47 protein-coding genes and 1 tRNA gene (2 of these 48 cut by a window edge) are annotated in these 57,157 nt (G+C 73.0%); 19 read left to right on the top strand and 29 right to left on the bottom strand.

Annotated features, from left to right (window positions below):
• The 3 genes from ACGFZF_RS29590 to ACGFZF_RS29580 all read right to left on the bottom strand — a co-directional run.
• Window positions 1-1,605, bottom strand: partial view of a hypothetical protein gene (locus ACGFZF_RS29590; protein ID WP_393559091.1) — the 5' portion only. It extends 15 nt beyond the left edge of the window; 1,605 of the gene's 1,620 nt are visible here — the first part of the coding sequence; it begins with the start codon at window positions 1,603-1,605; its stop codon lies off the left edge, out of view.
• Between the two features lie 82 nt (window positions 1,606-1,687).
• Complete coding sequence (locus ACGFZF_RS29585) at window positions 1,688-2,878, bottom strand: hypothetical protein (protein WP_393559089.1); 1,191 nt, start codon at window positions 2,876-2,878, stop codon at window positions 1,688-1,690.
• Window positions 2,772-3,683, bottom strand: coding sequence for a phosphatase PAP2 family protein (locus tag ACGFZF_RS29580; protein WP_393559087.1), 912 nt, complete (start codon window positions 3,681-3,683; stop codon window positions 2,772-2,774). Before ACGFZF_RS29580 ends, ACGFZF_RS29585 begins: the two co-directional genes overlap by 107 nt.
• A gap of 128 nt (window positions 3,684-3,811) precedes the next feature.
• Here ACGFZF_RS29580 and ACGFZF_RS29575 point away from each other — a divergent pair, with 128 nt between their 5' ends.
• Complete coding sequence (locus ACGFZF_RS29575; RefSeq protein ID WP_393559085.1) at window positions 3,812-4,405, top strand: histidine phosphatase family protein; 594 nt, start codon at window positions 3,812-3,814, stop codon at window positions 4,403-4,405.
• A gap of 98 nt (window positions 4,406-4,503) precedes the next feature.
• Here ACGFZF_RS29575 and ACGFZF_RS29570 read toward each other — a convergent pair whose 3' ends face one another.
• Window positions 4,504-5,796 (bottom strand): tetratricopeptide repeat protein, encoded by a 1,293-nt coding sequence (locus ACGFZF_RS29570; RefSeq protein WP_393559083.1) that lies wholly within the window; start codon window positions 5,794-5,796, stop codon window positions 4,504-4,506.
• Between the two features lie 224 nt (window positions 5,797-6,020).
• Here ACGFZF_RS29570 and ACGFZF_RS29565 point away from each other — a divergent pair, with 224 nt between their 5' ends.
• Both ACGFZF_RS29565 and ACGFZF_RS29560 read left to right on the top strand, forming a co-directional pair.
• Window positions 6,021-6,461, top strand: coding sequence for a hypothetical protein (locus tag ACGFZF_RS29565; protein WP_393559081.1), 441 nt, complete (start codon window positions 6,021-6,023; stop codon window positions 6,459-6,461).
• An 81-nt stretch (window positions 6,462-6,542) separates the two neighbouring features.
• Window positions 6,543-7,418 carry a spermidine synthase gene (locus ACGFZF_RS29560; protein WP_393559330.1) on the top strand — a complete coding sequence of 292 codons (876 nt, stop codon included), beginning with the start codon at window positions 6,543-6,545 and terminating at the stop codon, window positions 7,416-7,418.
• A 33-nt stretch (window positions 7,419-7,451) separates the two neighbouring features.
• On the opposite strand, the gene ACGFZF_RS29555 is transcribed toward ACGFZF_RS29560, so the two are convergent.
• Window positions 7,452-8,015, bottom strand: coding sequence for a hypothetical protein (locus ACGFZF_RS29555; RefSeq protein WP_393559079.1), 564 nt, complete (start codon window positions 8,013-8,015; stop codon window positions 7,452-7,454).
• A gap of 68 nt (window positions 8,016-8,083) precedes the next feature.
• Between ACGFZF_RS29555 and ACGFZF_RS29550 the strand changes: the two genes are divergently transcribed.
• The 3 genes from ACGFZF_RS29550 to ACGFZF_RS29540 all read left to right on the top strand — a co-directional run bounded on the left by ACGFZF_RS29550 (window position 8,084) and on the right by ACGFZF_RS29540 (window position 11,856).
• Complete coding sequence (locus ACGFZF_RS29550; RefSeq protein WP_393559077.1) at window positions 8,084-8,785, top strand: response regulator transcription factor; 702 nt, start codon at window positions 8,084-8,086, stop codon at window positions 8,783-8,785.
• Entirely contained in the window at window positions 8,782-10,197 is a 1,416-nt protein-coding gene (locus ACGFZF_RS29545; protein WP_393559075.1) for an ATP-binding protein, read from the top strand. The genes ACGFZF_RS29550 and ACGFZF_RS29545 overlap by 4 nt, the downstream gene beginning before the upstream one ends.
• Window positions 10,198-10,368: 171 nt before the next feature.
• The gene (locus ACGFZF_RS29540; protein WP_393559073.1) at window positions 10,369-11,856 is read left to right on the top strand and encodes a cellulose binding domain-containing protein; all 1,488 of its coding nucleotides are present in this window, start codon (window positions 10,369-10,371) and stop codon (window positions 11,854-11,856) included.
• A gap of 93 nt (window positions 11,857-11,949) precedes the next feature.
• Here the strand turns inward: ACGFZF_RS29540 and ACGFZF_RS29535 are convergent, their stop codons facing one another.
• From ACGFZF_RS29535 to ACGFZF_RS29505, 7 genes are all read right to left on the bottom strand, one after another.
• A complete protein-coding gene (locus ACGFZF_RS29535; RefSeq protein ID WP_393559071.1) occupies window positions 11,950-12,774 on the bottom strand; it encodes a carbohydrate ABC transporter permease in 825 nt (274 codons plus the stop codon).
• On the bottom strand, window positions 12,771-13,739 hold the full coding sequence (locus ACGFZF_RS29530) for a carbohydrate ABC transporter permease (RefSeq protein ID WP_393559069.1): 969 nt from the start codon (window positions 13,737-13,739) through the stop codon (window positions 12,771-12,773). The genes ACGFZF_RS29535 and ACGFZF_RS29530 overlap by 4 nt, the downstream gene beginning before the upstream one ends.
• A 5-nt stretch (window positions 13,740-13,744) precedes the next feature.
• Window positions 13,745-15,028: an extracellular solute-binding protein gene (locus ACGFZF_RS29525; RefSeq protein ID WP_393559329.1), complete on the bottom strand. Its 1,284-nt coding sequence runs from the start codon at window positions 15,026-15,028 to the stop codon at window positions 13,745-13,747.
• A 146-nt stretch (window positions 15,029-15,174) separates the two neighbouring features.
• Window positions 15,175-15,247, bottom strand: a tRNA-His gene (locus ACGFZF_RS29520).
• 104 nt (window positions 15,248-15,351) lie between these two features.
• Window positions 15,352-15,954, bottom strand: a complete 603-nt coding sequence (orn, locus tag ACGFZF_RS29515; RefSeq protein WP_147978110.1) for an oligoribonuclease — start codon at window positions 15,952-15,954, stop codon at window positions 15,352-15,354.
• A 160-nt stretch (window positions 15,955-16,114) separates the two neighbouring features.
• Entirely contained in the window at window positions 16,115-17,272 is a 1,158-nt protein-coding gene (locus ACGFZF_RS29510; protein ID WP_393559067.1) for a helix-turn-helix domain-containing protein, read from the bottom strand.
• A gap of 396 nt (window positions 17,273-17,668) precedes the next feature.
• The gene (locus ACGFZF_RS29505) at window positions 17,669-18,109 is read right to left on the bottom strand and encodes a hypothetical protein (RefSeq protein WP_393559065.1); all 441 of its coding nucleotides are present in this window, start codon (window positions 18,107-18,109) and stop codon (window positions 17,669-17,671) included.
• 353 nt (window positions 18,110-18,462) lie between these two features.
• On the opposite strand from ACGFZF_RS29505, the gene ACGFZF_RS29500 reads away from it, so the two are divergent.
• Together ACGFZF_RS29500 and ACGFZF_RS29495 are read left to right on the top strand one after the other, a co-directional pair.
• A complete protein-coding gene (locus ACGFZF_RS29500; protein ID WP_147978108.1) occupies window positions 18,463-18,984 on the top strand; it encodes a universal stress protein in 522 nt (173 codons plus the stop codon).
• A gap of 221 nt (window positions 18,985-19,205) precedes the next feature.
• Window positions 19,206-19,778: a GPR1/FUN34/YaaH family transporter gene (locus tag ACGFZF_RS29495; RefSeq protein WP_384866768.1), complete on the top strand. Its 573-nt coding sequence runs from the start codon at window positions 19,206-19,208 to the stop codon at window positions 19,776-19,778.
• A gap of 208 nt (window positions 19,779-19,986) precedes the next feature.
• Here the strand turns inward: ACGFZF_RS29495 and glmS are convergent, their stop codons facing one another.
• Together glmS and ACGFZF_RS29485 are read right to left on the bottom strand one after the other, a co-directional pair.
• Window positions 19,987-21,804, bottom strand: a complete 1,818-nt coding sequence (glmS, locus tag ACGFZF_RS29490) for a glutamine--fructose-6-phosphate transaminase (isomerizing) (protein WP_393559062.1) — start codon at window positions 21,802-21,804, stop codon at window positions 19,987-19,989.
• A gap of 58 nt (window positions 21,805-21,862) precedes the next feature.
• On the bottom strand, window positions 21,863-22,138 hold the full coding sequence (locus ACGFZF_RS29485; RefSeq protein WP_361969256.1) for a hypothetical protein: 276 nt from the start codon (window positions 22,136-22,138) through the stop codon (window positions 21,863-21,865).
• A gap of 193 nt (window positions 22,139-22,331) precedes the next feature.
• Between ACGFZF_RS29485 and ACGFZF_RS29480 the strand changes: the two genes are divergently transcribed.
• Window positions 22,332-23,978 carry a beta-N-acetylhexosaminidase gene (locus ACGFZF_RS29480; protein ID WP_393559060.1) on the top strand — a complete coding sequence of 549 codons (1,647 nt, stop codon included), beginning with the start codon at window positions 22,332-22,334 and terminating at the stop codon, window positions 23,976-23,978.
• Window positions 23,979-24,057: 79 nt separating this feature from the next.
• On the opposite strand, the gene ACGFZF_RS29475 is transcribed toward ACGFZF_RS29480, so the two are convergent.
• The 9 genes from ACGFZF_RS29475 to ACGFZF_RS29435 all read right to left on the bottom strand — a co-directional run bounded on the left by ACGFZF_RS29475 (window position 24,058) and on the right by ACGFZF_RS29435 (window position 36,121).
• Complete coding sequence (locus ACGFZF_RS29475) at window positions 24,058-25,830, bottom strand: IucA/IucC family protein (protein ID WP_393559058.1); 1,773 nt, start codon at window positions 25,828-25,830, stop codon at window positions 24,058-24,060.
• The gene (locus ACGFZF_RS29470; RefSeq protein WP_393559056.1) at window positions 25,827-26,357 is read right to left on the bottom strand and encodes a GNAT family N-acetyltransferase; all 531 of its coding nucleotides are present in this window, start codon (window positions 26,355-26,357) and stop codon (window positions 25,827-25,829) included. Before ACGFZF_RS29470 ends, ACGFZF_RS29475 begins: the two co-directional genes overlap by 4 nt.
• Window positions 26,354-27,625, bottom strand: coding sequence for a lysine N(6)-hydroxylase/L-ornithine N(5)-oxygenase family protein (locus ACGFZF_RS29465; RefSeq protein ID WP_356775930.1), 1,272 nt, complete (start codon window positions 27,623-27,625; stop codon window positions 26,354-26,356). Before ACGFZF_RS29465 ends, ACGFZF_RS29470 begins: the two co-directional genes overlap by 4 nt.
• Entirely contained in the window at window positions 27,606-29,051 is a 1,446-nt protein-coding gene (locus ACGFZF_RS29460; RefSeq protein ID WP_393559053.1) for a pyridoxal phosphate-dependent decarboxylase family protein, read from the bottom strand. The genes ACGFZF_RS29465 and ACGFZF_RS29460 overlap by 20 nt, the downstream gene beginning before the upstream one ends.
• A 302-nt stretch (window positions 29,052-29,353) precedes the next feature.
• On the bottom strand, window positions 29,354-30,202 hold the full coding sequence (locus tag ACGFZF_RS29455) for a siderophore-interacting protein (protein WP_393559051.1): 849 nt from the start codon (window positions 30,200-30,202) through the stop codon (window positions 29,354-29,356).
• Between the two features lie 193 nt (window positions 30,203-30,395).
• Window positions 30,396-31,562 carry an acyl-CoA dehydrogenase family protein gene (locus ACGFZF_RS29450; protein ID WP_393559049.1) on the bottom strand — a complete coding sequence of 389 codons (1,167 nt, stop codon included), beginning with the start codon at window positions 31,560-31,562 and terminating at the stop codon, window positions 30,396-30,398.
• A 2-nt stretch (window positions 31,563-31,564) separates the two neighbouring features.
• Window positions 31,565-32,503, bottom strand: a complete 939-nt coding sequence (locus ACGFZF_RS29445; RefSeq protein WP_393559047.1) for a hydroxymethylglutaryl-CoA lyase — start codon at window positions 32,501-32,503, stop codon at window positions 31,565-31,567.
• Window positions 32,500-34,491, bottom strand: coding sequence for a biotin carboxylase N-terminal domain-containing protein (locus ACGFZF_RS29440; protein ID WP_393559328.1), 1,992 nt, complete (start codon window positions 34,489-34,491; stop codon window positions 32,500-32,502). Before ACGFZF_RS29440 ends, ACGFZF_RS29445 begins: the two co-directional genes overlap by 4 nt.
• Before the next feature lie 13 nt (window positions 34,492-34,504).
• Window positions 34,505-36,121, bottom strand: a complete 1,617-nt coding sequence (locus ACGFZF_RS29435; RefSeq protein ID WP_147978097.1) for a carboxyl transferase domain-containing protein — start codon at window positions 36,119-36,121, stop codon at window positions 34,505-34,507.
• Window positions 36,122-36,208: 87 nt separating this feature from the next.
• On the opposite strand from ACGFZF_RS29435, the gene ACGFZF_RS29430 reads away from it, so the two are divergent.
• Both ACGFZF_RS29430 and ACGFZF_RS29425 read left to right on the top strand, forming a co-directional pair.
• A complete protein-coding gene (locus ACGFZF_RS29430) occupies window positions 36,209-36,793 on the top strand; it encodes a TetR/AcrR family transcriptional regulator (RefSeq protein WP_393559044.1) in 585 nt (194 codons plus the stop codon).
• Window positions 36,794-36,857: 64 nt separating this feature from the next.
• Complete coding sequence (locus tag ACGFZF_RS29425) at window positions 36,858-37,634, top strand: phosphatase (RefSeq protein WP_356599035.1); 777 nt, start codon at window positions 36,858-36,860, stop codon at window positions 37,632-37,634.
• Between the two features lie 80 nt (window positions 37,635-37,714).
• Here the strand turns inward: ACGFZF_RS29425 and ACGFZF_RS29420 are convergent, their stop codons facing one another.
• The 4 genes from ACGFZF_RS29420 to ACGFZF_RS29405 all read right to left on the bottom strand — a co-directional run bounded on the left by ACGFZF_RS29420 (window position 37,715) and on the right by ACGFZF_RS29405 (window position 41,941).
• On the bottom strand, window positions 37,715-38,653 hold the full coding sequence (locus ACGFZF_RS29420; protein WP_393559042.1) for a cation diffusion facilitator family transporter: 939 nt from the start codon (window positions 38,651-38,653) through the stop codon (window positions 37,715-37,717).
• Window positions 38,654-38,676: 23 nt separating this feature from the next.
• A complete protein-coding gene (tesB, locus tag ACGFZF_RS29415; RefSeq protein ID WP_393559040.1) occupies window positions 38,677-39,537 on the bottom strand; it encodes an acyl-CoA thioesterase II in 861 nt (286 codons plus the stop codon).
• A complete protein-coding gene (locus ACGFZF_RS29410; RefSeq protein ID WP_393559038.1) occupies window positions 39,538-40,695 on the bottom strand; it encodes an acyl-CoA dehydrogenase family protein in 1,158 nt (385 codons plus the stop codon).
• A gap of 73 nt (window positions 40,696-40,768) precedes the next feature.
• A complete protein-coding gene (locus ACGFZF_RS29405; RefSeq protein WP_393559036.1) occupies window positions 40,769-41,941 on the bottom strand; it encodes a helix-turn-helix domain-containing protein in 1,173 nt (390 codons plus the stop codon).
• 164 nt (window positions 41,942-42,105) lie between these two features.
• On the opposite strand from ACGFZF_RS29405, the gene ACGFZF_RS29400 reads away from it, so the two are divergent.
• The gene (locus tag ACGFZF_RS29400; RefSeq protein ID WP_393559034.1) at window positions 42,106-42,711 is read left to right on the top strand and encodes a hypothetical protein; all 606 of its coding nucleotides are present in this window, start codon (window positions 42,106-42,108) and stop codon (window positions 42,709-42,711) included.
• A 75-nt stretch (window positions 42,712-42,786) separates the two neighbouring features.
• On the opposite strand, the gene ACGFZF_RS29395 is transcribed toward ACGFZF_RS29400, so the two are convergent.
• Window positions 42,787-44,274 (bottom strand): PucR family transcriptional regulator ligand-binding domain-containing protein, encoded by a 1,488-nt coding sequence (locus ACGFZF_RS29395; RefSeq protein ID WP_393559032.1) that lies wholly within the window; start codon window positions 44,272-44,274, stop codon window positions 42,787-42,789.
• A gap of 215 nt (window positions 44,275-44,489) precedes the next feature.
• Between ACGFZF_RS29395 and ACGFZF_RS29390 the strand changes: the two genes are divergently transcribed.
• The 7 genes from ACGFZF_RS29390 to ACGFZF_RS29360 all read left to right on the top strand — a co-directional run bounded on the left by ACGFZF_RS29390 (window position 44,490) and on the right by ACGFZF_RS29360 (window position 55,620).
• A complete protein-coding gene (locus tag ACGFZF_RS29390; protein WP_393559030.1) occupies window positions 44,490-45,968 on the top strand; it encodes a sodium:solute symporter in 1,479 nt (492 codons plus the stop codon).
• Window positions 45,969-46,029: 61 nt separating this feature from the next.
• On the top strand, window positions 46,030-47,025 hold the full coding sequence (gene speB, locus ACGFZF_RS29385) for an agmatinase (RefSeq protein ID WP_393559028.1): 996 nt from the start codon (window positions 46,030-46,032) through the stop codon (window positions 47,023-47,025).
• A 298-nt stretch (window positions 47,026-47,323) separates the two neighbouring features.
• A complete protein-coding gene (locus ACGFZF_RS29380) occupies window positions 47,324-49,006 on the top strand; it encodes a thiamine pyrophosphate-binding protein (protein WP_393559026.1) in 1,683 nt (560 codons plus the stop codon).
• A gap of 193 nt (window positions 49,007-49,199) precedes the next feature.
• Window positions 49,200-52,913, top strand: coding sequence for an ABC transporter ATP-binding protein (locus ACGFZF_RS29375; protein ID WP_393559024.1), 3,714 nt, complete (start codon window positions 49,200-49,202; stop codon window positions 52,911-52,913).
• Between the two features lie 70 nt (window positions 52,914-52,983).
• Window positions 52,984-53,358 carry a hypothetical protein gene (locus tag ACGFZF_RS29370; RefSeq protein ID WP_393559022.1) on the top strand — a complete coding sequence of 125 codons (375 nt, stop codon included), beginning with the start codon at window positions 52,984-52,986 and terminating at the stop codon, window positions 53,356-53,358.
• Between the two features lie 312 nt (window positions 53,359-53,670).
• Window positions 53,671-54,078 carry a hypothetical protein gene (locus ACGFZF_RS29365; protein WP_393559020.1) on the top strand — a complete coding sequence of 136 codons (408 nt, stop codon included), beginning with the start codon at window positions 53,671-53,673 and terminating at the stop codon, window positions 54,076-54,078.
• A gap of 87 nt (window positions 54,079-54,165) precedes the next feature.
• Window positions 54,166-55,620, top strand: coding sequence for an aminopeptidase (locus ACGFZF_RS29360; protein WP_393559018.1), 1,455 nt, complete (start codon window positions 54,166-54,168; stop codon window positions 55,618-55,620).
• A 109-nt stretch (window positions 55,621-55,729) separates the two neighbouring features.
• On the opposite strand, the gene ACGFZF_RS29355 is transcribed toward ACGFZF_RS29360, so the two are convergent.
• A protein-coding gene (locus ACGFZF_RS29355) for a glycoside hydrolase family 3 protein (protein ID WP_393559016.1) crosses the window boundary here: on the bottom strand, window positions 55,730-57,157 show its 3' portion. 423 nt of this gene lie beyond the right edge of the window; 1,428 of the gene's 1,851 nt are visible here — the last part of the coding sequence; its start codon lies beyond the right edge, outside the window; it ends in the stop codon at window positions 55,730-55,732.

The raw sequence follows: 57,157 nt of genomic DNA, 5'->3' as shown, positions 1-57,157 counted from the left end.
CGTGGTGACGGTGTCGGGCGGTTCGGCGGCGTCGGACCGCGGCGGCCCGCCGTGCGTCCAGGGAGTCTCCTCCGGGTCCGGCAGCTTCGCCCCCACCCGCTGCTCGTGCTCGAACAGCGTCCAGGCGATCCGCTCGCCCTTCTGCGGCACCGAGCCCTCCGCGGGCTCCTTGGACCGTCCCATCCGGTCGGTGATCCGCAGGACCAGCGAGCCGTCGGCCTCGTACCGGACGAACTCCGCCGTCTGCGGCTTGCCTTCCAGCGAACGGTAGACCTTCACCTTCGCGCCGCCCTCGGCCGGGGACGCGCCCGGTGCGCCCAGGTGCGGCCGGTCGTCCGTGCGGACCGTCAGCAGGGGTCGGGGCGACGGCCGCTTCGACTCGGACCAGGCCATGGTCACCTCCGCCACCTCGGCGACGAACGCCTCACCCGACAGCCGCCGCCCGGCGAGCACCAGCGGATCGTCGAGGGCCTCCTGCGCCTCCAGCTGGCCCTGGGCCTGCTCGCGCGCCGCCAGCTTCCGGGCCGCCGTCACCGCGTCGTCCCGGCGCGGCTGGGGCGGCTCGCCGGCCGTCACCCGGTCGCGGTGCCCGGTGAAGGACCAGCGGTCCCGGGTCCAGCGGTCGGCCACCCGGGCGCCCTCCGGCAGCTCCCGCAGCAGGTCGAGGGCGCGCCACACCGCGTGCCACGTCGGCGCCAGCTGCGAGGCGATCAGCCGGCGGATCTCCCGCTCCGCGCCGTGCAGTTCGGCGAGCCGGTCGTCCGCCGTCTCACCGTCCTCGGCCGCGCCCAGGGCCTGCCGGGCGCGGTCGAAGCGCTCGACCGCGGGTGCCAGCAGCCGGTTGTCGAAGGTCGGGTCGGTCGCCGGACCCGCCGGCGGGCACACCAGCTGTCCGTCCCGGTCCCGGCCGAGTTCCGCCCGCAGCGCCGCCTCCGCGCCGGACTCGGACCCGTCCGTGTCGATCCACGCGAGCAGGGCGCCCAGGTGCTGGTCCTCCAGGGACGACTGACCGGTCGCCCAGTGCCGGTTGAGCAGGTCCGTCGCGGACAGCAACAGGGACGAGCCGGGCACCCGGGCCCGCTCGCCGAAGTGCGTCAGCCAGCGGCCCAGCAGCGGCACCCGCGGCGGCGCGGGGAAGGGCGTCTCCGGGTCCTGCTCCGCGGTGCGCCGGAAGCGCATGGACCGGCCGAGCAGCCGGACGTACTCGACACCCGCGCGGCTCGGCACGATCAACTGGGGCGCGTCCGCGCAGAGTTCCACCTCGACCTTGACCTTCTTGCCGGTCTCCGGGTCGGTCTCGTTGCGCTCGGCGGCCTCCACGCCGTCGGTGAACCCGTCGATGTACGGCAGGACCTCCTCGGCCAGGTCGGCGAGGAACGCGAACCGCAGGTCGCGGTCGCGCGGCTGGGCCACGACGAGAAGCCGGGGCTCCTCGCGGTCGGTGCCGACCAGCGCCCCGAGCGGTGCGCCCGCCTCGCCGGCGGTGGTCAGCGGGACGAGGACCAGCGGCCGCTCCGCGACGTGCCGGTGCCGGACGGTGGCGAGCGGCTGCGCCCGCCCCGACTCGACGGCCTCCAGCCGGGCGAGGGTGGAGATCAGCGACATGCCGGGCCCCCCGGGTCCTGTCCGGGCACACCGCAGACGGACGCGAGCCGCGCCCCCGCATGGACGCGCAGGACGTGACGCCTCACCATCCGAGCGCCTCCTGTCCGGGGATCCGGGACGCGCCGGCCGCCGCCAGCGCCTCGCCGCGCAGGGCCTGCGCGCGGCGCAGGGCGTCGACGGTCGGGTCGTCCGCGTCGCCCGCCTCGCCGCGGGCCGCCGCCAGGACCTCGCCGATCGTGGTCAGACCGCCCAGTTCGCTACGCGCCGACCGGCCGAGGGCCTCCACCGCGCCCGCGAGCCGGGCCCGCTCGCGACAGTGGAAGGCCAGCTCGCAGGCGGACAGGCACTCCGGCGCGTACGCGTGCGGGACCGACTCCACCGCGGCCCTCAACTGCTCGGTCGAGCAGCCCTCCACGTCGAAGGTGACGCCTTCCGGCACCATCGCCGCGATCTCCTCGATCCGGGTCAGCCGGGCCAGTTGGCGCCGGGTGACCGACAACTGCTTGCGCACGTCCACGACCGAGGCGGTCGGCAGGTTGGAGAAGTCCTTGGGGCAGACGAGCAGCACCGAGTGGGCCACCTCCGCGCCCTCCGTCAGCGACGCCACCCGCTCCAGCGCCAGCACGTACACCGCCGCCTGCCGGGCGGCCGCCCCCACCTTCGAGGCGTCCGCCGCGCCGTCGATCATCGGGAACGACTTGATCTCCACGACCGTCCACCGCCCGTCGGGGTGCACCACGACCGCGTCCGGCTCCAGGTAGGCGGCCGAGCCCGCCACCTCCAGGGCCAGCATCGGATGGTCGAGCAGGGCCCAGCCGCCGGCAGCGGTCGCCTCGCGCAGCGCCAGCGCCGTACGGGCCGCCCGCCCCTCGGGTCCGGCCGCCGCCAGGTCCGGTACCTCGACCGCCCCGGGCTCGTCGATCCCGAGCAGTCGCAGCAGCTCGCGCCCGCCGTCGGCCTTGACCTTCGCCTCGAAGGCGTTCCCCCGCATGAAGGCGAACTGCGACTGACCGAAGGCCGCGGGCGAGCCGAGCTTCGACGCGAGCGCGGCCTTGTCGACCCCGGCGCCGTCGAGCAGCGCCCGCCGCTTGCAGCCGGGGTTGGCGGCCAGCGCCGCCAGCGCCCGCGCGTCCAGCGGGTGCGGCACCGTCGCCGGCCCGCGCAGCTCAGCGAGCTTCCCCCACACTCGCGGCGTCGCCGGAGCTGGGGAGACCCCATGCGGTCGTGTCGTCTGCGGAGTCGGTGGAGCTCCGCTGCCCAGGGATGCGCTCACCCGCGGAAGTCTCGCATCCGCCACCGACAATCGGGGATCGTACGGGTGCCTCGCCGCCCGGGAGGGTGGTGCGGACCCGGTCCGCGAGCCGCAGCGCGGGTGCCGTGAGCAGCAGCCCGAGGCCCATCACGGCCGCCCCGGCGACCGCGTCGAGGAAGTAGTGGTTCGCCGTGCCCATCACCACGACCACGGTCAGCAGCGGGTAGGCGACACCGAGGGCCCTGAACAGCGGCGTACGCCCGTGACGCCACAGCATCACCCCGCACCACAGCGCCCAGCCGACGTGCAGGCTCGGCATCGCCGCGTACTGGTTCGTCATCCCGCCCATCCCGCGCGGGGCGCTGGCCTCGGCGCCCCACCAGCCGTACGCGCTGAACTGCGCCATGGTGTCGACGAATCCGTGGCCCGCGTCGAGCAGCCGCGGCGGGCAGGTCGGCAGGAGCGTGAAGCCGACCAGGCCGAGGAGGGTGGACAGCATCAGCCAGGTCCGGGCGGCCCGGTAGCGGCCGGGGCGGCGGCGGAAGAGCCAGACCAGGACGGCCGGGGTGACGAGGTAGTGCAGGGAGGCGTACGCGAAGTCGGCGGGTATCCCGAGGGCCGGGGTGCTCGTGAAGAGGCGGTTGAGGGGGTGCTCGGCGTTCAGGTGGAGGGCCTGCTCCAGCCGCAGGATCGCCAGACCGTGCTCGACGGCACCGCCCACGTCCCCGCGGGCGAGCAGCCGGCCGCCCGAGTACGCCGCGTACACCACGGCGATCAGCGACAACTCGGCCCACCAGCGCGGCCGGCGCGCGGCTCTCTCGGTCATACGTGTGTTCCCCCTCGGCTCGGCCTAGGGGACGCCGTGAGGAGGCGGGAGGTTGCCCGGACGTCGCCGTCGGTTCACGTGCGGGATGATGGAGGGGCACCTGCCACGTGACCCCCAGGAGAGCCTTCATGGCACCGCGCATCCTGCTCGCCCGGCACGGCCAGACCGAATGGTCGCTGAGTGGCCGCCACACCGGCAGGACCGACATCCCGCTGCTCGACGAGGGCCGACGCGGCGCGAAGCTTCTCGGGGAGCGCCTGCACCGGGCGCCGTGGAACGGCCTGCCGGACCTCGAGATCCGGACCAGCCCGCTGCTGCGCGCGCGGGAGACCTGCGACCTCGCGGGCTTCGGCGAGCGGGCCCGGGACTGGGACACCCTGATGGAGTGGGACTACGGGGCCTACGAGGGCCTCACCCCGGACGAGATCCAGGAGCGCCGGCCGGGCTGGCTGCTCTGGCGCGACGCGGTGCCGGAGGGCGAGAGCCTGGAGCAGGTCACGGCCCGGGCGGACGAGGTGGTGGACTGGGCGCGGTCCGCGGACCGGGACGTGCTGGTCTTCGCCCACGGCCACATCCTGCGCTCCATCGGGGCGCGCTGGCTCGGCGAGTCCGTCTCCTTCGGCTCGCGGATCCGCCTCGACCCGACGAGCCTGTCGGTGCTCGGCTGGGCCTACGGAGAGCCGGCGATCGAACGCTGGAACGACACGGGCCACATGGAGTAGGCGGGGCCGGCCGCGACGGCCCGTCCCTCCCCGGGACCGGTCCGGCCCGCTCCGGTCGTCCGGGGCACGGGCCGGCTCCGGTCGCCGTCCCGCCCGGATCAGGGCGTCCGTGCCCCGTGGCCCGCCAGCACCCGCCGGGTGTCCGCCAGCATCGCGCGGATGCGCGAGGACTGGACGTCGCCCAGCGCGTCCACCACCCGCCGCGCCTCCGCCGCCGCCTCGTCGTGCCGGCCCGCGTGGGCCAGGTCGCCCGCGAGCTGGGCCCGGTAGAGGGCGAGGTTGCGCGCGAAATGCGGGTTCTGCAGGACCGTCGCGCGATGGGCGTGGCGGGCCGCGCGGCCCCGGTCACCCAGCGCCGACCAGCACTGCGCCTCCAGCGCCTCCAGCTCGGGCTCGCCGAAGAAGGACATCCACTCCGGATCGCCGTCGGAGGAGCCCTTCGCGAAGTGGGCGTGCGCCCGGCCCAGCGCCTGCTCGCAGGCGGTCCGGTCGCCGAGACCCGCCCAGGCCCCCGCCTCCCGCAGGGAGAGCAGCGACAGCAGCCGCGCCGAGGACAGGGGCCGGGCGGCCCGCAGGCCCGCCTGGGCCGCCCGGACCGCCTCCCGGTACCGCCCCGCGTCCCTGGCCAGGAACGACGTGTTGCAGAAGGCGTGCGCCTCCAGGGCGGGGTCGCCGGCCACGCGCGCGGTGGCGAGCGCCTCGGCGTAATGCGAGCGGGCGTCGTCGAAGCGACCCGAGTCGTGGGCCAGCCAGCCGACCGACAGGGAGAGCTCCCCGGCGCCCGCGTGCAGCCGGTCCTCGGTCGAGCGGCGGGCCGCCGTGCCCTTGTCGAGCAGGGCGTAGGCCGCCCGCAGCGGCTGGGCGGCCGCCTGGTAGAGCCCGTCGGCGCCGTGCCGGTCGTCGAGCACGCGGATCTGCCGTACGGCGTCCTCGACGGCCTTCACCTCGGCCTCGCCGATCCGGTGCGCTCCGCGGGGGGCCGGGATCGCGACGGCCGGTCCGCCGAGTCCCAGAGAGGCGACCGCCACCGTGGCGGTACCGCTCGTCATGAATGCGCGACGCAGCACGTCGCTCTCCTCATCGTTCCGGGTCGTGATGGCGGGCGCCGTCGGCGCCGTGGCCGGGCGCCGTCCGCGTACCGCCTCCCGTGCCGAGAAGCCCAGGTCCGCCAGGCTCAGGCCGGGGAACATGTGCAGGAACACCCGCTCGTACGCGTAGTTCGGGCAGCGGATCTCGCCCGCCTCCACCCGCCCGATGTAGCGGGCGTCGCAGGCGACCTGCTCGCCGATCTCCCGCGCGGCCCTTCGGACCGCCGCGGCGAACTCCGCCGGCGAGTGCTGTCCGCGGAGCCGGCGGAAGGCGAGATTGGGAACTGCCCGTGACAACGCCATGGCCGAGCCCTCTCCTGTGCAGCCGGTGTTCCGGCGGGGCAAGAACGTACCTGCTGTGACCACCCGCACACGCAGAGTTTGGCTACAAATCGGATATCTCGCTCGCGATCTGCCATGAACTGCCATCCTTTGCGGCGGCGTGCCGCCGTAGCTGTTGACGCCCCCGGGCGTTGAACCGTGCGGAGAGACGGAACGTGTCTCCTCAGGAGCGAGGAGGGGTCCCCTTGTTGGAGATCGGATCGCAGTCGACCGCGCGCCACGCGCCCACCCCGGACGCGAGCGCTTCGCACGTCGAGCCCTGTGACCTGGTGACCGTGCCGGCCCGTCAGGGCCTGGAGGCCGTCGACATCCTGCGCCGCGGCGGTGCCCCGGTGGTCGGCCCGGTCCTGCACGACGGAGCCTGCGACACCCTCGGCTTCCTGGTGCCGCCCGGTACGGCCGAGGGCTGGGACATGCCCGGCAGCGCCTGTACGCAGACCTCCGGGCGAGGTCTGCGCATCCCCGAACTCCCCGAGCTGCCCGATCCGGCGGCGGGTGGCGCGCCGCGGCCCGCGGGCTGGCTGCTGCCCCCCGAGGGCGCCGGTCAGGTCACCGACCCGGAGGTGCTGCGCGAGGCCCTCGGCCAGGCGGCCCGTCTGATCGAAGCGGCGGACGGCTGCCGCTGAGGGAGTCTCGCCGTGGCTCCCGGGGCTGTGCCCGGTCCCGCGGCGGGCTCGTCGGGCGGCGTACCGGCGCGCGGGCCGATAATGGGGCTCGTGGCCAGAAACAAGCAGCGTGAACGGGCGGCGGGCGCCGTCGCCGTCGTCGAGACCGTCGACGGCGGACTCGCGGAGCTCATACCCGACCGGGAGCGCCCCCGCGGCTGGACGCTGCTGATCGACGGCGCCCCGCAGTCGCACGTCGACCTCGACGATCCGGCCCACCTCTCCTTCGAGTACCAGCGCCGGCTCGGCCACATCGCCGATCTCGCCGCCTCGCCGAACCGGCCGGTCCAGGCCGTGCACCTCGGCGGCGGAGCCTTCACCCTCGCCCGGTACGTGGCCGCCACCCGGCCCCGCTCCACGCAGCAGATCGTGGAGCTCGACGGCTCCCTGGTCCAGCTCGTACGCCGGGAACTCCCCCTCGACGCGGGGGCCCGGATCCGCGTCCGCTCCACCGACGCGCGCGCCGGGCTCGCCAAGGTGCAGGACGGCTGGGCGGACCTGATCATCGCCGACGTGTTCAGCGGAGCCCGTACGCCCGCGCACCTGACCAGCACGGAGTTCCTCACCGAGGTCCGCCGGGTGCTCCGGCCGGGCGGCTTCTACGCGGCCAACCTGGCCGACGGGCCGCCGCTGACCCACCTGCGCGGCCAGATCGCCACCGCCGCCACCGTCTTCCCCGAACTGGCGCTGGTCGCCGACCCGACCGTGCTGCGGGGCCGCCGCTTCGGCAACGCCGTCCTGCTCGCCTCCGACCGGGAGCTGCCGGTCGCGGAGCTGACCCGCCGCGTGGCGACCGACCCGCACGCCGGGAGGGTCGAACACGGCCGTGCGCTCGCCGACTTCACCGGGGGAGCGACGCCGGTGACCGACGCCAGCGCCAAGCCCTCGCCCGTGCCGCCGGCGTCCGTATTCCGCTGAGGGGCCCGCTGACGCGCGCGGGGCCCGCGAGGGTCAGCGTTCGTCGATCTCGACGCGCGGCGCGGTGTCGTGCCAGACGCAGAAGACCGACAGTTCGCGGCCGTCCCGGGTGAACGTCACCCGGATCCAGGTCGGCTGCTTCCAGACCTGCATCTGCCAGCCCGAGGCCGGGGTCGCCGACACCAGTTCCGCCGAGGTCGCGCCGATGTCGAAGACGACCCGGCCGCCGTCGACGGCGTAGCTCTTCACGTCGCCCGCGCCGCTGTCGCCGCCGTCCGGACTCGGGCCGTTCGACGACGCGGGTGCGCTCGGCCGGCGCGAGGGGGCCGCGGACGGAGAGGACGACGGGGTGCCGCTCCCGCCCGGCGAGGCCGTCGCCGTGGGGCTCCCGGGCCGACCGGTCGCGGAGGCCAGCGGCTCGCTGCCCCCGGTGTCCGGATCGTCGGAGTGACCGACGGGAATGGGCAGGGCGCGCGGCGGGTCGTAGACCGTGCCCGCCAGCACCGTGTGCACACCCCACCAGGAGAGGGTGACCGCCGCGCCCGTGGCGAGCGACCACGCCATGGCGTGAACAAGTCCTCTTCGCATCCGGGCCATAGTGCACCACCGTGTGCGCCGGCGTCCCGGAGGGTGGACCTTCCCCCGTATGGCGTACGGTGCGGCCCATGGCAAGTGTGCTCGTGGTCGAGGACGACCAGTTCGTGCGCTCCGCCCTCATCCGGCATCTGACCGAGGCCTCCCACACCGTACGGAGCGTCGGCACGGCCCTGGAGGCGTTGCGCGAGGTCGCCCATTTCCGTTTCGACGTGGTCATCCTGGACCTCGGACTCCCCGACCTGGACGGGTCCGAGGCGCTCAAGATGCTGCGCGGCATCACCGACGTCCCCGTGATCATCGCGACCGCGCGGGACGACGAGACGGAGATCGTCCGGCTCCTCAACGACGGGGCCGACGACTACCTCGTCAAGCCCTTCTCCGTGGACCACCTCTCCGCGCGGATGGCCGCCGTGCTGCGCCGTTCGCGGGCGTCCGCGGGTGAGGCGCCGCCGTCGCGGGTGATCCAGGTCGGCGGTCTCTCGATCGATCCGCTGCGGCGGCAGGCGGAACTGGACGGGACCACCCTGGACCTGACCCGGCGGGAGTTCGACCTGCTGGCCTTCCTCGCCGGGCGGCCGGGCGTCGTCGTGCCGCGCAAGGAGCTGCTCGCCGAGGTCTGGCAGCAGTCCTACGGGGACGATCAGACCATCGACGTGCATCTGTCCTGGCTGCGGCGGAAATTGGGCGAGACGGCGGCTCGTCCGCGCTATCTGCACACCCTGCGCGGGGTGGGCGTGAAGCTGGAGCCGCCGCGGGAGAACGCGCCGTGAGATGGGCCCTCGTCAAGGTGTCGCTCGCCGTCACCGCCATGGTCGTCGTCGCCTTCGCCGTCCCGCTCGGCCTCGTCGTCAAGGAGATGGCGCGCGACCGGGCGTTCTCCAACGCCGAGCGGCGCGCCGCCGGCCTCGCGCCCGTCCTCGCGATCACCACCGAACGCGAGGAACTGGACCGGGCCGTCGCCACCACCGAGGACGGTGCCGCCGGGCGGATGGCCGTCCACGTCCCCGCCGCCGACGAACCGGGCGGCAAGGCGCTGGAGATCGGCACCCGACGCGCCGCCGAGGACGATCTGCGCATCACCCGCGAACTGGGTCGCGCCACCATCACCGAGGTGCCGGGCGGCTCCGTGCTGCTCCAGCCGACCGCGCTCGGCTCCGGTCAGGTCGCGGTCGTCGAACTCTTCGTCCCCGAGGGCGAGGTCAGCAACGGCGTCGCCACCGCCTGGCTGGTGCTGGCCGGTGTCGGCATCGCCCTGATCGTCGGCTCCGTCGCGGTCGCCGACCGGCTCGGCGTCCGGATGGTCCAGCCCGCCCAGCGCCTCGCGGGCGCCGCCCACGACCTGGGCGAGGGCCGGCTCGGCGCCCGGGTCCCCGAGGAGGGGCCGCCCGAGCTCAAGTCCGCGGCGATCGCCTTCAACTCCATGGCCGACCAGGTCGTCCAGCTCCTCGCCAACGAGCGGGAACTGGCCGCCGACCTCTCCCACCGGCTGCGGACCCCGCTCACCGTGCTCCGGCTCAACGCCGCCTCCCTCGGCTCCGGTCCGGCCGCCGAGCAGACCCGTCACGCCGTCGAGCAGCTGGAGCGGGAGGTCGACACCATCATCCGTACCGCGCGCGAGGCCAAGCCCCAGACCCAGGCCACCGGTCCGGGCGCCGGCTGCGACGCCTCCGAGGTCGTCCGGGAGCGGATGGACTTCTGGTCCGCGCTCGCCGAGGACGAGGGTCGCAAGGTGCGGGTCGCGGGCGTCGACCGCCCGGTCCGCATCCCCGTCGCCCGCCCCGAACTGGTCGCCGCCCTCGACGCGCTGCTCGGCAACGTCTTCCGCCACACCCCCGAGGGCACCGCCTTCTCCGTCGACGTGCACAACGGCGACGACGCCGTCATCGTGCTCGTCTCCGACGCCGGCTCCGGCATCGCCGACCCGGCCGCCGCGCTGACCCGCGGCAACAACGGCCACCGGGACGGTTCCACCGGCCTCGGCCTGGACATCGTGCGCCGGATGGCCGAGTCCACCGGGGGCGACGTCCGCATCGGGCACTCCGTGCTCGGCGGCACCGAGGTCCGCATCTGGATCGGGCTCGACGGACGCGGAGCCGGTGACAGCGGCGGTCGGCGCGGCCACCGCACGGCCCGCCGCAGACGAGGCGGCGGCACGGGCAGCCGGCGGGCCGACGCCTCCTGAGCCGCGGCCCCGCCGCGGCCCCGCCGCGGGCCCGAACCTTTCGTCCCCCCGATGCCTCCCTTAAGCGGAGCCTAAGAATCCCCAACCACCGTGCCTCCGGGCGGATTTGTCCGTCTGCGGCTCGCTAGCGTGCTGCCGCACCCCACCCCCGCACACAGAGGCAGGCACGCGATGGGCACCAGCTCGCACCGGCGCAGGACGACCGGCAGGACCAAGGCCGTCGGAGCCGTCGTCGCCGCCGCGGTGATCGGCGGCGCGGTCTTCGCGCTCACCGGCACCGCCCAGGCGGCGTCCGTCGGCGCCGCCTACACCAAGACCAGCTCCTGGGAGGGCGGTTACACCGGCCAGTACATCGTCACCAACGAGACGTCCGCGGTGCAGAAGGACTGGACCCTGGAGTTCGACCTGCCCGCCGGGACGAGGATCGGCTCGCTGTGGAACGGCGACCACACCGTCTCCGGGCAGCACGTCACGGTCCGGCCCGCGAGCTGGAACAAGGAGCTGGCCCCCGGCCAGTCCGTCACCGTCGGCTTCGTGACCTCGGCGAGCGGCCAGGCCGGCGACCCGACCCACTGCCTGATCAACAAGTCCGCCTGCTCCGCGGGCGGCGCCACCCCGACCCCGAGCGGCCGCCCCACCGAGCAGCCCACGGCCACCGTCGCCCCCACCGCCTCCGCGACGCCCAGTGCTCCCGCCACCCCGACCCCGACCCGGACGGCCACCGCGAGCCCCACCCCGACGGCGACCGCGACCGGCACCCCGGGCACCGCCGCGAAGTACGCGCCGTACGTCGACACCTCGCTCTACCCGGCGTACGACCTGCTCGCCACCGCCGACGCCACCGGCGTGAAGGAGTTCAACCTCGCCTTCATCACCTCCGGCGGCTCCTGCGCCCCGCTGTGGGGCGGTGTCACCGACCTCGCGAGCGACCGGGTCGCCTCCCAGATCGGCGCCCTGCGCGCCAAGGGCGGTGACGTCCGGGTCTCCTTCGGCGGTGCCGCCGGCCACGAGCTGGCCCTGAACTGCTCCGGCTCCGCCGACCTCGCCGCGGCCTACGGCAAGGTCGTCGACCAGTACAAGCTCACCAAGGTCGACTTCGACATCGAGGGCGCGGCCCTGCCGGACACCGCCGCCAACACCCGCCGCTCCCAGGCGATCGCCCAGCTCCAGAAGACCCACCCCGGTCTGAACGTCTCCTTCACCCTGCCGGTCATGCCCGAGGGCCTGACCCAGCCGGGCGTGGACCTGCTCGCCGACGCGAAGAGGAACGGTGTCCGGATCGACGCCGTCAACATCATGGCGATGGACTACGGACCGGCCTACAGCGGCGACATGGGCCAGTACGCGATCCAGGCCGCGACCGCCACGCAGGCGCAGATCAAGGGTGTCCTCGGGCTGTCCGACGCGGCCGCCTGGAAGGCGGTCGCCGTCACCCCGATGATCGGCGTCAACGACGTCACGACCGAGGTCTTCAAGGTCGACGACGCCACCCAGCTGGTCGACTTCGCCAAGTCCAAGGGCATCGGCTGGCTGTCCATGTGGTCCTCGACCCGCGACAAGCAGTGCGCGGCCGGCGCCGTGAACCACGCCGACGCCACCTGCTCCTCGATCCTGCAGCAGCCGCTGGCGTTCACCAAGGCGTTCGGCGCCTACCGGTAGCCCCCACCCTCCCCCCACACCGCGCGCTCCGGCCGGACCACCCCACCCCCGGCCGGAGCGCGCCTCCGTGTCCCCGAGGCCCCTCCGGACACGTCAGCCCTTCACCGCGCCGCGCATGATCCCGCCGACGATCCGGCGTCCGAAGAGGGCGAACACGACCAGCAGCGGCAGCGTCCCCAGCAGGGCGCCGGCCATGATCACCGCCTGGTCCGGGACGTAGCCCCGCCCGAGACCGGCGAGGGCCACCTGCACCGTCGGACTGCCGCTCTGCGTCAGGGCGATGACCGGCCAGAAGAAGTCGTTCCATGCCGCCACGAAGGTCAGCATCCCGAGCACGGCCATCGCCGGACGGGCCGCCGGGAACACCACGTGCCAGACCGTCCGCAGCGCCCCCGCCCCGTCCATCCGGGCAGCCTCGACCAGTTCCGAGGGAAGGGCCTCGACCAGGTGCTGGCGCATGAAGAAGACTCCGAAGGCGGAGGCCAGCGCGGGCAGGATCACCGCCTGGAGCCGGTCCGTCCACGACAGCTCGGCGATCAGCATGTACAGCGGCACGGCGCCCAGTTGGGGCGGCACCGCCATCGTGCCGATCACGAGCAGCAGCAGCCCGGTGCGGAACCTGAACCGCAGCTTGGCGAAGGCGAAGCCCGCCAGGGTGGAGAACAGCACCGTCCCCGCCGTCACCGTTCCCGCCACGATCGTCGTGTTCAGCAACGCCGTGCCCAGGTTGGCGTCGGTCCAGGCGATCGACAGGTTGTGCCCCAGGTTCCCGCCGAACCGGAAGGGCGGCGGGGTCCGCGCGAGCCGGGTGGAGTCCGTCGAGGCGGCGACCGCCGTCCACACGAGCGGGAAGAGGGACCCGATCGTGACGACGGCGAGCAGGGCGTACGTGAGCGGTCCGGCCCGCCGCGCCGTCACGAGGCGTCCCCGCGCCAGGGGCCGTACCGGCGTACCGCACCCGCCACCGCTCCGACCAGCAGCAGGATCAGGAGCATGGCCCAGGCGATCGCCGACGCCCGTCCGAGATGCAGGTTCACCCAGCCCTGCTCGTACAGGTACAGCCCCAGCGTCTGGAACTGGTGGTCCGCCCCGCCGGTCGCCCCCGCCCCGCCGCTGAACAGCAGCGGCTCGCCGAAGAGCTGGGTCGCCCCGATCGTCGACACCACGACCGTGAACAGGAGCGTCGGCCGCAGCCCGGGCAGCGTGACGTGGACGAACTGCCGCAGGCGCGAGGCCCCGTCCAGCGCCGCCGACTCGTACAGCTCCCGAGGGATCGCCTGCATCGCCGCCAGGTAGATCAGCGCGTTGAAGCCCGTCCAGCGCCACACCACGATCGCCGACACCGCGCACCGGGACGACCAGGTCCCGTTCTGCCAGTCGACGGGCGGCACCCCGGCCAGCCCCAGGGCCCAGTTGACCATTCCGTAGTCCCGTCCGAAGAGGAGCACGAACACCAGGGTCGCGGCGGCCACCGACGTCGCGTACGGGGTGAGGGCCGCGACCCGGAAGAAGGCCCGGCCGCGCAGCCGCCGGTCGAGGAGTTCGGCGATCCCGAGCGCGAGCAGCAGCTGCGGGACGGTCGACATGACACCGAGGAGGACGGTGTTCTTCAGGGCGTTCCAGAAGAACTCGTCCCGCACGAGCCGGGAGTAGTTCCGCAGCCCCACCCACTCCATCTCGGTGGGCGCCGTCAACTCCACCCGGTGCAGCGAGGCCCAGCCGGTGTAGAGCAGCGGGAAGAGCCCGAAGGCCGCGAAGAACAGGAAGAAGGGGGCCACGAAGGCGTACGGGCTCCGGCTGCCGTCCCGGTGGCCCCGCCGGGCCGCGGGGGCGGGCCGCCCGGTGCTCTCCCGTGCGGGGGCGCCGGTCCCGTCCTCTGCCATCCGGGTCACCGGTCCAGGGCGTTGTCGATCGTCCTCACCGCCGTGTCCCACGCGGCCTGCGGGGACTTCCCCCGCTGGTCGATCTGGAGCATGCCGACGTCCGCCAGGTTCTGCGCGATGATCGCGTCCTTCGGGCCGAGGACGGTCACCGGGACGCCCCGGGCGGCCTGGGAGAAGATCGCGCCGATCGGGGCGTCGCCGAAGTACGGGAGTCGTGCCCGTGCGACGGCCGGCAGCGGGTAGGCGGCCGAGGCGCTGGGGAAGTTGCCGCGGCGCCGGAAGAGCGTCGCCTGCTGCGCGGGGGCGGTGAGCCAGGCGGCGAGTCGGGCCGCCTCGGCCGGATGCCGGCCCGCCGACGGCACGACGAGGAAGGAGCCGCCCCAGTTGCCCGGCCGGGGCGCCTGGGCCACGTCCCATCGCCCGCGGCCGGCCGGCCCCGCCTTGTCCCGGATGTAGCCGAGCATCCAGGCCGGGCAGGAGACGGTGGCGAAGGCGCCGTTGGCGAACGCCTGGTCCCACGCCGGGGTGAACTGCTGGAGCCGGGCGGTCAGGCCCTCGGTGGCGGAGGCGGCGGCGATGTCCCATGCCTCGCGTACGGCGGGGCTGGTGTCGTAGACGACCTCGCCCCGTTCGTCGTAGAACCGGATGGTGCTGCCGCCGGTGATGGCGGTCATCACACCGGACGCCGAGTCCACGAAGGCGACGCCGGGGGGAGCGCTCGCCCGGAACCGGCGGCCCGTCGCCAGGAACTTCCGCCAGTCCCCGGCCCACAGCCGGCCGACGGCGGTGCGTTCGGTGGGCAGTCCGGCCCGGGCGAAGTGGTCCTTGCGGTAGCAGACGGCCTGCGGGCCGATGTCCGTGCCGAGGCCGAGCGTCCGGCCGTCCGGAGCGGTGCCCTGGGCCCACTTCCAGGGCAGGAACGCGGCGCGGTCCACGCCGGGCGCGGTGCCGAGGTCTTCGAGCCGGTCCCCCTGCGTGGTGGTGATCTCGGCGATGTTGTCGACCTCGACGGCCTGGATGTCCGCGAGGCCGGATCCGGAGCCGAGGTGAGTGAGGAGCTGCGGGTAGTAGTTGGCGTTGCGCTCGATCGAGGTCTGCCGGATGACGACGTCGGGATGCTCCCGGGTGTACGCGTCGTAGAGGCCGGCCTCCTGGAACCCGAAGGCGCCGAAGACCCCGACGGTCAGGACGGTCCGGCCGGCGGCTTCGTCGGGGTCCTCGGCGCAGCCGGCGAGCAGTGCCGCGCACAGGACGACGGACAGGGCGGCGGCGATGCGGGTCCTGCGCAGGGCGGCCTCCTCGTGCGCGGCCTGGTGACCGACGCCACGTTAGGCGCCGGGCCGCCACCCGCGACGGGGGCGCCGCGTGTCTCACCCGAAGGGACCCGGAAACGACCGAGGCCCCGGTTCTCGCGAACCGGGGCCTCGATCTTCAGGGTGAGTAACGGGACTCGAACCCGCGACATCCTGGACCACAACCAGGTGCTCTACCAGCTGAGCTATACCCACCATGACCGGCGGTTTTCCCGAAGGTTTCCCCGACCGGCCGAGAAGAAGTCTACAGGGTCCCGACGGGTGCTCGCGCCCGCATTACGGCGAGCGCGAGCGGCGGCTCATTCCGCGGGCAGGACGTGGCGTGCCGCGATCTGCTTCGCCGTGTCGGAGTCGGGGCCGGGCTGCGGGACGAAGATCGCCTCGCGGTAGTAGCGCAGCTCGGCGATGGACTCGCGGATGTCGGCGAGCGCGCGGTGGTTGCCGTTCTTCTCCGGACTGTTGAAGTACGCCCTCGGGTACCAGCGGCGGGCCAGCTCCTTGACCGAGGAGACATCGACGATCCGGTAATGGAGGTACTCCTCCAGTGCGGACATGTCGCGCGCGAGGAAGCCGCGGTCGGTGCCGACCGAGTTCCCGCACAGGGGAGCCTTGCGGGGCTCCTTCACGTGCTCGCGTACGTACGCCAGGACCTGGGCCTCGGCGTCGGCGAGGGTGGTGCCCTCGGCGAGCGCGTCGAGCAGGCCCGAGTTCGTGTGCATCTGCCGCACGATCTCCGGCATGGTCTCCAGGGCGGCGTCCGGCGGACGGATCACGATGTCCACGCCTTCGCCGAGCACGTTCAGTTCCGAGTCGGTGACCAGCGCGGCCACCTCGATGAGTGCGTCGTCCGTCAGCGAGAGCCCGGTCATCTCGCAGTCGATCCACACCATGCGATCGTTCATGCGTCCTACCTTAGGGGGTGGCCTGCGGATCGGACCCTGCTCGCGCCGCGGGACGCCCGCCGGCCCGGCCCGGACGCGGGCGCGCGTCACCCCGGACGCCGACGGGCGCCCGGGGTGGTGTCCCCGGGCGCCCGTCGTGGGACGCGCCGTGGTGCGCGCCCTACGAGGTGCGCTGGCCCGGCAGGGCCGGGCGGCCGGGGGCGTACAGGTCCGACTGCGGCTTGCCCGGTTCCGGGCCGCGCCGCATTCCCGGCGCCACCTGGGCGGGCACGACCGGGTCCAGGACCGCGGTCACCGTGTCGCTCTGCGGGCGCCGGGCCCGGTAGGCGGCCCGGTAGGCGGCTGGCGAGGAGCCGAGCTGCCTCCGGAAGTGGCCGCGGAGCGCCACCGGGGAGCGGAAGCCGCACCGGCCCGCGACCTCGTCGACCGAGTAGTCGGAGGTCTCCAGCAGCCGCTGCGCCTGGAGCACCCGCTGGGTGATCAGCCACTGGAGCGGCGCCGAGCCCGTGAGGGACCGGAACCGGCGGTCGAAGGTCCGCCGTGACATGTACGCGCGGGCGGCGAGCGTCTCCACGTCGAACTGCTCGTGCAGGTGCTCCAGCGCCCAGGCGACGACCTCCGCGAGCGGGTCGGCGCCGATCTCCTCGGGTAAAGACCTGTCGAGGTAGCGCTCCTGACCGCCGCTGCGCCGCGGCGGGACGACCAGCCGGCGCGCCAGGGCGCCCGCGGCCTCCGTGCCGTGGTCGGTCCGCACGATGTGCAGACAGAGGTCGATTCCGGCCGCGGTGCCCGCCGACGTCAGCACGTCCCCGTCGTCGACGAAGAGCTCCCGCGGGTCCACGTGGACCGACGGGTAGCGCTTGGCCAGCGTCGGCGCGTACATCCAGTGCGTGGTCGCGGGCCGGCCGTCCAGGAGTCCGGCGGCGGCCAGGACGAACGCCCCGGTGCACAGCCCGACGATCCTGGCGCCCTCCTCGTGTGCCCGGCGCAGCGCGTCCAGCGCCTCCGGCGGCGGCGGCGAGGTGATCGACCGCCAGGCCGGTACGACGACGGTGCCGGCCCGGCTGATCGCGTCCAGGCCGTACGGCGCGGTGAGTTCCAGCCCGCCGGTGGTGCGCAGCGGTCCGTCTTCGCCGGCGCAGACGAGCAGCCGGTAGCGGGGCACGCCGGCGTCCTGCCGGTCGATGCCGAACACGGAGAGCGGGATGGAGCTCTCGAAGATGGGGCCGCCACTGAACAGCAGCACCGCGACGACTTCGCGCCGGCGCCGCCCGGACAGTTTCCGTGCGGCCTCCGGTGCGGTGGAGTCCTGGCTCATGACGCTAAGCCCCCCTCGGTGTTCGCGTCTCCCTGGTCCTGTCGCTCCTGCACGTTTCCCCTCGGTTTTGCACGAGACCCCAGTCTTCGATACCCATGATCGAATCTACTGTGTCCGGCGCCGCCGGAGTGACAAGTTCTCCAACCGGCACATTGTCGACATGGCAACTTGGCGCGAAGCATTCGATCACGAAGCGTTCCACTCGCGCGTCGCGCGGGGAAGCGGGTGGCCTGCGACTGGCCCGTCCCCATGGGGCGTGCGCGCCTGCCGCAAGGCTTTCGTGCCTGGTGGTGCCGGGGTTGGGGGGACATTCCGCCAAGGACTCGCCGGGGCCGGGAAGTTGGCTGAAAACATACGGGTGCGTCTGTGCGAGCTTGTCAGCTCCAGGGGGAGTCGTCAGTCTTGCCGGTCGTTCGGCCGCCGGTTCCGCCGCGGTCCCGTGCCGCCGCCGGAGCGCCGGCCGCCCGGGCCGGCCGCCTCGGCGCGCAGCCCCCGCTCCGAGCGCCGCAGCAGCAGCCGGCAGGCCGCCGTCACCGCGGCGAGGCCCAGGGCGGCGCCCGCGGCCCCGCCCAGTGAGGTGCCGTAGACGACGAGGACCACCGGAACGAGGACGCAGCAGAAGGCCGCCCACCTGACGACCTCCCCGGCCGATTCCGCGGCCGCGCCGCCCCCGCCCCCGGCGCCGCCCGTCCGGCCCGCCGGTCCGGGCGAGCGCGTCGGGTCCACGGGCCCGGCCGGCCCCGCGGGCGCCGGTGCCGTCCGGCGGCGGCTCCCGCGCCGGCCCGAGGGGGCGGGTCGGGCGGCGGACTGGGGGACGGTGGCCGAAGGTGCGTGCACGGGCGGGCTCCCTGCTGCGGTGGCTGGACCGGCGGGCCGGTGGCTGGACCTGTGGCAACGAGGAACGGAACGTTCCGGTCACTGTGGGCGGCGTCCGTTCGGCCCCGTACGGGGACACCTGTAGGACACATCCGGCATTGCCATATCGGGACGGGCTCGTGCATGCTCCCTGCAACGCCGTGTGACGGCCGGGTGTGGCACGGCCACCCCTGGGCAGGAGGAGAGTGTCGCCGTACCCTTGGGGGTATGGGGTTGGGAAGATGATTCCCGGACACAGCTCCGCCGCCAACCGTTGTTCCGCACGTCGTACTTTCCCGTTCCTTCCCACGAGGACCTTCTTCGCCGAGACACCGATGGCCGGTCACGAAATCCCCGAACCCGCGGACCGCAAGCGCGTCGCCGACTCCACGGTCGACCCCCTCGCGGTGGAACAGCCACGCCACCCCTGTGATCCCGCCTTCCGGCACGGGGTGGTGGTCGGCTTCGACGGCTCCACCTCCAGTGAGAGAGCCCTCGCCTACGCCATCGGCATGGCCCGGCGCTCCGGATCCGGCCTGATCATCGTGCACGTGGCCAACCGGCTGCCGACCACCGTCTGGGCCGGCTGCGAGCCCCCGGTCTTCGTCGACGTGCCCGACCACCGCACCGAGGTGCTCGGCCTGGAACTCGCCTGCGCCGACTACCTCGCCGAGGTGCCCTGGATCCTCGTCGAGCGGGGCGGCGACATCTGCCACGAGCTGGAGGAGGTCGGCCGGGAGTACTCGGCCGACGCGATCGTGGTCGGCTCCACGCACGGCATCGTCGGGCGGATCTTCGGCTCGGTGGCCGGCCGGCTGGCGAAGCGCGCCCAGCGGCCCGTGGTCGTCATCCCGTAGCTCCCCGGCCCCGCGGCCCGGCCCGGTGGCTTTCCGACCCCCGAACTCCCCGTCTTCCGGACCGGCTTCGGCATGTCATCGGCGGACGATCTGTCAACTCCCGCTGTTCGGCCATAAATCTGGCCATCCTCAGGTGAATTGTGCGCTTGTGAAGGGTAGATAAGGCTCACCGGAACAAAGCGGCCCAAGCAGCACAACTGCGTACCTGAAGGGAGCCCGCCGTGGACAACGAAGTCGCCGCGGGAAACACCACCTCCACGCTCGGCCATCTCGCCCTCGGACTGACCCTGCTGGCCTTCGGCATCGGCAGCACGGGCGTGATCGACAACGTCGCGGCATCGGATGCCGCCGGCCTCGCCACCTGGGTCGGCGGGGTGGCGCTGTTCCTCGTCGGTCTGCTCGCCCTGCGGGCGGGCAACGGCGGCGAGGGGACTGCCTATTCGGCGCTCGGCGCCTTCTGGTTCACGTGGGGCACCGGAGTGGGCGGCGACGCCGGCTCGTCCGAAGCGGCCGGGCTCTTCCTGCTGCTGTGGGCGCTCCTCGCACTCACCCTGACCGTGGCGGCGTCCGGCAGCGGACTGCTCGGGCAGGGCGTGTACGGGCTGCTGTGCGTCGCGCTGCTGCTGCTCGGGACCGGCGCGCTCATGGACAACGGGGGGCTCGCCAAGGCCGGCGGCTGGGTCGCCGCGGTCGCCGGTCTCGCCGCCTGGTACGGCGCGACGGCCGCGGTCGCCCACTGGCCGACCTCGGTGGGACGGCGTGCCGCGGGCCGGGGAGTGACGGCCACCGGCTGACGCGGCTCCGAAGGGCCCGGCGACCCCGGGCGGTCCACCCGGCCTCGGGGTCGGCTCGGGTGGACCGCGGGCGGACCGGACCCGCGAAAGAAGCGGTCCCCGCGCACGGGTGGCGTGCGCGGGGACCGCTTCGTGTCCGGTCGGGCGTCCGGGGACAGGCCGGGCGCCCGACCGTGGCCGAGACTCCGGGGGACAGGCCCGGAGACCGCTACTCGACCGTGACGGACTTGGCCAGGTTGCGCGGCTTGTCGATGTCGCGGCCCATGGCGAGCGCCGTGTGGTAGGCGAGGAGCTGGAGCGGGATGCCCATGAGGATCGGGTCCAGCTCGTCCTCGTTCTTCGGGACGACGATGGTGTGGTCGGCCTTCTCCTGCGGCTGGTGCGCGACGGCGAGGATGCGGCCGCTGCGGGCCTTGATCTCCTCCAGGGCGGCGCGGTTCTTCTCCAGCAGGTCGTCGTCGGGGACGATCGCGACCGTCGGCAGGGCCGGCTCGATCAGCGCGAGCGGGCCGTGCTTCAGCTCGGAGGCCGGGTACGCCTCGGCGTGGATGTAGGAGATCTCCTTGAGCTTCAGGGAGGCCTCCAGCGCGACCGGGTAGCCGCGCACGCGCCCGATGAACATCATCGACTGGGCGCCCGCGTACTCCTGGGCGAGCTTCTTGATCTCGTCCTCGGACTCCAGGATCTCGCTGATCTGCGCGGGCAGCCGGCGCAGGCCCTCGATGATCCGCTTGCCGTCGGTCACCGACAGGTCGCGGATGCGGCCCAGGTGCAGGGCGAGCAGCGCGAAGGCGACGACGGTGTTGGTGAAGCACTTGGTGGAGACGACGCAGACCTCGGGCCCGGCGTGCACGTACATGCCGCCGTCGGCCTCGCGGGCGATCGCCGAACCGACGACGTTGACCACGCCGAGGACGCGGGCGCCCTTGCGCTTGAGCTCCTGGACGGCGGCCAGCACGTCGTACGTCTCGCCCGACTGGGAGACGGCGATGTACAGGGTGTCGGGGTCCACGACCGGGTTGCGGTAGCGGAACTCCGAGGCCGGCTCGGCGTCTGCGGGGATGCGGGCCATGGACTCGATCAGGCCGGCGCCGATGAGGCCGGCGTGGTACGAGGTGCCGCAGCCGAGGATCTTGATCCGGCGGATGCCGCGGGCCTCGCGCGCGTCCAGGTTGAGGCCGCCCAGGTGGACGGTGGAGAAGCGGTCGTCGATCCGGCCGCGCAGCACGCGGTCGACCGCGTCGGGCTGCTCGGAGATCTCCTTGTGCATGTACGTGTCGTGGCCGCCCATGTCGTAGGAGGCGGCCTCCCACTCCACGGTCTCGGGCGTGGCGGTGGTGGACGCGCCGGAGGTCGTGTACGTGCGGAAGTCGTCGGCCTTGAGGGTGGCCATCTCGCCGTCGTCGAGGGTGACGACCTGGCGGGTGTGGGCGATCAGGGCGGCGACGTCGGAGGCGACGAACATCTCCTTCTCGCCGATGCCGAGGACGACCGGGGAGCCGTTGCGGGCCACCACGATGCGGTCGTTGAAGTCGGCGTGCATGACGGCGATGCCGTACGTGCCCTCGATGACCTTGAGCGCCTCGCGGACCTTCTCCTCCAGCGTGGTGGCCTGGGAGCGCGCGATCAGGTGGGTGATGACCTCGGTGTCGGTCTCGGAGGCGAAGACGACTCCGTCGGCCTCCAGCTTGGCGCGCAGCTCGGCGGCGTTGTCCACGATGCCGTTGTGGACGACGGCGACCTTGTTCTCGGGGTCCAGGTGCGGGTGCGAGTTCACGTCGCTGGGGGCGCCGTGGGTGGCCCAGCGGGTGTGGGCGATGCCGGTGGTGCCGGTGAAGCGCTTGGGGACACGGGCCTCCAGGTCACGGACCCGGCCCTTGGCCTTCACCATCTTCAGGCCGGCGGCCTTCGGGCTGGTGATCACGATGCCCGCGGAGTCGTACCCCCGGTACTCCAGTCGCTGCAGGCCCTCCAGCAGCAGCGGGGCCACGTCACGCTTTCCGATGTAACCGACGATTCCGCACATAAAGTCTGAACCCCTCCAGGATTTGGGTGTGTGCCCGGGTGTGGACGAACCGGCCCGCTCAGCCGTAGACGATGCGGCGCAGCTGCCGGAGCGAGAGCTCCGGTGGCGCCACCGCGCGATGCGGCAGTTCCGCCGCGATGCGCTCGAAGATCTCGGCGTTCACCGCTCCACCGGACTGCAGTTCGCGGTGGCGGCGGCGGACGAAGTCCTCGGTCGACTCGTCGAAGTACGCCAGCACGTCGAGCACCACCCGGGCGGCCTCACCGCGCTGGAGCGCGGTGCTGCGCACCAGGTGGTCGATGAGGTCGTCATGCGACGGGCGGCGATCGAGCACCCGTGCATACTGCGGGGTGTCTCACCCCGTTCGCAAGAATTCTGCCCGATTTCGGGCAAGCGTGAGCGTGATCACGGGTCCGGACGGGCTAATTGGTCTACACCTTGACCGCTGCTGGGGTGCACGGTACGCATGGTGACTGTTCGGATACGTAAAGCCCGCAGTCGCAAGCCCGTCGAAAGGGACCACGCCCGTGCGACAGCTCAGAACGTTTCCGCGTCTTCTCGGTGCCCTGCTCCTCGCGGCGGCGGCCGGCGTCTCGTCCGTCGGAGCCGTACCGGCCTCCTCCGCTCCCCCCGGCCCCTCCTCCGCGGCGCCCTTCGCCGAGCAGGACATCGTCCCCCGGCCGCTCGGCCGGATCGTCCCGGTGCCCGCCTCCGTCACCCCGGGCGGGGCGCCGTACGCGCTCACCGCCGCCACCCGCATCCGGGTCGACAGGAGCTCCCGCGAGGCCCGCGCCGTCGGCGGCTACCTCGCCGGGCTCCTGCGGCCCTCCACCGGCCTCCCGCTGCCCGTCGTCGACGACTCCGCCGGGCGCGGCGGCATCCTGCTGCGCCTGCGCGCCGGCGAGACCGCGCTCGGTGAGGAGGGGTACCGGCTGGAGTCCGGCCCGGGCGGCGTGACCCTCACCGCCCGCCGGCCCGCCGGCCTGTTCCGCGGCGTCCAGACACTGCGCCAGCAGCTGCCCGCCGCCGTGGAGCGGGACACCGTCCAGCCGGGGCCCTGGACCGTGGCAGGCGGCACCGTCACCGACACCCCGCGCTTCGCCCACCGGGGCGCGATGCTCGACGTCTCACGTCACTTCTTCACCGTCGACCAGGTCAAGCGCTACATCGACCAGCTCGCCCTCTACAAGATCAACACACTGCATCTGCACCTCTCCGACGACCAGGGCTGGCGGATCGCCGTCGACTCCTGGCCCCGCCTCGCCGCCCACGGCGGCTCCACCCAGGTCGGCGGCGGCCCCGGCGGCTTCTACACGAAGGACGACTACCGGGAGATCGTGCGCCACGCCGCCTCCCGCTACCAGGAGGTCGTCCCCGAGATCGACATGCCGGGACACACCAACGCGGCCCTCGCCTCCTACGCCGAGCTCAACTGCGACGGGATCGCCCCGCCGCTCTACACCGGAACCTCCGTCGGCTTCAGCTCGCTGTGCGTGGCGAAGCCCGGGACGTACGACTTCGTGGACGACGTGATCCGGGAGCTCGCCGCGCTCACCCCGGGGCGCTACCTCCACATCGGCGGCGACGAGGCGCACTCCACCAGCCACGCCGACTACGTCGCCTTCATGGACCGCGTGCAGCCGGTCGTCGCGAAGTACGGCAAGACCGTCATCGGCTGGCACCAGCTCACCGGCGCCACCCCCGCACCGGGGGCCCTCGCCCAGTACTGGGGCCTGGACCGCTCCTCGGCGGCCGAGAAGGCACAGGTGGCCCGGGCCGCGCAGAACGGCACCGGGCTGATCCTCTCCCCGGCCGACCGGGTCTACCTCGACATGAAGTACACCAAGGACACCCCGCTGGGCCTGTCCTGGGCCGGCTACGTCGAGGTCCGTCGCTCCTACGACTGGAACCCGGGGGCCTATCTGCCGGACGTGCCCGAGTCGGCGGTCCGGGGCGTCGAGGCGCCGCTGTGGACGGAGACGATCTCGCAGAGCGCGCACATCGACCGCATGGCCTTCCCACGCCTGCCGGGCGTGGCGGAGCTCGGCTGGTCGCCCGCGGCCACGCACGACTGGGAGACCTACAAGGTGCGGCTCGCGGAACAGGGGCCTCGCATGGCGGCGCTCGGGATCGACTACCACCGCTCGCCGCAGGTGCCCTGGCCGGCCGAGTAGGGCCGCCGGGAGCGGGGGAGCGGGGCAGGACGGAGCGCATGTCCGGCGGAGGACCGTACTCCGCCGGACATGCGCCGGTCTATCGGGCGAACCGCGCGATCGGGTTCACCAGGTCGCCGACCAGCTGGAGCGCCGCCGACGGGTCCGCCAGGTCCACCATCTGCCGGTTGTTGCGCAGCTGGAGCCGGTTCAGGGCGGAGAGCGCGAAGGTCTCGGCGAACACGTCGTACTGCGCGAACCTGTCCGCGAGCTCCGGCATCGACTCCTGGTAGCCGCGGACGCACTCCGCGACCGTCCGCCAGAAGTCGTCCTCGTCCAGGACGCCCTCCGCCGCCAGCGTGGCGCCGAGGAAGCGGAAGAAGCAGTCGAAGACGTCCGTGAAGACCGAGAGCAGCTTCATGTCCTCGGGGACCTCGGCCCGGACCCGCTCCACGGCCGGCGGCAGCACCGCGTCCGGGTCCATGACGCAGATCTCCTCGGCGATGTCCTTGAACACCGCCCGCGCGACCGCGCCCCGCTCGTCGAGGACGAGGATCACGTTCTCGCCGTGCGGCATGTAGACCAGGTCGTACGCGTAGAAGCAGTGCAGCACCGGCAGCAGGTACGCGTCCAGGTAGCCGCGCAGCCACGCGGTCGGGGCGAGCCCCGAGTCCTTGATCAGGGCGCCCGCGAAGGACGCGCCCGCGTGGTCGACGTGGAGGAGCGAGGCCATCGTCGCGAGGCGCTCGCCCGGCTCCAGGGACGCCACCGGGGACTCCCGCCAGAGCGCGGCGAGCATCTTGCGGTACGGCGAGTAGCGGTCGGTGGCGGCCTCGTACTCCAGGTGCCGGTAGCCGATCGCGGCCCGCTCGCGGATGATCGAGAACCGCGCCGCCTTCAGGACGGAGTCGGCCTCGATCAGCCCGGCCAGCCAGTCGTTGATCGCCGGGGTGGCCTCCATGTACGCGGCCGAGAGCCCTCGCATGAAGCCCATGTTGAGGACCGACAGCGCCGTCTTGACGTAGTGCCTGGCCGGGTCCGAGGTGTTGAAGAAGGTACGGATCGACTGCTGCGCGAGGTAGGCGTCGTCGCCCTCGCCCAGGTAGACGAGGCGCTCCTGCGCCACCTCGGCGGCGAAGGTCACCGACAGCTTGTTCCACCACTGCCAGGGGTGGGCCGGCATCAGCAGGTAGTCGGCCAGGTCCAGTCCCCGCTCGGCGAGGGTGGCGGCGAAGCCGTCGACCGCCCGGTTGCCCAGCTCGGCGCGGATGAAGCTGTCGTACTCGAGGCCGGCGCCCGCCGTGAAGGTGGTGCGGTCCCGGCGCGCGGCCAGCCAGATCAGGTGGATCTCGCTCGCCGCCTCCGGCGCGTAGGCGCGGAACTCGTCCACGCCGAAGCCGAGCCGGCCGTTGTTGGCGACGAAGCAGGGGTGACCCTCGGTCATCCCGGTCTCGATCTCCTGGAAGTCCGCCCGCGCCAGCTCGGCCGCGGTGACGAGCGGCTTGGTCGCCTTGAACGCGGTGCCGGCCAGGGTCGAGGAGATCTCCTCCAGGTACACCGGCAGGATCTCGTCGCTCAGGCCCAGCGCGTCGCGCAGCTCGGTGATGAACTGCAGGGCGTCCAGCGGCAGCCGCTCGCCGCCCCGGTGGCGGCTGATGGACTCGGGGAGGATCTGCCAGTGGTCGAGCGCGAAGCGGTCGGCGGTGAAGCGGTACTCGGTCGCGCCGTCGTCGCTGAGGACCGCGTAGCGGCTCTCGCCCAGCTCCCGCGGGTCGATCAGCCGCTCGTGGGCGAACTCGGCGAGGCCCTTGCGGATCAGCGCCCGGTTGGCGTCGGCCCAGCGCTCGGGCGTGAGGTGTGCGACGGGGTTCACAGGGCGGCTCCCACGGCGGCGTCGAACTGCTCGCGCGTGCAGAAGCTGAGCAGCGCGTCCTTCTCGGGCTTGCGGATCTCCCGCTCCGGCACGAAGCCGACGGCCGCGTTGAGCGCGTGGACGGCGGTGTTGCGCACGTCCGGCTCGACGACGACACGGGCGGTCGCCGGGTCGTCGAACAGTTCGCGCATCACGGCGGTGATCACGAGGCGGGTGAAGCCGTGCACGGGCGTGTCGGTGGGCGCGACCAGGAAGTGCATGCCGACGTCGCCGGGCCGCGGCTCGTACAGGCCGACCAGCTCGACGTGGCGCGGGTCGTAGCGCTCCATGAGGACGGCGGGCTCGTCGTCGACCAGGCCGATGAAGACGTCGTGGTGCGGGTTCGCGGCGATCGCCATGTACTCGCGCTCCACGTCCTGGAGTTTCGCGCCCTGCATCATCCAGAAGGCGGCCTTGGGGTGGGTGACCCACGGGTGGATCAGCTCGGCGTCGGCCAGCGGGTCGAGCGGGCGGAAGCGGACGGTCATACGGAGAACTCCTGGAACGCGATGGTCTTCTCGACGGGGTAGTAGGCCGAACCCAGCATCTCCCCGATGATGTAGGCGTTGCGGTACGCGCCCATGCCCAGGTCGGGCGAGGTGATGGAGTGGGTGTGCACGCCGGCGTTCTGGAGGAAGATGCCCCGGCCCGTCGTGTCGATCGCGTAGTTGCGCGCCACGTCGAAGCGGCCCTGCCCGTCCCAGTTGATCCGGTCGCGGACCGGCTCCAGGAAGGCGGGGACGGCGTAGCGGTAGCCGGTGGCGAGGATCAGGCCCTCGGTCTCCACCGTGAAGTCCTTCTCCTGCTCCTCCTGGCGGAAGCCCAGGGTGTACGTGCCCGTCGCGTCGTCGTACGCGGCGGAGCTCAGGGCGGAGTTGGTGAGCAGCCGGGTGGGGACCGGGCCGGCCAGGTTCTTCTGGTAGAGCAGGTCGAAGATGGCGTCGATCAGCTCGCCGTCGATGCCCTTGAACAGGCCCTTCTGGCCGCTCTCCAGGCGATAGCGGGTCTCCTCGGGGAGGGCGTGGAAGTAGTCCACGTACTCCGGGGAGGTCATCTCCAGGGTGAGCTTGGTGTACTCCAGCGGGAAGAAGCGCGGGGAGCGGGTCACCCAGTTCAGCCGGTAGCCGTGGACGTCGATCTCCGAAAGGAGGTCGTAGTAGATCTCGGCCGCGCTCTGGCCGCTGCCGACCAGGGTGATCGACTTCTTCGCCTGGAGAGCCTCCTTGTGGGGGAGGTAGCGCGAGTTGTGGATCAGGTCGCCGCCGAGCTCCCGGCAGGACTCCGGGACGTAGGGCGGGGTGCCGGTGCCCAGCACGATCCGGCGGGCGCGGAACGTCTCGCCGGCCTCGGTCCGCACCACGTACACCTCGTCCGCCTCGTCGAACCCGACCGAGGCGACGGTCGTGGAGAAGCGGATGGAGGACAGCTTCCCGGCCGCCCAGCGGCAGTAGTCGTTGTACTCCGTGCGCAGCGGATAGAAGTTCTCGCGGATGTAGAACGAGTACAGCCGGCCCTTCTCCTTCAGGTAGTTGAGGAAGGAGTACGGGGAGGTCGGGTCGGCCATCGTGACCAGGTCGGACATGAAGGGCGTCTGGAGGTGCGCGCCCTCCAGGAACATGCCCGAGTGCCATTCGAAGTCCGGCTTGGACTCGAGGAAGAGGCCGTCCAGCTCGTCGATGGGCTCGGTCAGGCAGGCGAGACCGAGGTTGAACGGACCGAGTCCGATGCCGATGAAATCAAGAGGCTGCGTGGACAAGGTTCTCTCCCAGGTACTGCTCGGCGTGGCCGGCTATCAGATCGAGGACGGCGGCGATGTCGGCCGGGGTCGTCTCGGGGTTGAGCAGGGTGAACTTCAGGTACTGGCGGCCGTCGACCTTCGTGCCGGCGACGACGGCCTCGCCCGAGGCGAACAGCGCCTTGCGGGCGTAGAGGTTGGCCCGGTCGATCTCGGCGGGGGAGGTGACGGCCTCGGGGATGTAGCGGTAGACGAGGGTGGACAGCTGGGGCTCGACGACGACGTCGTAGCGCGGGTCGGCGACCAGCAGGTCCCAGCCGGCCCCGGCCAGGTCGCAGACCTCGTCGAAGAGCTCGCCGACACCGTCGGCACCCATCACGCGCAGGGTCATCCACAGCTTCAGCGCGTCGAAACGGCGCGTGGTCTGGAGGGACTTGTCGACCTGGTTGGGGATCAGCTCGGCGACGCTGCGGCGGGGGTTGAGGTAGTCCGCGTGGTAGGTCGCGTGGCGCAGGGTGGCGCCGTCGCGGACCAGGACGGCGGAGGAACTCACCGGCTGGAAGAAGGACTTGTGGTAGTCGACGGTGACCGAGTCGGCGTGCTCGATGCCGTCCAGGAGGTGGCGGCGGGTGCGCGAGGCGAGCAGGCCGCAGCCGTACGCGGCGTCGACGTGCATCCAGGCGCCGTACTCGGCGGCCAGCGCGGCGATCTCGGGCAGCGGGTCGATGGAGCCGAAGTCCGTGGTGCCGGCGGTGGCGACGATCGCCATCGGGATCAGGCCCTCGGCACGGCAGGTCTCCAGCTCGGCGGCGAGGATGACCGACTGCATGCGCTTGTCGCGGTCGACGGGGACGGAGACGACGGCGTCGCGGCCGAGCCCGAGGAGGGTGGCGGACTTCTGGACGCTGAAGTGGCTGCACTCGGAGGCGAAGATCCGCAGGCGGCTCAGGTCGTCGGTGCCGGCCTCCTCGCGGGCGAGGAGCAGGGCCTGGAGGTTGGACTGGGTGCCGCCGCTGGTGAAGACGCCGTCCGCCGCCGGGCCCAGGCCGATGCGGCCGGTGGTCCAGTCGATCAGTTTGCGCTCGATGAGGGTGCCGCCCGCGCTCTGGTCCCAGGTGTCGAGCGAGGAGTTGACGGCCGAGAGGACCGCCTCGCCGAGGACGGCGGGGATGACGACCGGGCAGTTGAGGTGGCCCAGGTAGCGCGGGTGGTGGAAGTAGACGGCGTCGCGGAGGTAGACGTCCTCCAGCTCGTCGAGGGCCGCGGAGGCGTCGCCCAGGGGCCGGTCCAGGTCCACGGCGTCGATGACCGGGGCCAGCTCGGCCGGCGTGACACCCGTGAACGGGCGTCGCGTCGTGGCGAGTTTGTCGGCCACCCGCTCGACTCCTTCGGTGACGGAGCGTCGGTAGCTCTCCGCCGTGGCGTCATTGAGCAGGTGCGAGCGCATGCAGGGTCCTTCCCGGGTACGGGACTCGGTCGCTCCCTCCGGACACGTGGAGGGGCGAGAGGCGACAACAAACTTAGGTTAGCCTAACCTAAATTGAGTTCGCAACGACCCCTTGCCCCCCTCACGTCACAGCAGTTGGCATCCCGGGACGCCCCTCCGGGAGGGCGGGGGCGCCGCGGGTGGGACGTGCCGTGCCGGTCGTGCGGGACCGGGGCGGGGCGGGGGCGGCGTCCCCTGGCGCGCCGGAGCGCACGGCCCGCGCGTGTTCGTGAGCCGGGCCCGCGGGTGCCTCGGGGCGGGGCCTACGCCTCTTCCTGGGTCTCGTCCGGCACCTCGCGCAGGGCGTCCTCCGACAGCCCCTTGCGCCAGTAGCCGACGAACGTCACCCGGCGCCGGTCCAGTCCGCGCTCCCCGACGAAGTGGCGGCGCAAAGCCTTCACCGAACCCGACTCGCCCGCGATCCAGACGTAGGGGGCGTCGCCGGGCAGCTCGGTGCCGCGCACCGCCTCCACGGCGGACGGCGCGCCCTCCTCGCGGACCAGCCAGGTGATCGTGGCGTCGGCCTCGGTCGTCAGCTCCATCCGGTCCCCGGCGTACGGCACTTCGAGATGGACGTGCGCCCGCGTGTCCGCGGGCAGCCACTCCAGGATCGCGGCGGCGGCCGGCAGGGCCGTCTCGTCCGCCCAGATGAGGACGGAGTCGGCGTCGGCCGGCAGCTGGAAGCGGACCCCCGTGTTCGCCGGCACGGCCGGGCCCAGGACGACCACCCGGTCGCCCTTCGCGGCCTGCTGGGCCCAGCGGCAGGCCGGGCCGCCGTCCTCGTGCAGCGCGAAGTCGATGTCGACCTCGTCGGGGGCGGTGCGCTGCTCCCTGACGGTGTACGAGCGCATCACGGCCCGCTCGTCGGCGGGCAGGGCGCGCCACGCGCCGAGCACCGCGTACAGGTCGTCCGTGTCGAGCGGCGGCAGGACCGGCTCCGGCTGACCGGGGTGCGGCAGGAAGAGCGAGAGCGACTGGTCGCGGCCGCCCGAGGCGAAGCCCTTCAGGTCCTCCCCGGTGAAGGTGATCCGGACCAGTGAGGGGCCGAGCCGCCTCGTCCGGTCGACCTGCAGCGGGAAGAAGCGGAAGGGAACGGTCTCAGTGGTCGTCATCGGAGTCGGGCCACCTTCTGGGCGGGCTGGATCGATCGGGCGGGATCGACCCGACGGGAGAGATCGAAGGTAGGTTAGCCTAACCTCATGTGGACCTGAACGGGTGGGTGCGGATTTCGCGGCCCCGGGACGCGACCGTGCCCGCCACCCCGGAGGGCGACGGGCACGGAGGACGGCCGGGCGGCAGGCGCCGTCAGGCGGGCAGGCCCAACTCGCGGGCGATCAGCATGCGCTGGACCTCGCTGGTGCCCTCGCCGATCTCCAGGATCTTGGAGTCGCGCCACATCCGGGCCACCGGGTACTCGTTCATGAAGCCGTAGCCGCCGTGGATCTGGGTCGCCTCACGGGCGTTGTCGACCGCCACCGTGGAGGAGTACAGCTTCGCCAGCGCCGCCTCCTTCTTGAACGGCTCGCCGAGCACCAGACGCGACGCCGCGTCACGCCAGCCGATGCGGGCCATGTGCGCCCGCATCTCCATGTCCGCGATCTTGAACTGGATGGCCTGGTTCTCGCCGATCGGACGGCCGAACGCCACCCGCTCCTTGGCGTACTTCACCGACTCGTCGACACAGCCCTGCGCGAGGCCCGTCGCGAGCGCCGAGATCGCGATCCGGCCCTCGTCCAGGATGCGGAGGAACTGCGCGTAGCCGCGGCCCTCCTCGCCGAGCAGGTTCGCCGCCGGGACCCGCACGTCGTCGAAGGACAGCTCGCGGGTGTCGGAGGCGTTCCAGCCGACCTTGGAGTACGGGGCGGCGACGGTGAAGCCCGGGGTGCCCGAGGGGACGATGATCGAGGAGATCAGCGGCCGGCCGTCGGACTTGCGGCCGGTGACCGCGGTGACCGTCACCAGACCGGTGATGTCCGTACCGGAGTTGGTGATGAAGCACTTCGAGCCGTTGATGATCCACTCGCCGGTGGACTCGTCGCGCACGGCCGTGGTGCGGGTGCCGCCCGCGTCCGAGCCGGCGCCCGGCTCGGTCAGGCCGAACGCGCCCAGGATCTCGCCGGAGCACATCCGGGGGAGCCACTCGCGCTTCTGCTCCTCGGTGCCGAACAGGTGCAGCGGCATGGCGCCCAGCGAGACACCCGCCTCCAGGGTGATGGCGACGGAGGAGTCGACGCGGGCCAGCTCCTCCAGGGCGATGCCCAGGGCGAGGTAGTCGCCGCCCATGCCGCCGTACTCCTCGGGGAAGGGCAGGCCGAACAGGCCCATGCGGCCCATCTCGCGGACGATCTCGTACGGGAACTCGTGGCGCTCGTAGTAGTCGCCGATCTTCGGGGCGACGACGTCGTGGGCGAACTCCTCGACGGTGCGGCGGAGTTCCTCGTGCTCTTGGGAGAGCCGGTGGTCGAGCGACATTGCTAGGACTCCTTGTGGGAGAGCGCGCGGACGGTACGGGAAGGGCTCGGTCGGCCCAGTTGTTCGGCCATCCACTCGCTCGTGGCGGTGAGGGCGGCCAGATCGACCCCGGTCTCGATGCCGAGGCCGTCGAGCATCCACACGAGGTCTTCGGTGGCGAGGTTGCCGGTGGCGCTCTTGGCGTACGGGCAGCCACCGAGGCCGCCCGCGGAGGCGTCGACGGTGGTGACGCCGCACCGGAGCGCGGCGAGGGTGTTCGAGAGCGCCTGGCCGTAGGTGTCGTGGAAGTGCACGGCGAGCCGTGAGGCGGGCACCCCCGCCTCGGCGAGCGCGGCCAGGAGCTGTTCCACGTGGCCGGGGGTGGCGACGCCGATGGTGTCGCCGAGGCTCAGCTCGTCGCAGCCCATGTCCGCGAGCGCCTTGGTGACCCGGACGACCTGCTCCACCGGGACGGCCCCCTCCCAGGGGTCGCCGAAGCACATCGAGAGATAGCCGCGGACCTTCAGGCCGTGCTCTATGGCCCGCGTGACGGTCGGCCGGAACATGGCCAGCGCCTCGTCGACGGTCCGGTTGAGATTGGCCCGGGCGAAGGACTCGGTGGCCGAGGCGAAGACGGCGATCTCCCGGGCGCCGAGTGCCAGCGCGCGGTCGAGGCCGCGCTCGTTGGGCACCAGGACGGGCAGCCGGGCGGGCACGCCGGCCAGCAGCGGGAACAGCTCCTCGGCGTCGGCCAGCTGGGGCACCCACTTGCGGTGCACGAAGCTGGTCGCCTCGACGGTGCCGAGACCGGCGTCCGCGAGGCGGCGCACGAACTCGGCCTTGACCGCGGTCGGCACGACGTTCTTCTCGTTCTGCAGCCCGTCGCGGGGCCCGACCTCGTGGATCCGGACCCGGGCGGGGAGCCCGGGGGCGGGCACGCGCATGGGCAGGCCCGTGGTCATGATTCCTCCCTGGGGGTCACCACGGCGAGGATCTGGTCCATGGCGACGGTGTTGCCGGGTGTGACGTCCAGCTCGGTGACGGTGCCGGCGTGCGGGGCGGAGATGACGTGCTCCATCTTCATCGCCTCGACGACCAGCAGGCTCTGTCCGGCCTCGACCTCGTCCCCGACGGCCACCTTCACGACGGTGACCGTGCCGGGCATCGGCGCGGCGAGCGTGTCGGCCCCGCCGCGCGTGGCGCCGGACAGGGCGCTGGCGACCGGGTCGTGGTCGATGACGTGCCAGGCGTCGCCGTCCCGGCCGAGCCAGGTCCCCTCGGGGGAGTCGGCGCGGTGGAAGTGATGGGTGAGCCCGTCGAGGCGCACGGAGACGTGGTGCGCGGAGATCTGCCCGACCCCCGCCGCCGTCGGCTCCGCCGCGGACTCGCCGAGCGCGAGCTCCGCCTCCGCCGACGTGCCCCGCACCCGCATCGTCACCGGGTCCTGGCCCGGGACCCGGAAGGGACGCGGAGTCCAGGCCGGCCGGCCGCCGAGACGCCAGCCGCTGCCGGCGTCGAAGGGGTCCGTCCAGCCCGCGGGCGCGCCGGGCGCCGTCGGGAACTGCCGCAGCAGGGCGGCCGCCGCGTACACCTCGTCCGGTACGCCCTCGGGGACCAGGCCGTCCGCCTCGCGCTCCACCAGACCCGTGTCCAGGTCCCCGGCCACCACGTCCGGGTGTGCCAGCAGGCGGCGCAGGAAGCCCGCGTTGGTCGGCACGCCCAGGGTGACCGTGTCCGCCAGGGCCGCGCGCAGCCGCCGCAGCGCGGTGGCGCGGTCCGGCGCGTGCACGATGACCTTCGAGAGCATCGGGTCGTAGAGGCTGGAGACCTCCGTCCCCTCGCTCAGACCGGAGTCCGTCCGCACCCCGTCGCCCTGCGGCTCGCGCAGGGACAGGACCGTGCCGCCGGACGGCAGGAAGCCGCGCGCCGGGTCCTCCGCGCAGATCCGGGCCTCGATCGCGTGGCCCGTCAGACGCACGTCGGACTGGCCGAAGGACAACGGCTCGCCCGCGGCGACCCGCAGCTGCCACTCCACGAGGTCCACGCCCGTGATCAGTTCGGTCACCGGGTGCTCGACCTGGAGGCGGGTGTTCATCTCCATGAAGTAGTACGAGGAGGGGTCCACGCCCGGGACGATGAACTCGACCGTGCCGGCGCCCACGTAGCCGCAGGAACGGGCCGCCTCGACCGCCGCCGCGCCCATCGCGGCGCGGGTCTCCTCGTCGAGCAGGACGCTGGGCGCCTCCTCGATGATCTTCTGGTGGCGCCGCTGGAGCGAGCACTCGCGCTCCCCGAGGTGCACCACGTTCCCGTGGGCGTCGGCGAGGACCTGGATCTCGATGTGGCGGGGACGGTCGATCCACCGCTCCACGAGCAGGGTGTCGTCGCCGAACGAGGACCGGGCCTCGCGCCGCGCCGCCGCGATCTCCTCCGTCAGCGTCGACAGGTCGCGCACCAGGCGCATGCCCTTGCCGCCGCCGCCCGCCGAGGGCTTCAGCAGGACCGGAGCGCCCAGTTCGCGGGCGGCCTCCTCCAGTTCGGGGTCGGCCGCGCCCGGCACGACGGGCACGCCCGCCGCCTTCACCGTCGCCTTCGCCCGGATCTTGTCGCCCATGAGCGAGATCGCGGAGGCCGGCGGGCCGATGAAGGCCAGGCCGGCGTCCGCGCACGCCTGCGCGAAGGCCGCGTTCTCGGCGAGGAAGCCGTAGCCGGGGTGGACGGCCTGCGCGCCGGTGCGGCGGGCGGCGTCCAGCAGGCGCTCCACGGAGAGATAGCTCTCCGACGCGGGCGCCGGGCCGAGCCGGACCGCCGTGTCGGCCTCCCGCACGTGGCGCGCGTCCCGGTCCGCGTCGCTGAAGACGGCGACGGAACGGACGCCCATGGCCCGCAGGGTGCGGATGACCCGGACCGCGATCTCGCCTCGGTTGGCGACCAGGACTGTGTCGAACATGGTCATCTGTCACTCACATCCGGAAGACGCCGAAGGCGGGGTCGGCGAGCGGGGCGTTGGCGCACGCGGTGAGCGCGAGGCCCACCACCTGCCGGGTCTCCATCGGGTCGATGACGCCGTCGTCCCACAGCCGGGCACTCGCGTAGTAGGCGCTGCCCTGCTGCTCGTACTGCGCGCGGATCGGGTCCTTGAAGGCTTCCTCGTCCTCGGCGGGCCAGCTCTCGCCGCGCCCCTCCAGCTGGTCGCGCTTGACCGTCGCGAGCACGGAGGCGGCCTGCTCGCCGCCCATCACCGAGATCTTGGCGTTGGGCCACATCCACAGGAAGCGGGGCGAGTACGCCCGGCCGCACATGGAGTAGTTGCCGGCGCCGTAGGAGCCGCCGACGACGACCGTCAGCTTCGGCACGCGGGTGCACGCCACCGCGGTCACCATCTTGGCGCCGTGCTTGGCGATGCCGCCCGCCTCGTAGTCCCGGCCGACCATGAAGCCGGAGATGTTCTGGAGGAACAGCAGCGGGATGCCGCGCTGGTCGCACAGCTCGATGAAGTGCGCGCCCTTCTGGGCGGACTCGGAGAACAGGATGCCGTTGTTGGCGACGATGCCCACGGGGTGGCCGTGGATCCGGGCGAAGCCGGTGATCAGCGTCTGGCCGTACTCCGACTTGAACTCCTGGAAGCGCGAGCCGTCGGTGATCCGCGCGATGACCTCGCGGACGTCGTAGGGCGTGCGGGAGTCCACCGGTACCGCGCCGTAGAGCCCGGCCGGGTCGACCTTCGGCTCCTCGACCGGCTCGACCGACCACGGCAGCGGGCCGCGCTCGGGGAGCGTCGCGACGATGTTGCGGACGATCCGCAGGGCGTGGGCGTCGTCCTCGGCGAGGTGGTCGGTGACGCCGGAGGTGCGGGAGTGCACCTCGCCGCCGCCCAGCTCCTCGGCCGTCACGACCTCGCCGGTCGCCGCCTTCACCAGCGGGGGTCCGCCCAGGAAGATCGTGCCCTGGTTCCGCACGATCACGGCCTCGTCGCTCATCGCCGGCACGTAGGCGCCGCCGGCGGTGCAGGAGCCGAGGACCGCGGCGATCTGCGGGATACGGGCGCCGGACATCCGCGCCTGGTTGTAGAAGATCCGGCCGAAGTGCTCGCGGTCGGGGAAGACCTCGTCCTGCATGGGCAGGAACGCGCCGCCCGAGTCGACCAGGTAGAGGCAGGGGAGACGATTCTCCAACGCCACTTCCTGGGCCCTCAGGTGCTTCTTCACCGTCATCGGGTAGTACGTGCCGCCCTTGACGGTCGCGTCGTTGGCGACGATCACGCACTCGCGTCCCGAGACCCGGCCGATGCCGGCGATGACCCCGGCGGCGGGCGCCTGGTCGTCGTACATCCCGTTCGCCGCGAGCGGGGCCAGCTCCAGGAAGGGCGAGCCCGGATCCAGAAGCGTGTCCACACGGTCCCGCGGCAGCAGCTTGCCGCGCGCGGTGTGCCGGGCGCGGGCTTTCTCGCCGCCGCCGAGCGCGACCGCCGCGAGCTTGGCGCGCAGGGTCGCGGCCAGCTCGTGGTGGGCCGCCTCGTTGGCCTGCCAGGCCGGCGACGCGGGATCCGCCGCGCTCGTCAGCACAGGTGCCTGCTGCATCCCTCGAGCTCCCTTGCTCGGTTAATGAGCGTTAACGTATGCCCATCAGGTTAACGACCGCTAACCGCATTGTCTAGAATCGGACGCATGACCACCACCGCCAGGACCGACGCCCCGACGCGACGCGAGCAGATCCTCAAGGAGGCTGCCCGCCTCTTCGCCGAGCGCGGCTTCCACGGTGTCGGGGTCGACGAGATAGGGGCGGCCGTCGGCATCAGCGGTCCCGGGCTCTACCGGCATTTCGCGGGCAAGGACGCGATGCTCGCGGAACTGCTCGTCGGGATCAGCGAACGGCTGCTCGACGGCGGACGGCTGCGGGCGGGCGAGGCGGCCGGCGACCCGCGCGCGCTGCTCGGCGCGCTCATCGACGGCCACATCGACTTCGCCCTGGACGACCGGCCGCTGATCACCCTGCACGACCGGGAGCTGGACCGGCTCAAGGACGAGGACCGCAAGCGGGTCCGCCAGCTCCAGCGGCAGTACGTGGAACTGTGGGTGGCGGTGGTCCGCGAGCTCTACCCGGCGGCGGGGGAGTCGGAGGTGCGGGTCGCGGTGCACGCGGTGTTCGGCCTGCTGAACTCGACCCCGCACCTGGCCGCGCTCGGGCGCACGGCCATGGAGGAACTGCTGCGCCGCCTGGCGCACGGGGCCTTCGGCGCGCTGGCGGCCTGAGGGAGCGTCTCCCCGGGCGGAACCGACTGCCCATCGTGACCGCCGGTCGCGCAGAATGAGCACCATGCCGATACTCAGCCGCCCCGCCCTTGTCGAGCACCTCGTCCGGACCCGGATCGCGGGGAACGTCGCCACCCCGCGTGACAACAACCTCTCCCACTACCGCAAGCTCGCCAACGGCGACCGGCACTACTGGCTCGGCCTGGAGCTCGGCGACCGGTGGACCGACGAGCAGGACGTGCTCGCCGTCATGGCGGAGAGGTGCGGCGTCGACGACGACCCCGCCCACCGCGCCGGGCAGGACACCATCGACCCCGAGCTGACCGTCGACGCCCTCGACCGGGCGGCCGCCAGGCTGCGCAAGGCCGCCGCCGGCAAGGAGCGGGTGCTCTTCGCGACCGGTCACCCCGGTGCCCTGATCGACGCCCACAGCCGGGTCGCCGCCGCCCTGCGCGCCCGCGGCTGCGACATCGTCCGGATCCCCGGCGGGCTCGTCGCCGACGAGGGCTACGTCGTGCAGTTCGCCGACGTCGCCGTCTTCGAGCGGGGCGCCAGCCTCTGGCACACCCATTCCCCGGAGCCGATGAACGCGATCCTGGACGCGCTCGGCGAGGACGGCCGGCCCGACCTCGTCGTCGCCGACCACGGCTGGGCCGGCCGCGCGGGCCAGCGGGGCGTCGACTCCGTCGGGTACGCCGACTGCAACGACCCCGCCCTCTTCATCGGCGAGGCCGAGGGGACGATGCAGGTCACCATCCCGCTCGACGACCACGTGGTGGACCCGCGCTTCTACGAGCCGATGACGGCGTACCTCCTGGACGCGGCGGGCCTGGGCGACTGACGCCCGGGCCCGGAGGCCGGCCCGCCGTCCCGGGGGCCCGCGGCGCGGACGCCCGGGCCGGGGTCGTACGGCCGGGGTTCTCAGGTGCCCGACCCGCGACGGGTCACCCCCGGGGTCGGGTCCAGATACACCCGTGCGATCGCCGGCATGCGCTCCCGGAGCTGTTCCTCGGCCTCCTCGCACGCCCACTCGACCTGTGCGGCCGAGGCCACGTCCCGGAAGTCGACCTTCGCCGCGATCATGACCTCGTCCGGGCCCTGGATGAGTGTGGTCAGCTCCAGGACGCCGATGATGTGCGGCACCGAGAGCAGTTCCTCGCGGACCGCCTCGCGCATCGGGCGCGGCAGCGGGCGGCCGATCAGCAGCGCCGCGTTGGAACGGCCGAGCTCCCAGGCCACGTACACGAGCAGGGCGCCGATGAGGATCGAGGCGACCCCGTCCCACACGCCCGAGCCGGTGATCTGGCCGCCGAGGAGGCCGCCCGCCGCCAGCATCAGTCCGGCGAGCGCGGCGGAGTCCTCCATCACCACGGCCTTCACGGTGGTGTCCGGAGTCAGCCGCAGATAGCGGCCCAGGGGTGCCCGCGCCTCCGCCGCCTCGCCCTTGGCCTGCCGCAGCGCGGTCCGCAGCGAGAAGCCCTCCAGGACGAAGGCGACGCCGAGCACGATGTAGGAGACGAGCGGATCGCCCGGTTCCTCGCCGTGGACCAGGGTGTGGACGCCGTCGTAGACGGAGAAGACCGCGCCGCCGACGAAGGTGGCGACGGCGGCGAGCAGGGCCCAGACGTACCGTTCGCCGGAGTGGCCGAGCGGATGGTCCTCGTCGGCCGGCTTCGCGCTCCGCTTGAGCGCCGCCAGCAGCATGACCTCGGTGACCGTGTCGGCGACCGAGTGGGCGGCCTCGGAGAGCATCGCGCTCGATCCGCTGATCAGCCCGGCGACGGCCTTGGCGGCGGCGATCCCGAGGTTCGCCGCCGCCGCCACGATCACCGTGAAGACACTCTCGCCCTGTTCCGCCATGCACCGGACGGTACGTCCGGGTGTCAGCGCGGGACGCGAACGACACCCTCCTGGATGACCGAGATGGCCAGCTTCCCGTCCTGGGTGTAGATCCGGGCCTGGCCGAGCCCGCGCCCGCCCGAGGCGGACGGCGACTCCTGGTCGTACAGCAGCCATTCGTCGGCGCGGAACGGCCGGTGGAACCACATCGCGTGGTCCAGCGAGGCCCCCACCACGTCGCCGACCGCCCAGCCGCCCCGCCCGTGGGCGAGCAGCACCGAGTCGAGCAGCGTCATGTCGGAGACGTAGGTGGCCAGGCAGACGTGCAGCAGCGGATCGTCGGCCAGCTTGCCGTTGGTGCGGAACCACACCTGCGAGCGCGGCTCGCGGGGCTCCCCGACACTGCCCCACGGGGGCACGTCGGCGTACCGCAGGTCCACCGCGGCCCGCGCGTCGACCAGCCGCCGGGCGATGTCCGCGGGCAGATGGCGCGGCAGCATCTCGGCGGCCGTCGGCAGGCTCTCCGGATCCGGCGCCGCCGGCATGTCGTACTGGTGCTCCAGCCCCTCCTCGTACGCCTGGAACGACGCGGAGAGGTGGAAGATCGGCTGCCCGTGCTGGACGGCGACCACCCGGCGGGTGGTGAAGGAGCGGCCGTCACGGATGCGGTCGACCGTGTAGACGATCGGCGCGCCCGGGTCCCCGGCCCGCAGGAAGTAGGCGTGCAGGGAGTGGGCGAGCCGGTCCTCGGGGACGGTCCGCCCGGCCGCCACCAGCGCCTGGGCGGCCACCTGGCCGCCGAAGACGCGGGGGACGACGGCCGAGCGGGACTGGCCCCGGAAGAAGTTCTGCTCGATCTGCTCGAGATCGAGCAGATCGAGCAGGGCGTCGAGAGCCTCGGGCACTTAGAGACCCATCGACTTGGCGATGATCGACTTCATGATCTCGCTGGTGCCGCCGTAGATGCGGTTGACGCGGTTGTCGGCGTACAGGCGGGCGATCGGGTACTCGTTCATGTAGCCGTAGCCGCCGTGCAGCTGGAGGCAGCGGTCGATCACGCGGTGCGCGACCTCGGTGCAGAAGAGCTTGGCGCTCGCGGCCTCGGCCGGGGTCAGCTCGCCCGCGTCCAGGGCCTCCAGGGCGCGGTCGGCGACCGCCTCGGCGGCGTCCACCTCGGCCTTGCAGGCGGCCAGCTCGAACTTGGTGTTCTGGAAGTGGGCGACCGGCTTGCCGAAGACGGTGCGCTCCTGCACGTACTGCTGGGCGAACCGGACGGCGGCCTTGGCCTGCGCGTACGCGCCGAAGGCGATGCCCCAGCGCTCGGAGGCCAGGTTGTGGCCGAGGTAGTAGAAGCCCTTGTTCTCCTCGCCGAGCAGGTCCTCGACCGGCACCTTCACGTCGACGAACGCCAGCTCGGCGGTGTCGGAGGTGCGCAGGCCGAGCTTGTCCAGCTTGCGGCCGATGGAGTAACCCTCGGACTTGGTGTCCACGGCGAAGAGGGAGATGCCGTGGCGGCGGTCCTCGGCCGTCGGGGCCGAGGTGCGGGCGCAGACGATCACACGGTCGGCGTGCACGCCGCCGGTGATGAAGGTCTTGGCGCCGTTGAGGACGTAGTGCGTGCCGTCCTCGGAGAGCTTGGCCGTGGTCTTCATGCCCGCGACGTCGGAGCCGGTGCCCGGCTCGGTCATCGCCAGCGCCCACATCTCCTCGCCGGAGACGAACTTCGGCAGGTAGCGCTTCTTCTGCTCGTCGGTGGCGAGCATCTTGATGTACGGGAGGGCGAGCAGCACGTGCACGCCGGAGCCGCCGAACTGCACGCCGGCGCGCGCGGTCTCCTCGTAGAGGACGCCCTCGAACTTGTGGGTGTCCAGGCCCGCGCCGCCGAACTCCTCGGGGACGTTGATGCCGAAGATGCCCAGCTCGCCGAGCTTGGCGTAGAAGTCGCGCGGCGCCTGGCCCGCGGCGAACCACTCGTCGTAGACGGGGACGACCTCGGCCTCGATGAAGGCGCGGATGGTCTCCCGGAACGCCTCGTGGTCCTCGTCGAATACGGTACGGCGCACGGTACGACTCCTCCGGTGTGCGGGCCTTGTCTAAGCGCTTGCTCAGCTTGTCGTCAACGAAGTTACCCAGCGGTCACCCACCCTGTCCAGACTCCTCGGCTGTGATCCAGGCCCGCTCCACGGAGTCGTACGCGTGCACGGGCCGCCCTTTCGCCCCGCTCGTCCGAAAGGGTGCGCCGCCCTCGTCCCCGATCCGGACCGTGCCCCGGCGCCCTTCCGAGCTCCACTCCAGCTCCAGGTACCAGCGGCAGTCGCACCCCGCCGCCCCCGCCGAGACCAGCAGCTCCTCCGGCTCGGCGGCGCTGACCGCGTACGGGAAGGAGACCGCCGGGAGCTTCCGGCCCTCCTCCCCGGTGGCGTCGTACCCGTCCAGCGCCCGCGCCACCGGCCGCGGCCGGTCGAGGTCCACCTCGAAACGGCGCGGCGTCACCGCCCCGCCGCACCCGTCGTCCGTCCGGTACGCCGCCCACGGCAGCGGCGCGCCCCGCTCCACCACCCGCACGTGCAGCGCCTGGAGCACCACGGCTGCCGCGCCCTTCCCCTGCACCGACACCCGCACCAGCGTCTCCCCGCCGTCCACGGCTCCCTGCGCCGCCGCCCAGCTCCGCGCGTCGGCCGCCTCCGGCGGGGCCGGGGGCGTCCGCTCCACGAGGTAGGTGTGCCCGCACCCGTTCTTCCAGAGGTGCGAGGCGACCGTCCACGTCAGCGGCGCCGGTGGTTCGGCGGCCCGCTCCCGGGTCTTCCCGGGCAGGAGTACGGCTCCGAGCGTCACCGCCCCCACGACCGCCAGCGCCCCTCCGACCACGCCCACCCAGCCCCACCGGCGCCTCCGCCGCTCGGACTGGAGGCCCGGCACGCGCGCGTGCACGGGTTCCAGCTCGGACGCAGGCTCCGGGGCCGGTTCGGGCTCCGGCGCCGGCGTCCGTTCCGGGCCGGGCTCGGGCTCGGGCACGGGCTCGGGCTCGGGCTCCGCGTCGGGCTCGGGCACGGGAGGGCGACGGGTGCGGTCCGCGCGGCTCCAGGCCACCTCCAGGGCCCGCCGCTCTTCCCCATCCGCCCCGCACAGCAGGGCGAGGCGGTCGACCACGGCGAACTGCTCCGGGACGGTCGCGCCGGAGCAGTAGCGGTGGAGGGTGGACGCGCTCACGCTCAGGCGCCGGCCCAGCGCCTCGTAACTGCGCCCGTCCCGCGCCTTCAGCGCCCGCACGAGCCGCGCGAACTCCTCGACGGCGGCGTCCTTCGGCATTCCATCCCCCTCGACCCTGCGTCCCACGCTTCATGTCCTTGCACGTCAGCGGGGGTGGGATGGTTCCGGGACGGGTGGAGGGCGCGTCGTCGTTGCCCGAGGCGGGCGGGGGCCCGACGCTGGTGGAAGCACTGACCGAACGACCCGACGGGGGATCCACCACCATGAACAAGCTCCGTACCGCATTCGCCGCCACCGCCGCTGCCGCCCTGGGCCTCGCCGCCCTCGCCACCGCCCCGGCGCAGGCCGCCGCCAGGCCCGCCTTCCTCGCCGCCTCCCAGATGCCGCCGTCGTCGACGCCGTGGACCGCCACTCAGGTCTTCACCGGCGTTCCGGAGAACGGCGGCGCCCTCTGCGCCCCGTACAAGATCCCGGCGCAGAACACCCACTACCGCGAGTTCCACACCGAGCTCGACACCAACGGCGTCCAGATCACCACCGTCGCCCGCACCGAGGCCGACGCCGTGAAGCTGGTCGACACCCTCCGCAAGGCCCTCGCCGGCTGCGGGCCCCTGCTGGAGCGGCAGAACCCGGGCCTGCACGCCGTCAGCGCCTCCCACGGCAAGCTCGCCGTCGAGGAGGGTGCCTGGATCTACAGCCTGGACACCGCCGACCCGCAGATCGGCATCACCGACATCCACCTCTTCTCCGTCGGCCGCGACGGCCGCACCGTCACCCTGGTCCGCTGGGGTCAGATGGGCGACTTCAAGGACGCCCCGCTGACGGGCTTCCGCACCACGACGAAGACCGCCGTCGACAAGCTCCACTGACCCAGGGGTCCCAAGGGCCGACCACAGCTCGGCATCGCAAGCCGCCAAGCCGCAAGCTGCGGATCCGGTTCGGGGCTACACCGTGCCGAGGGCGAACCACAGCTCCATCCGTACGTCCGGGTCGTCCAGGTCCCGGTCCAGGAGCGCGGCACAGCGGGCGATCCGCTGCCGGACGGTGTTGCGGTGGATGTCCATCGCGGTCGCCGTCCGATCCCAGCTGCCGTGCAGGGACAGCCACGTCCGCAGCGTCTCCCGGAGCGGCTCCGCCAGAGGGGCGAGCAGGGAGCGGGCGTGGGAGGCCGCCTCGGCCGGGTCCACCAGGGCGGCGATGCCTCCCGGGCGGTGCCGGACCAGGGGCGTCCGGGTGGCCTCCGCCCGGCGCAGGGCCCGCGCCGCCTGCGCGTCGGCGGCGGCGAGCTCCTCGGCCTCGGCGGGCGCGCCGGCCCCGAGGGTCCAGCCGGGCTGCTCGGTGACGGGGGCGGAGGCGGGCAGCAGCAGGCGGACGGTCACGGGGGTGTCGTCACGCCGGCTGCCGTCCGCCTCCGCCCCGCCGTCGCTCGTGTCCACCAGCGGCGTCCCCAGTGCCGCCGCCAGTGAGGCCGCCGCGAACGGGGTGCCGTGGCCGCCCCGCGCGTGGACCACCGTCCACGGGCCGGCGCCCAGGCCGCCCACGACCTGCGCCGGTGCCGCGCCGAGCAGCAGCCGGACCAGGGCCCCGTCCCGTACCGTCGCGTCCGCGCCCCGGTGCGGGGCCGTGAGCAGGGAGAGCAGTACCACCGCGACGCCCACGATCGTGTGGTCGCCGGGGTCGCGCCGCTCCGTCGCCACTCCGAGCGACAGGCCGTCCCCGCCGCCCAGCGCGTACGCCGCCAGCCGGAGCCCGCCGCCGTCCCCGCCGGCCGAGGCCGGCCCTCCCGGACGCGGCCCGAGGACCCCCACCAGCTCGCGCAGGGCCCGTGCCGCCTCCGCCGGGACCTCCCGGCCGGCCGCCGCCGACTCCGTACCGTCCGCCCCGAACAGCACCGCCCGCCCGCCGAGCCGCGAGGCCAGCGCGCCGAGCACCGCGGGGACCGGGGACGGCCGGGCCGCGGCCGTCGCCAGGGACTGCTGGGCCTCCGTCACCCGGCGCAGCTCGTGCAGCCGGGCCTCCGCCATCAGCCGCCACAGCGCCCGCGCCACCGCCGTGAACGGGGTCTTCGGCGGCACCTCGACCAACGGGAGACCCTGGCGCGCACAGGCCTCGACGAGCTCCGCGGGGACCGTGTCGTACACCGGCGTCACCCCGAAGCCGAGCGCCGCCGCCCCCGCCTCCACCACCCGCGCGACGTAGTGCGCCGGGTCGGTGAGCAGGACGCCCGCCGTCATGAGGAGCTCGCCGCCGAGGAGGTACGGATACGGGTCGGCCATCTCCGAGGTGTGCACCCAGTGCAGCGGGACGTCCTCGGTCCCGGCGAGCAGCCGGAGACCGAGGTCCCGGCGGGCCAGCAGCGCGGCGAGCGGGACCGGGGGCGCCGGGGGAGTGGAGGCCGGCTCCGAGGGGGTCGTGGAGGTCATGCGCGTCATGGGCCTTTCGTACATCCCCCGCCCGGACAGTGGAGGAAACGTACACTTCATCGTCGCTTTCCGGCCACCTACTGTCGTGCCATCCACAGGCCGCGGGTACGGGCGGATGTCCCCGTGATCAGCCTCTGGTCAGTCCCTCGGGCCTTCGAGGATTCGAGGTCACGAGGTCTCCCCGCACGACACGCCACCGAGGTGAACGAAGGAGGGCCCGCCCCATGGCCGTCGACTACTCAGTGATCGTCCTGTACTTGGCCGGCATGCTCGCGATGGGCTGGTGGGGCATGCGCCGCGCCAGGTCCAAGAGCGAGTTCCTGGTCGCGGGCCGCCGGCTCGGGCCCTGGATGTACTCCGGGACCATGGCCGCCATCGTCCTCGGCGGAGCCTCCACCATCGGCGGCGTCGGCCTCGGCTACAAGTACGGCCTCTCCGGCGCCTGGATGGTCTTCGCCATCGGCCTCGGCCTGCTGGCCCTCTCCGTCTTCTTCTCCGCGCGCATCGCCCGGCTGAAGGTCTACACCGTCTCCGAGATGCTGGACCTGCGCTACGGCGGCCGGGCCGGCGTCATCTCCGGCGTCGTCATGTGGGCGTACACGCTGATGCTGGCGGTCACCTCGACCATCGCCTACGCGACGATCTTCGACGTCCTCTTCGACCTGCCCCGTACCGTGGCGATCGTCCTGGGCGGCGCCATCGTCGTCGCGTACTCGACGCTCGGCGGCATGTGGTCGATCACGCTCACCGACATGGTGCAGTTCGTGGTGAAGACGATCGGCGTGCTGATCCTGCTGCTGCCGATCGCGGTGGTGAAGGCCGGCGGCTTCGCCGAGATGAAGGCCCAGCTGCCCACCGAGTACTTCGCGCCGCTCGGCATCGGCGGCGAGACGATCTTCACCTACGTGCTGATCTACACCTTCGGCATGCTCATCGGCCAGGACATCTGGCAGCGGGTCTTCACCGCGCGCACCGACAAGGTGGCCCGGTGGGGCGGCACCGTCGCCGGCACCTACTGCCTGTTGTACGCCCTCGCCGGCGCGGTCATCGGCACGGCGGCCAAGGTGCTCTACCCGAACCTGCCCAGCGCCGACGACGCCTTCGCCACCATCGTCAAGGACGAGCTCCCGATGGGCGTGCGCGGACTGGTGCTCGCCGCCGCCCTCGCCGCCGTCATGTCGACCTCCTCCGGCGCGCTGATCGCCTGCGCCACCGTCGCCAACAACGACATCTGGTCGCGGCTGCGCGGCGTGGGTTCGGCGCAGGGGGAGGACCACGACGAGGTGAAGGGCAACCGCCTCTTCATCCTGGTCATGGGCGTCGCCGTGATCGGCATCGCGATCGCGCTCAACGACGTCGTCCAGGCGCTGACCGTCGCGTACAACCTGCTGGTCGGCGGCCTGCTCGTGCCGATCCTCGGCGGTCTGCTGTGGCGTCGGGGCACCGTGCAGGGCGCGCTGGCCGCGGTCGCCGTCGGAGGGCTGTCGGTCATTGGCCTGATGTGGTCTTACGGAATCTTGGCAAATGAGCCTGTTTACTATGGATTGTTGGCATCGCTTGCCGCCTATGTGATCGTTTCTCTGGCGACCCGCCCGACGGACGCCGCCGTGCTCGCCCACTGGCGCGCCCGGCTGGCGGGCCAGGACCCGGACGCGGCCGAGCACACGGAGCCGGAGACCGTGCCGGCGCCCGTGACCGGCTGACCCACGAACCACCGGACGCGATCCGTCCGGACGTCACACCCACCCTCAGGAGGAACCGACCATGAGCAGCAGCGACCAGAACGCCTTCCGCGGCCCGACCGACTCGTCCCGCATCCCGCGGTACGCCGGTCCCGCGACGTTCGCCCGGCTGCCGCGACTCGACGAGGTCGGCACCGCCGACGTCGCCGTGGTCGGCGTCCCCTTCGACAGCGGCGTCTCCTACCGCCCCGGCGCCCGCTTCGGCGGCAACGCGATCCGCGAGGCGTCCCGCCTGCTCCGCCCGTACAACCCGGCGCAGGACGCCTCGCCGTTCGCCCTCGCGCAGGTCGCCGACGCCGGTGACATCGCCGCCAACCCGTTCAACATCAACGAGGCGGTCGAGACCGTCGAGGCCGCCGCCGACGAGCTGCTCGGCACCGGGGCCCGCATGATGACCCTGGGCGGCGACCACACCATCGCGCTGCCGCTGCTGCGCTCGGTCGCCAAGAAGCACGGCCCGGTCGCGCTCCTGCACTTCGACGCGCACCTCGACACCTGGGACACGTACTTCGGCGCCGAGTACACCCACGGCACGCCGTTCCGCCGCGCCGTGGAGGAGGGCATCCTCGACACCGAGGCGCTGTCCCACGTCGGCATCCGCGGCCCGCTCTACGGCAAGCAGGACCTCACCGACGACGAGAAGATGGGCTTCGGCATCGTCACCTCGGCGGACGTCTACCGCCGCGGCGCCGACGAGGTCGCCGACCAGCTCCGCCAGCGCATCGGGAACCGCCCGCTGTACATCTCCATCGACATCGACTGCCTGGACCCGGCGCACGCGCCCGGCACCGGCACCCCCGAGGCGGGCGGCATGACCTCCCGCGAGCTGCTGGAGATCCTGCGCGGCCTGTCCTCCTGCAACCTGGTCTCGGCCGACGTCGTCGAGGTCGCCCCCGCGTACGACCACGCCGAGATCACCGCCGTCGCCGCCTCGCACACCGCGTACGAGCTGACGACGATCATGTCCCGCCAGATCGCCGCGAACCGCGCCGCCGGCGAGGAGCGGGCCACCCGCTAGTCCGGCCCCGCCCCCCGGCCCCGGCCCCGCCCCCCGGCCCCGGCCCACCCGCCGCCCGGCGGCGCACCACCCCGGCTCCGACGCGACCCGGTGGTGCGCCGGCCGGGGACGGCGCGCCGCGCCCGGCGCCGCACCCGGCGGTCGCGGGGCGGCCCGCCCGCCGCACCCCGCCCGCCGCACCCCGCCCGCCGCACCCCGCCGGGCGCCCCCGCCGCGGGGCCCGGCATCGTGGGGTGCACGGCCGCCTCGCCCGCCCACGCGCCGCACCCGACCGACCACGCCACCCCGAGGGGATGTCATGACCCACGACCACGACCTCGTGCTGCGGCCCTCCGCCGCGCAGACCGAGGCCGCGCTCAACCCGCCCGCCGGGCGGAACGGCGGCGACCTCGTCGTCGAGACCCTCTCCGGCCTCGGCGCGACCACGGTCTTCGGACTGCCCGGGCAGCACGCGCTCGGCATGTTCGACGCACTGCGCCGCTCCTCGCTGAGCTACGTGGGGCTGCGCGTGGAGAACAACGCGGGCTTCGCCGCCGACGCGTACGGCCGGATCACCGGCGAGGCGGCCCCGCTGCTGCTCTCCACCGGTCCCGGTGCGCTGATGTCGCTGGCCGCGCTCCAGGAGGCCGCCGCGGCCTCCGCCCCCGTCCTGGCGATCGGCTCCCAGGTCCCCCTCGCGGGACTCGGCGGCGGCCGCCACGGCTACCTGCACGAGCTGCGCGACCAGCAGGCGTCCTTCCGGGACATCGTGAAGTCCGTGCACACCGTCCGTACGCAGTCGCAGATCCCCTCGGCGATCGCGGCGGCCTGGGAGTCGGCGCTGACCGCCCCGCACGGGCCGGTGTGGGTGGAGATCCCGCAGGACGTGCTGCTCGCCGAGACGACCCTGCCGGTCGTCACCGCGATGGACGCGACGCCGGAGGAGGTCGTGCCACGGCCCGAGCTGACGGCGGTGGCGGCCCACCTGCTGGCGCACGCCGAACGCCCCGCGATCATCGCCGGCGGCGGTGTCGTGCGCGCCGACGCCTCGGGCAAGCTGCTCGCGCTCGCGGAGCGGATCGACGCACCCGTGGTCACCACCTTCGGCGGCAAGGGCGCCTTCCCCTGGGAGCACCCGCTCTCGCTCCAGTCCTGGCTGGAGGACCGGCACACCACCGACTTCCTGGAGGACGCGGACGTCCTCCTCGTGGTCGGCTCCGGCCTCGGCGAGCTGTCCTCGAACTACCACACCTTCGCCCCGCGCGGCCGGGTGATCCAGATCGAGGCCGACCCGGGGAAGCTGGAGTCCAACCACCCCGCCCTCGGCATCCACGCCGATGCCCGGCTCGGCCTCTCGGCGCTCCTGGAGACCGTCCCGGAGCGCACCGACGCCGGCGCGCCGCAGCGCGTGGCCACCGTCCTGGCCAAGGTCCGGGACCGGATCGCCGCCCAGGACCTCGGCCTGGAGCAGCGGATCGTCGCCTCGGTCCGCGAGGCGCTGCCGGACACGTCCCCGAGCTTCTGGGACATGACGATCCTGGCCTACTGGGCCTGGTCCGCCTTCGACGCGCGCCACCCGAACACCATGCACTCCGCCCAGGGCGCCGGCGGCCTCGGCTACGGCTTCCCGGCGGCGCTCGGCGCGGCGGCGGCCGACCCGACCCGCCCGGTCCTCGCGGTCTCCGGCGACGGCGGCGCCATGTACTCGATCGCGGAACTGGCGACGGCGAAGCAGTACGGCTCCGACGTGACCTGGCTGATCGTCGACGACGGCGGCTACGGCATCCTGCGCGAGTACATGACGGAGGCCTTCGGCGAGGCCACGGCCACGGAGCTGGCCCGCCCGGACTTCGTCGCCCTCGCGGAGTCCTTCGGCGTCCCCGCGGTCCGCACGACGCCGGAGTCGCTGACGTCGGACCTCGCGAAGGCCCTGGCGACCCCGGGCCCGTCGGTCGTCGTCCTGCCGGCACTGCTGCGGATGTTCGAGCCGACGCACCTGTGACGGGGCGGCGCCCTCGGCGCCGTTCCCGACCCGGCCCCGACCCGGCCCCGACCCGGCCCCGACCCTGCTCCGACCCGTCCGTGGACCTAGGTCTGCGGACCGGTCTTCGCCCCCGGTTTGTTGCGGCGGGATGAAATCACCGGCCGCCGTCGTTGGTGCCTTCCGGCAGACCAGGACGAACGGGAGGCGCCACGTGGCGGCGGTGGGGCACAAAGAGCAGGGCTGGGCGCGCAGACTGACCGGATACGCGTGGCGGTACCGCGCGAACGTGGTGCTCGCGCTCGGCTCCTCGCTGGTCGGCATGGCCGTGCTGGCGCTCGTACCGCTCATCACCAAGGTGATCATCGACGACGTGATCGGCAAGGGCACCCGCTCCCTCGCCGTCTGGACCGGGCTCCTGCTGGGCTCCGCGGTCCTCGTCTACCTCCTCACCTACGTCCGCCGGTACTACGGCGGCCGCCTCGCCCTCGACGTCCAGCACGACCTCCGCACGGACATGTACGGGACGATCACCCGGCTGGACGGCCGCCGCCAGGACGAGCTGTCCACCGGCCAGGTCGTCGGCCGTGCCACCAGCGACCTCCAGCTGATCCAGGGCCTGCTCTTCATGCTCCCGATGACCATCGGGAACTTCCTGCTCTTCCTCATCTCCCTGGTCGTGATGGCCTGGCTGTCTCTCCCGCTCACCCTCGTCGCGCTCGCCGTCGCCCCCGCCCTCTGGTTCATCGCCCGGCGCAGCCGCACCCGCCTGCACCCCGCCACCTGGTACGCGCAGGCCCAGGCCGCCACCGTCGCCGGAGTCGTCGACGGATCCGTCACCGGCGTCCGGGTGGTCAAGGGGTTCGGCCAGGAGGAGCAGGAGACCGGCAAGATCCGCGACGCCAGCCGCAAGCTCTTCGCGGGCCGGCTGCGCACGATCCGGCTGAACGCGCGGTACACCCCCGCGCTCCAGGCCGTCCCCGCCTTCGGCCAGGTCGCCGTCCTCGCCCTCGGCGGCTGGCTCGCCACCCGCGGCCAGATCACCCTCGGCACCTTCGTCGCCTTCTCCTCCTACCTCGCCCAGCTCGTCGGCCCGGTCCGCATGCTCGCCATGGTCCTCACCGTCGGCCAGCAGGCCCGCGCCGGTGTCGAGCGCGTACTGGAGCTCATCGACACCGAGCCCACGCTGCAGGACGGCCCGAAGGAGCTCCCGGCGGACGCCGAGGCCACGGTCGAGTTCGACGACGTGAGCTTCGCGTACGAGGACGGCCGGCCCGTCCTCGACGGCTTCTCCCTGGAGATCCGCTCCGGCGAGACCGTCGCCGTCGTCGGCGCCTCCGGCAGCGGCAAGTCCACCGTCTCGCTCCTCCTGCCGCGCTTCTACGACGTCACCCGCGGCGCCGTCCTCGTCGGCGGCCACGACGTCCGTGAACTCACCCTCGACTCGTTGCGGGCCGCCATCGGGCTGGTGCCGGAGGACAGCTTCCTGTTCTCCGACACGGTGCGCGCCAACATCGCGTACGGCCATCCGGACGCCACCCAGGAGCAGATCGAGACGGCCGCCCGTGCCGCCCAGGCGGACCGCTTCATCGCCGAGCTGCCCCACGGCTACGACACCAAGGTCGGCGAGCACGGCCTGACCCTCTCCGGCGGTCAGCGCCAGCGCGTCGCGCTGGCCCGCGCGATCCTCACCGACCCGCGGCTGCTCCTGCTCGACGACGCCACCTCCGCGGTCGACGCCCGCGTCGAGCACGAGATCCACGAGGCCCTCGCCTCGGTGATGGCCGGCCGCACCACGCTCCTCATCGCCCACCGCCGCTCCACCCTCGGCCTCGCCGACCGGATCGCCGTCCTCGACGAAGGCCGGCTCGCCGACATCGGCACCCACGAGGAGCTGGAGAAGCGCTCCGCGCTCTACCGGAAGCTGCTCACCGACCCCGACGAGCTCGGCGGCGTCTCGCCCGGCCGGCTCACCCCCGTCGAGATCCCCGAGGACCGCACGCTCCGCGAGGAGATGGAAGCCGAGTTCGACGTCGAGCGGGGCATCACCCCCGCCCTGTGGATCCGCGAGGAGGAGGCGGCCGAGGAGGCCGCCGCGCCCGGCGCCACCCCCGAGCTGCTCGCCGCCGTCGAAGCACTCCCGCCGGCCACCGACACCCCCGACATCGACGAGGCCCGCGCCGTCACCCCCGAGGACTCCTACGGCCTGCGCCGCCTGCTGCGCGGCTTCGGGCTGCCGCTGCTCCTCAGCCTCGGTCTGGTCGCCGTCGACGCCGGGATGGGTCTGCTCCTGCCGATCCTGATCCGGCACGGCATCGACGACGGGGTCAACCGGCTCGCCCTGGGGGCCGTCTGGACCGCCTCCGCGCTCGCCCTGCTGGCCGTCCTCGTCCAGTGGGTCGCGCAGACCGCCGAGATCCGGATGACCGGCCGCACCGGCGAGCGGGTCCTCTACGCCCTGCGACTGAAGATCTTCGCCCAGCTCCAGCGGCTCGGCCTCGACTACTACGAACGCGAGCTGACCGGCCGGATCATGACCCGGATGACCACGGACGTGGACGCGCTGTCCACGTTCCTGCAGACCGGTCTGGTCACCGCCTTCGTCTCCGTCGTCACCTTCTTCGGGATCATGGGCGCGCTGCTCGTGCTCGACGTCGAGCTCGCCCTCGTCGTCTTCGCGACGCTGCCCGTCCTCGCCGTCGGCACGTACTTCTTCCGGCGCTCCAGCGTGAAGGCGTACGAGCTCGCGCGGGAGCGGATCAGCGTCGTCAACGCCGACCTGCAGGAGTCGGTCTCCGGACTGCGGATCGTGCAGGCGTTCCGCCGCGAGCGCGACGGCGTGGCCCGCTTCACCGAGCGCAGCGACGACTACCGCGACGCGCGGGTCCGCGGGCAGTGGCTGATCTCGGTCTACTTCCCGTTCGTCACCCTGCTGTCGTCCGTCGCCGCCGCGGCCGTCATGATCGTCGGCGCGAACCGCATCGAGGCGGGCACACTGACCACCGGCGCCCTGGTCGCCTACCTGCTCTACATCGACCTGTTCTTCGCGCCGGTGCAGCAGCTCTCGCAGGTCTTCGACGGTTACCAGCAGGCCACCGTCTCATTGGGACGGATGCAGGAGCTGCTCCGCGAGCCGACGTCCACGGCCGCGGCCGACGAACCCCTCGACGTGCTCTCGCTGCGCGGCGAGATCGCCTTCGAGGACGTCTCCTTCGCCTACGGCGACGAGGAGGAGGCCCTGACCGGGATCGACCTGCGCATCCCGGCCGGTCAGACCGTCGCCTTCGTCGGCGAGACCGGCGCCGGCAAATCGACCCTGGTCAAGCTGGTCGCCCGGTTCTACGACCCGACCGGCGGCCGGGTCACCGCCGACGGCACCGACCTGCGGGACCTGGACCTCACCTCCTACCGCCACCGGCTCGGGGTGGTGCCGCAGGAGGCGTACCTCTTCGCCGGCCCGGTCCGCGACGCGATCGCCTACGGCCGCCCCGACGCGACCGACGCCCAGGTCGAGGCCGCGGCCCGCGCGGTCGGCGCGCACGACATGATCGCGACCCTGGACGGCGGCTACCTCCACGAGGTCGCCGAGCGGGGCCGCAACCTCTCGGCCGGGCAGCGCCAGCTGATCGCGCTGGCCCGCGCGGAACTGGTCGACCCGGACGTACTGCTCCTGGACGAGGCGACGGCGGCGCTCGATCTGGCCACCGAGGCCCAGGTCAACCAGGCCACCGACCGCCTCGTGGGCCGCCGCACGACCCTGGTCGTCGCCCACCGCCTCACCACGGCCGCCCGCGCGGACCGGGTCGTCGTCATGGCCGACGGCAAGGTGGCCGAGGACGGCACGCACGACGAACTGCTGGCCCGTGGCGGCATGTACGCGGAGCTGTGGCGGACCTTCATCGGCGAGGAGGAGCCGGAGCGGGTGTGAGTACCCGGACCCGGGGAGCTGAGTAGGCGGGCGCATGGCGGCCTCCCCGGGTCCGGGATGGAATCGGCCCATGAGCACCGAGCACTCCGCCTCCGTCCCCGACCGCGCCACGGCCGGCGCCGCCCCGGCCCCCTCGGCCGAGGCCGCCCGCCTGCGCACCCGGTCCCTCTGGGCCGGCCTCCTGCTGGTGCCCGCGACGGTCCTCGCCGGCATCCTCGCCCTCGCCTCCGAGAACGCCGCCCGCTGCGTCGGCTACCGCGAGGGCTGCTCCACGACCCCGCCGTGGTTCTACCTGGCGACCCTGGCGGTGGCCGTCGCGGCCTGGATCCACACCCTGTGCACCCCGGACGCCGCGCCTCCGGCCGCGTCCCGCAAGGCCGCGTTCTGGACTCTGATCGGCGCGGAGTGCGCCTTCCTGCTGCTGGTCCTCACGTCGACGGGCTAGGGCGTGCCGGGCGTACTCGGGCGATCCCGACAGCGCGGCGTGGGGCCCCTCCCGTGCCCGAAGGGCTACGGGGGAGTGCGTGCCAGGCGTCGCGAGGTGGGGGCACCTCCCGGGCGAAGCCCAGGGGGAGGGACTTTCGCCACACGCCCTAGGGGGAGCCGCCCGGGCGCCAAGGGCCGTTCCGTCATCCGCGGTCCGCCGGTTTCCGGACAGTTCACGGAGCGTGCCACCGGCACGATCCGCACCGGAGGCAACCGCCTGAGGCTCCCGTGCGTCGTACGCACGTACGGCACAGAGGTGGGAGGGATACACGTGTTCGGTGAGACGAGAGTGGGAGCGCGCGGTGTGCGGCTGCTCGGGCAGGTGACGGCGGTCCTGCTCACCGCCGGCGCGCTGGTTCTCGGAGGGCCCGGCGCCGCGTCCGCGGAAGCCGCCTCCGTGTGCAGCGGGCGGCCGACCAAGACCGTGCCCTTCGCCACCGGCGAGCTGCGCCTCTACAAGACCCGGCAGTACGTCTGCGCGATGGCCGTCGCCAAGCGCCCCGGCGCGCGGCGCGCGATGGCCGTCTCGCTCCAGCCGCGGGGCGGCCGGCCCGTCGTCGACAGCGGGCGGTTCAGCCGCCAGGCCGGTCCCGTCACCGTGCACGCGCTCAACCGCTGCGTCCGGGCCTCGGGCACCGTCGCCGGGCGCACGGTGTCGACCGGGTGGATCCTGTGTTGAAGCATAGGTAAGGGCCAACTGGGTCTGGCGGCACACACGTTCGCCCCGCTAGGTTCGCGACACCGTTGTGAATCATGGGGAGGGTGAATGCGCAAGTCGCTGAGATGGCTGCTGTCGCTCACGGTGCTCATAGGCACCGTCGGGACGACCGGCGCGGCTACCGCCGCGGAGCCGGCCACCGGCGCGTCCGGGGCCACGACCGCCGGCACGTCCGCCACCACGGACATCAAGGACCGCATCCTGGCGATCCCCGGGATGACCCTGATCGAGGAGAAGCCCTACGCCGGCTACCGCTACTTCGTCCTGAACTACGAGCAGCCGATCGACCACCACCGCCCCTGGGCGGGCACGTTCCAGCAGCGGATCTCGGTCCTCCACAAGGACTCGGACCGCCCCACGGTCTTCCGCACCAGCGGCTACTCGCTGAGCACCACCCCCAGCCGGAGTGAGCCGACCCGGATCATCGACGGCAACCAGGTCTCCATGGAGTACCGGTTCTTCACGCCGTCCCGGCCGCAGCCCGCCGACTGGAGCAAGCTGGACATCTGGCAGGCCGCCAGCGACCAGCACCGCATCTTCACCGCCCTGAAGACGATCTACGGGAAGAAGTGGCTCTCCACCGGCGCCTCCAAGGGCGGCATGACGGCGACGTACTACGAGCGCTTCTACCCGCGTGACATGGACGGCGTCGTCGCCTACGTGGCGCCCAACGACGTGGTCAACAACGAGGACTCCGCCTACGACCGCTTCTTCGCGAACGTCGGGACGAAGGAGTGCCGCGACCGCCTCAACGCGATGCAGCGCGAGGCGCTCGTCCGCCGCGCGCCGCTGGAGGAGAAGTACAAGACGTGGGCGGCGTCGGAAGGCGCCACCTTCAACACCGTCGGCTCCCTCGACAAGGCGTACGAGGCCGTCGTCCTCGACTTCGTCTGGGGCTTCTGGCAGTACTACGGCCAGGACGTCTGCGACCAGATCCCGGACGCCGCCACGGCCACCGACGACACGGTGTACGAGACGATCGACGCCTACTCCGGCTTCTCGGCGTACACCGACCAGGGCCTGGAGGGGTACACCCCGTACTACTACCAGGCGGCGACCGAACTCGGCTCGCCCACCATCGAGCAGCCGCACCTCAAGGGCCTGAGCCGCTACGGCTACCAGCCGGCCCGGAACTTCGTGCCGCGCGAGATCCCGATGAAGTTCAAGCCGTGGGTCATGCGGGACGTCGACGACTGGGTCCGCAAGAACGCGAACCGGATGCTGTTCGTCTACGGCGGCAACGACCCGTGGGGTGCCGAACCGTTCCACCTCGGCAAGGGCACGCGCGACAGCTACGTCTACTACGCGCCGGGCGCCAACCACGGTGCCACCGTCGCCGCGCTCGTCGAGGCCGAGCGGACGAAGGCCACCGCCCGCATCCTGGCCTGGGCCGGAGTCGACGCCCAGGCGACCGCCGCGGCCCGGCCGCTGGCCCGCTTCGACGCCCGCCTCGACACGGTGGACGACGAGCAGCTGAACCGGGAGCACGGCCTCCGGCCGTAGCCTCCCGGCAGCGAACGACGCGTGGCCGGCACCCCTCGGGGTGCCGGCCACGCGGTCGTTCACGGCCGGTGGTGTCCCGTCGGACCGGCCCGGCGGGACACCCGCCGGGTCACCGGTACGACAGGCCGAAGCCGACGGGGTGCAGCACCCGGGTCGGATCGTCCGCGCGCAGCACGGGCACGGGCAGCCGTCCCCGCGGCCGCGCCCGGCCCGCCAGGACCCTTACGGCCGCACGCAGTTCGACGTCGGTCCAGGAGTACGTGGCGACGGTCGCGCGCTGACCGGCGAGCTGGGCGATGTCGTACGGGTTGCGGATCGCGACCGTCACCACGGGGACGCCGGTCGCGGCGAGCCGGGAGACGAGGGTCCGCTGGGGGCTGGTCGCGGTCACGTTGTACGTGCCGACGACGATCACGTCCTTGCCGGCCGCCGCGGCCACTGCCTCGTCGATCTTCGCCGCGGTCGGTGTGATCCCGGTGGACAACGCCGTCGCGGTGTGACCGAGTTCGGTGAAGGCCGTGGCCAGGGTGGTGGTCGGCGGCCCGGTCGTCCCGGACGGCGAGGCCGGATCGGCGCCCACGACCAAGACGTTGCCGTGGCTCCGGCGTGAGAGCGGCAGCAGCCCGCCCTCGTTGAGGAGCAGGGTGGTGGTCTCCTCCGCGATGCGGTCGGCGTGCGCGAGGTGGGACGGGATGCCGACCGTGCGGTCCACGCCCGCCCGGCTCACGTAGGGCTCCTGGAAGAGTCCCAGCTTCGCCTTCAGGCGCAGGATCCGCAGGATCGATTCGTCGAGCCGGGCCTCGGTGAGCTCGCCTCCCTTGACCGCGTCGAGCACGGCGTTCCAGGCGACGTCCAGCTTCGGCGGGTTGAGCAGCTGGTCGACTCCGGCCTTCAGCGCCAGGACGGGGACCCGCGCGTCGCCGTACTTGGTCCGCACGCCCTCCATGCCGAGCGCGTCCGTCACGACCACGCCGTCGTAGCCGAGTTGCCCGCGCAGGATCCCGGTCAGGATCGGGTGCGAGAGCGTCGCGGGGTCCTCGCTCGGGTCGAGCGCGGGCACGACGATGTGCGCGGTCATGATCGAGTCGATCCCGGCGGCGATCGCCGCGCGGAACGGCGGTGCGTCGAGCTCGGACCACTGCTCGCGCGTGTGGGTGATGGTCGGCAGGCCGTAGTGGCTGTCCACGGCCGTGTCGCCGTGGCCCGGGAAGTGCTTGGACGTCGCCGCGACACCGGCCCGCTGGTAGCCCTTGACCTGGGCCGCGACCAGTCCGGCGACGGCCTGCGGGTCGGAGCCGAAGGAGCGGACGCCGATGACGGGGTTGGCGGGGTTGACGTTGACGTCCGCGACGGGGGCGTAGTTCTGCCGGATGCCGACGGCGGCCAGTTCCGCGCCGGCGATCCGGGCTGCCCGGCGGGCGTCGGAGTGGGAGCCGCCGGCACCGAGCGCCATCGCACCGGGGAGCAGGGTGGCGGGCTTGCCGACCCGGCAGACGATGCCGTGCTCCTGGTCGGTGGAGATCAGCAGGGGGAGGGG

This window comes from Streptomyces sp. NPDC048338, from assembly GCF_043201055.1.
GTDB lineage: Bacteria > Actinomycetota > Actinomycetes > Streptomycetales > Streptomycetaceae > Streptomyces.
This window is presented reverse-complemented; position numbering and strand designations above follow the sequence as displayed.

Excerpts from the sequence above, each read along its gene's own strand:
- speB (WP_393559028.1), top strand. The coding sequence starts at position 46,030 with ATGAGCAGCAGCGACCAGAACGCCTTCCGCGGCCCGACCGACTCGTCC.
- ACGFZF_RS29430 (WP_393559044.1), top strand. The coding sequence starts at position 36,209 with ATGACCACCACCGCCAGGACCGACGCCCCGACGCGACGCGAGCAGATC.
- ACGFZF_RS29500 (WP_147978108.1), top strand. The coding sequence starts at position 18,463 with ATGGCCGGTCACGAAATCCCCGAACCCGCGGACCGCAAGCGCGTCGCC.
- ACGFZF_RS29530 (WP_393559069.1), bottom strand. The coding sequence starts at position 13,739 with ATGGCAGAGGACGGGACCGGCGCCCCCGCACGGGAGAGCACCGGGCGG.
- ACGFZF_RS29455 (WP_393559051.1), bottom strand. The coding sequence starts at position 30,202 with ATGACGACCACTGAGACCGTTCCCTTCCGCTTCTTCCCGCTGCAGGTC.
- ACGFZF_RS29580 (WP_393559087.1), bottom strand. The coding sequence starts at position 3,683 with ATGACCGAGAGAGCCGCGCGCCGGCCGCGCTGGTGGGCCGAGTTGTCG.
- ACGFZF_RS29470 (WP_393559056.1), bottom strand. The coding sequence starts at position 26,357 with ATGACCGTCCGCTTCCGCCCGCTCGACCCGCTGGCCGACGCCGAGCTG.
- ACGFZF_RS29380 (WP_393559026.1), top strand. The coding sequence starts at position 47,324 with ATGACCCACGACCACGACCTCGTGCTGCGGCCCTCCGCCGCGCAGACC.
- ACGFZF_RS29550 (WP_393559077.1), top strand. The coding sequence starts at position 8,084 with ATGGCAAGTGTGCTCGTGGTCGAGGACGACCAGTTCGTGCGCTCCGCC.
- ACGFZF_RS29405 (WP_393559036.1), bottom strand. The coding sequence starts at position 41,941 with ATGCCGAAGGACGCCGCCGTCGAGGAGTTCGCGCGGCTCGTGCGGGCG.
- glmS (WP_393559062.1), bottom strand. The coding sequence starts at position 21,804 with ATGTGCGGAATCGTCGGTTACATCGGAAAGCGTGACGTGGCCCCGCTG.
- ACGFZF_RS29540 (WP_393559073.1), top strand. The coding sequence starts at position 10,369 with ATGGGCACCAGCTCGCACCGGCGCAGGACGACCGGCAGGACCAAGGCC.
- ACGFZF_RS29460 (WP_393559053.1), bottom strand. The coding sequence starts at position 29,051 with ATGCGCTCGCACCTGCTCAATGACGCCACGGCGGAGAGCTACCGACGC.
- ACGFZF_RS29445 (WP_393559047.1), bottom strand. The coding sequence starts at position 32,503 with ATGACCACGGGCCTGCCCATGCGCGTGCCCGCCCCCGGGCTCCCCGCC.
- ACGFZF_RS29390 (WP_393559030.1), top strand. The coding sequence starts at position 44,490 with ATGGCCGTCGACTACTCAGTGATCGTCCTGTACTTGGCCGGCATGCTC.
- ACGFZF_RS29370 (WP_393559022.1), top strand. The coding sequence starts at position 52,984 with ATGAGCACCGAGCACTCCGCCTCCGTCCCCGACCGCGCCACGGCCGGC.
- orn (WP_147978110.1), bottom strand. The coding sequence starts at position 15,954 with ATGAACGATCGCATGGTGTGGATCGACTGCGAGATGACCGGGCTCTCG.
- ACGFZF_RS29555 (WP_393559079.1), bottom strand. The coding sequence starts at position 8,015 with ATGGCCCGGATGCGAAGAGGACTTGTTCACGCCATGGCGTGGTCGCTC.
- ACGFZF_RS29510 (WP_393559067.1), bottom strand. The coding sequence starts at position 17,272 with ATGAGCCAGGACTCCACCGCACCGGAGGCCGCACGGAAACTGTCCGGG.
- ACGFZF_RS29575 (WP_393559085.1), top strand. The coding sequence starts at position 3,812 with ATGGCACCGCGCATCCTGCTCGCCCGGCACGGCCAGACCGAATGGTCG.
- ACGFZF_RS29360 (WP_393559018.1), top strand. The coding sequence starts at position 54,166 with ATGCGCAAGTCGCTGAGATGGCTGCTGTCGCTCACGGTGCTCATAGGC.
- ACGFZF_RS29560 (WP_393559330.1), top strand. The coding sequence starts at position 6,543 with ATGGGGCTCGTGGCCAGAAACAAGCAGCGTGAACGGGCGGCGGGCGCC.
- ACGFZF_RS29420 (WP_393559042.1), bottom strand. The coding sequence starts at position 38,653 with ATGGCGGAACAGGGCGAGAGTGTCTTCACGGTGATCGTGGCGGCGGCG.
- ACGFZF_RS29570 (WP_393559083.1), bottom strand. The coding sequence starts at position 5,796 with ATGGCGTTGTCACGGGCAGTTCCCAATCTCGCCTTCCGCCGGCTCCGC.
- ACGFZF_RS29440 (WP_393559328.1), bottom strand. The coding sequence starts at position 34,491 with ATGTTCGACACAGTCCTGGTCGCCAACCGAGGCGAGATCGCGGTCCGG.
- ACGFZF_RS29435 (WP_147978097.1), bottom strand. The coding sequence starts at position 36,121 with ATGCAGCAGGCACCTGTGCTGACGAGCGCGGCGGATCCCGCGTCGCCG.
- ACGFZF_RS29425 (WP_356599035.1), top strand. The coding sequence starts at position 36,858 with ATGCCGATACTCAGCCGCCCCGCCCTTGTCGAGCACCTCGTCCGGACC.
- ACGFZF_RS29395 (WP_393559032.1), bottom strand. The coding sequence starts at position 44,274 with ATGACGCGCATGACCTCCACGACCCCCTCGGAGCCGGCCTCCACTCCC.
- ACGFZF_RS29400 (WP_393559034.1), top strand. The coding sequence starts at position 42,106 with ATGAACAAGCTCCGTACCGCATTCGCCGCCACCGCCGCTGCCGCCCTG.
- ACGFZF_RS29450 (WP_393559049.1), bottom strand. The coding sequence starts at position 31,562 with ATGTCGCTCGACCACCGGCTCTCCCAAGAGCACGAGGAACTCCGCCGC.